Origin of the sequence: Georgenia soli (assembly GCF_002563695.1) — a bacterium.
GTDB lineage: Bacteria > Actinomycetota > Actinomycetes > Actinomycetales > Actinomycetaceae > Georgenia > Georgenia soli.
The window spans coordinates 3,301,883-3,359,553 of the sequence record NZ_PDJI01000004.1 but is presented as its reverse complement, the minus strand read 5'-3'; the positions used below and the strand labels follow the sequence as shown (position 1 = coordinate 3,359,553).

43 protein-coding genes, 3 rRNA genes and 1 pseudogene (2 of these 47 running past the window's edge) are annotated in these 57,671 nt (G+C 71.5%); 9 read left to right on the top strand and 38 right to left on the bottom strand.

The genetic code is table 11. The annotated features are described in order from the left end of the window. Positions 1–28 carry the final stretch of an aminodeoxychorismate synthase component I gene (gene pabB / locus ATJ97_RS16450; protein ID WP_098484654.1) on the top strand. It extends 1,850 nt beyond the left edge of the window, so the window shows 28 of its 1,878 coding nt (coding positions 1,851–1,878); its start codon lies beyond the left edge, outside the window; the stop codon is at positions 26–28. On the opposite strand, the gene ATJ97_RS16445 is transcribed toward pabB, so the two are convergent. Then, positions 10–681, bottom strand: a complete 672-nt coding sequence (locus ATJ97_RS16445; RefSeq protein WP_211287271.1) for a hypothetical protein — start codon at positions 679–681, stop codon at positions 10–12. The genes pabB and ATJ97_RS16445 overlap by 19 nt on opposite strands. 59 nt (positions 682–740) lie before the next feature. Here ATJ97_RS16445 and ATJ97_RS16440 point away from each other — a divergent pair, with 59 nt between their 5' ends. Further along, entirely contained in the window at positions 741–1,589 is an 849-nt protein-coding gene (locus tag ATJ97_RS16440) for an endonuclease/exonuclease/phosphatase family protein (RefSeq protein WP_098484653.1), read from the top strand. Between the two features lie 101 nt (positions 1,590–1,690). Next, positions 1,691–2,461 carry a YggS family pyridoxal phosphate-dependent enzyme gene (locus ATJ97_RS16435; RefSeq protein WP_098484652.1) on the top strand — a complete coding sequence of 257 codons (771 nt, stop codon included), beginning with the start codon at positions 1,691–1,693 and terminating at the stop codon, positions 2,459–2,461. 12 nt (positions 2,462–2,473) lie between these two features. On the opposite strand, the gene lplAB is transcribed toward ATJ97_RS16435, so the two are convergent. The 8 genes from lplAB to ATJ97_RS16395 form a co-directional block, all read right to left on the bottom strand. Beyond that, positions 2,474–3,523: a lipoate-protein ligase LplAB gene (gene lplAB, locus ATJ97_RS16430; protein ID WP_098484651.1), complete on the bottom strand. Its 1,050-nt coding sequence runs from the start codon at positions 3,521–3,523 to the stop codon at positions 2,474–2,476. 111 nt (positions 3,524–3,634) lie between these two features. Then, entirely contained in the window at positions 3,635–5,284 is a 1,650-nt protein-coding gene (gene cimA, locus ATJ97_RS16425; RefSeq protein WP_098484650.1) for a citramalate synthase, read from the bottom strand. A gap of 495 nt (positions 5,285–5,779) precedes the next feature. Next, a complete protein-coding gene (locus ATJ97_RS16420; protein ID WP_098484649.1) occupies positions 5,780–6,931 on the bottom strand; it encodes a branched-chain amino acid aminotransferase in 1,152 nt (383 codons plus the stop codon). 123 nt (positions 6,932–7,054) lie between these two features. Continuing rightward, a complete protein-coding gene (locus ATJ97_RS16415) occupies positions 7,055–8,110 on the bottom strand; it encodes a 3-isopropylmalate dehydrogenase (RefSeq protein WP_098484648.1) in 1,056 nt (351 codons plus the stop codon). Positions 8,111–8,401: 291 nt separating this feature from the next. After that, entirely contained in the window at positions 8,402–9,430 is a 1,029-nt protein-coding gene (gene ilvC / locus ATJ97_RS16410) for a ketol-acid reductoisomerase (protein ID WP_098484647.1), read from the bottom strand. 118 nt (positions 9,431–9,548) lie between these two features. Then, complete coding sequence (gene ilvN, locus ATJ97_RS16405; protein WP_098484646.1) at positions 9,549–10,076, bottom strand: acetolactate synthase small subunit; 528 nt, start codon at positions 10,074–10,076, stop codon at positions 9,549–9,551. Positions 10,077–10,086: 10 nt separating this feature from the next. Further along, complete coding sequence (locus tag ATJ97_RS16400) at positions 10,087–11,934, bottom strand: acetolactate synthase large subunit (protein WP_098484645.1); 1,848 nt, start codon at positions 11,932–11,934, stop codon at positions 10,087–10,089. Positions 11,935–12,188: 254 nt separating this feature from the next. Further along, positions 12,189–12,878 (bottom strand): 4a-hydroxytetrahydrobiopterin dehydratase, encoded by a 690-nt coding sequence (locus ATJ97_RS16395; protein WP_098484644.1) that lies wholly within the window; start codon positions 12,876–12,878, stop codon positions 12,189–12,191. Positions 12,879–13,118: 240 nt separating this feature from the next. Here ATJ97_RS16395 and ATJ97_RS16390 point away from each other — a divergent pair, with 240 nt between their 5' ends. Further along, positions 13,119–14,690: an aspartate:alanine exchanger family transporter gene (locus ATJ97_RS16390; RefSeq protein ID WP_098484643.1), complete on the top strand. Its 1,572-nt coding sequence runs from the start codon at positions 13,119–13,121 to the stop codon at positions 14,688–14,690. A 74-nt stretch (positions 14,691–14,764) separates the two neighbouring features. Here the strand turns inward: ATJ97_RS16390 and ATJ97_RS16385 are convergent, their stop codons facing one another. The 5 genes from ATJ97_RS16385 to ATJ97_RS16365 all read right to left on the bottom strand — a co-directional run bounded on the left by ATJ97_RS16385 (position 14,765) and on the right by ATJ97_RS16365 (position 22,488). After that, positions 14,765–14,968, bottom strand: a complete 204-nt coding sequence (locus ATJ97_RS16385) for a DUF4177 domain-containing protein (protein ID WP_098484642.1) — start codon at positions 14,966–14,968, stop codon at positions 14,765–14,767. A gap of 369 nt (positions 14,969–15,337) precedes the next feature. Next, positions 15,338–17,047, bottom strand: a complete 1,710-nt coding sequence (gene ilvD / locus ATJ97_RS16380; protein WP_098484641.1) for a dihydroxy-acid dehydratase — start codon at positions 17,045–17,047, stop codon at positions 15,338–15,340. Between the two features lie 272 nt (positions 17,048–17,319). Further along, positions 17,320–17,436 (bottom strand): 5S ribosomal RNA (rrf, locus tag ATJ97_RS16375). 108 nt (positions 17,437–17,544) lie between these two features. Beyond that, positions 17,545–20,652: ribosomal RNA gene (locus ATJ97_RS16370) — 23S ribosomal RNA — on the bottom strand. Positions 20,653–20,959: 307 nt separating this feature from the next. Beyond that, a 16S ribosomal RNA gene (locus ATJ97_RS16365) occupies positions 20,960–22,488 on the bottom strand. Together the 16S, 23S and 5S rRNA genes form the textbook arrangement of a ribosomal RNA operon. Before the next feature lie 726 nt (positions 22,489–23,214). On the opposite strand from ATJ97_RS16365, the gene ATJ97_RS16360 reads away from it, so the two are divergent. Then, a complete protein-coding gene (locus ATJ97_RS16360) occupies positions 23,215–25,032 on the top strand; it encodes an L-lactate permease (RefSeq protein WP_098484640.1) in 1,818 nt (605 codons plus the stop codon). Positions 25,033–25,184: 152 nt separating this feature from the next. On the opposite strand, the gene glcF is transcribed toward ATJ97_RS16360, so the two are convergent. The 12 genes from glcF to ATJ97_RS16300 form a co-directional block, all read right to left on the bottom strand. Continuing rightward, on the bottom strand, positions 25,185–26,645 hold the full coding sequence (gene glcF, locus ATJ97_RS16355; RefSeq protein ID WP_098485557.1) for a glycolate oxidase subunit GlcF: 1,461 nt from the start codon (positions 26,643–26,645) through the stop codon (positions 25,185–25,187). A 26-nt stretch (positions 26,646–26,671) separates the two neighbouring features. Next, entirely contained in the window at positions 26,672–27,967 is a 1,296-nt protein-coding gene (locus ATJ97_RS16350; RefSeq protein ID WP_098484639.1) for an FAD-binding oxidoreductase, read from the bottom strand. After that, a complete protein-coding gene (locus tag ATJ97_RS16345) occupies positions 27,967–29,472 on the bottom strand; it encodes an FAD-linked oxidase C-terminal domain-containing protein (RefSeq protein ID WP_098484638.1) in 1,506 nt (501 codons plus the stop codon). Before ATJ97_RS16345 ends, ATJ97_RS16350 begins: the two co-directional genes overlap by 1 nt. A gap of 112 nt (positions 29,473–29,584) precedes the next feature. Next, on the bottom strand, positions 29,585–31,171 hold the full coding sequence (aceB, locus tag ATJ97_RS16340; protein WP_098484637.1) for a malate synthase A: 1,587 nt from the start codon (positions 31,169–31,171) through the stop codon (positions 29,585–29,587). Positions 31,172–31,399: 228 nt separating this feature from the next. Next, positions 31,400–31,876 (bottom strand): thioredoxin-dependent thiol peroxidase, encoded by a 477-nt coding sequence (gene bcp / locus ATJ97_RS16335; RefSeq protein WP_098484636.1) that lies wholly within the window; start codon positions 31,874–31,876, stop codon positions 31,400–31,402. Between the two features lie 210 nt (positions 31,877–32,086). Then, positions 32,087–33,466 carry an allantoinase AllB gene (gene allB / locus ATJ97_RS16330; protein WP_098484635.1) on the bottom strand — a complete coding sequence of 460 codons (1,380 nt, stop codon included), beginning with the start codon at positions 33,464–33,466 and terminating at the stop codon, positions 32,087–32,089. Beyond that, positions 33,463–34,608 carry a glycerate kinase gene (locus ATJ97_RS16325; RefSeq protein WP_098484634.1) on the bottom strand — a complete coding sequence of 382 codons (1,146 nt, stop codon included), beginning with the start codon at positions 34,606–34,608 and terminating at the stop codon, positions 33,463–33,465. The genes allB and ATJ97_RS16325 overlap by 4 nt, the downstream gene beginning before the upstream one ends. Before the next feature lie 4 nt (positions 34,609–34,612). Continuing rightward, complete coding sequence (gene gcl, locus ATJ97_RS16320; RefSeq protein ID WP_098484633.1) at positions 34,613–36,388, bottom strand: glyoxylate carboligase; 1,776 nt, start codon at positions 36,386–36,388, stop codon at positions 34,613–34,615. A gap of 85 nt (positions 36,389–36,473) precedes the next feature. Next, on the bottom strand, positions 36,474–37,403 hold the full coding sequence (locus ATJ97_RS16315; RefSeq protein WP_281254973.1) for a 2-hydroxy-3-oxopropionate reductase: 930 nt from the start codon (positions 37,401–37,403) through the stop codon (positions 36,474–36,476). 10 nt (positions 37,404–37,413) lie between these two features. Continuing rightward, on the bottom strand, positions 37,414–38,244 hold the full coding sequence (locus ATJ97_RS16310; RefSeq protein ID WP_098484632.1) for a hydroxypyruvate isomerase family protein: 831 nt from the start codon (positions 38,242–38,244) through the stop codon (positions 37,414–37,416). Positions 38,245–38,532: 288 nt separating this feature from the next. Beyond that, the gene (locus tag ATJ97_RS16305; protein ID WP_143427051.1) at positions 38,533–39,804 is read right to left on the bottom strand and encodes a DUF6986 family protein; all 1,272 of its coding nucleotides are present in this window, start codon (positions 39,802–39,804) and stop codon (positions 38,533–38,535) included. After that, a complete protein-coding gene (locus ATJ97_RS16300; RefSeq protein WP_211287270.1) occupies positions 39,801–41,276 on the bottom strand; it encodes an NAD-dependent malic enzyme in 1,476 nt (491 codons plus the stop codon). The genes ATJ97_RS16305 and ATJ97_RS16300 overlap by 4 nt, the downstream gene beginning before the upstream one ends. Positions 41,277–41,402: 126 nt before the next feature. On the opposite strand from ATJ97_RS16300, the gene ATJ97_RS16295 reads away from it, so the two are divergent. Beyond that, entirely contained in the window at positions 41,403–42,155 is a 753-nt protein-coding gene (locus ATJ97_RS16295) for an IclR family transcriptional regulator (RefSeq protein WP_281254972.1), read from the top strand. Positions 42,156–42,559: 404 nt separating this feature from the next. Here the strand turns inward: ATJ97_RS16295 and ATJ97_RS16290 are convergent. The 4 genes and pseudogenes from ATJ97_RS16290 to uraD form a co-directional block, all read right to left on the bottom strand. Beyond that, positions 42,560–43,954: pseudogene (locus ATJ97_RS16290) on the bottom strand (nucleobase:cation symporter-2 family protein); the annotation flags it as partial. A 42-nt stretch (positions 43,955–43,996) separates the two neighbouring features. Further along, positions 43,997–44,956: a factor-independent urate hydroxylase gene (pucL, locus tag ATJ97_RS16285; RefSeq protein WP_098484629.1), complete on the bottom strand. Its 960-nt coding sequence runs from the start codon at positions 44,954–44,956 to the stop codon at positions 43,997–43,999. Positions 44,957–45,233: 277 nt separating this feature from the next. Then, positions 45,234–45,572 carry a hydroxyisourate hydrolase gene (uraH, locus tag ATJ97_RS16280; protein WP_098484628.1) on the bottom strand — a complete coding sequence of 113 codons (339 nt, stop codon included), beginning with the start codon at positions 45,570–45,572 and terminating at the stop codon, positions 45,234–45,236. Beyond that, a complete protein-coding gene (gene uraD, locus ATJ97_RS16275; RefSeq protein WP_245862656.1) occupies positions 45,569–46,123 on the bottom strand; it encodes a 2-oxo-4-hydroxy-4-carboxy-5-ureidoimidazoline decarboxylase in 555 nt (184 codons plus the stop codon). The genes uraH and uraD overlap by 4 nt, the downstream gene beginning before the upstream one ends. A gap of 218 nt (positions 46,124–46,341) precedes the next feature. Here uraD and ATJ97_RS16270 point away from each other — a divergent pair, with 218 nt between their 5' ends. Next, positions 46,342–46,884 carry a DoxX family protein gene (locus tag ATJ97_RS16270; RefSeq protein WP_098484627.1) on the top strand — a complete coding sequence of 181 codons (543 nt, stop codon included), beginning with the start codon at positions 46,342–46,344 and terminating at the stop codon, positions 46,882–46,884. 161 nt (positions 46,885–47,045) lie between these two features. Here the strand turns inward: ATJ97_RS16270 and ATJ97_RS16265 are convergent, their stop codons facing one another. From ATJ97_RS16265 to ATJ97_RS16245, 5 genes are all read right to left on the bottom strand, one after another. Further along, positions 47,046–48,512 (bottom strand): NAD-dependent malic enzyme, encoded by a 1,467-nt coding sequence (locus ATJ97_RS16265; RefSeq protein ID WP_098484626.1) that lies wholly within the window; start codon positions 48,510–48,512, stop codon positions 47,046–47,048. 450 nt (positions 48,513–48,962) lie between these two features. After that, positions 48,963–50,468, bottom strand: coding sequence for an Asp-tRNA(Asn)/Glu-tRNA(Gln) amidotransferase subunit GatB (gene gatB / locus ATJ97_RS16260; RefSeq protein ID WP_098484625.1), 1,506 nt, complete (start codon positions 50,466–50,468; stop codon positions 48,963–48,965). Further along, entirely contained in the window at positions 50,465–51,973 is a 1,509-nt protein-coding gene (gene gatA / locus ATJ97_RS16255; protein ID WP_098484624.1) for an Asp-tRNA(Asn)/Glu-tRNA(Gln) amidotransferase subunit GatA, read from the bottom strand. Before gatA ends, gatB begins: the two co-directional genes overlap by 4 nt. Beyond that, positions 51,970–52,269 carry an Asp-tRNA(Asn)/Glu-tRNA(Gln) amidotransferase subunit GatC gene (gatC, locus tag ATJ97_RS16250; protein WP_098484623.1) on the bottom strand — a complete coding sequence of 100 codons (300 nt, stop codon included), beginning with the start codon at positions 52,267–52,269 and terminating at the stop codon, positions 51,970–51,972. The genes gatA and gatC overlap by 4 nt, the downstream gene beginning before the upstream one ends. 51 nt (positions 52,270–52,320) lie before the next feature. After that, positions 52,321–52,740, bottom strand: a complete 420-nt coding sequence (locus ATJ97_RS16245; RefSeq protein WP_098484622.1) for a pilus assembly protein CpaE — start codon at positions 52,738–52,740, stop codon at positions 52,321–52,323. A 116-nt stretch (positions 52,741–52,856) separates the two neighbouring features. On the opposite strand from ATJ97_RS16245, the gene ATJ97_RS16240 reads away from it, so the two are divergent. Next, a complete protein-coding gene (locus ATJ97_RS16240) occupies positions 52,857–54,146 on the top strand; it encodes a phospholipase D-like domain-containing protein (RefSeq protein ID WP_098485553.1) in 1,290 nt (429 codons plus the stop codon). A 36-nt stretch (positions 54,147–54,182) separates the two neighbouring features. Here ATJ97_RS16240 and ATJ97_RS16235 read toward each other — a convergent pair whose 3' ends face one another. Genes ATJ97_RS16235 through ATJ97_RS16225 form a run of 3 tightly spaced genes read right to left on the bottom strand, consistent with a single transcriptional unit; the run spans position 54,183 to position 57,584 of the window. Then, a complete protein-coding gene (locus ATJ97_RS16235; RefSeq protein ID WP_211287269.1) occupies positions 54,183–54,698 on the bottom strand; it encodes a GNAT family N-acetyltransferase in 516 nt (171 codons plus the stop codon). Then, on the bottom strand, positions 54,695–57,073 hold the full coding sequence (gene ligA, locus ATJ97_RS16230; RefSeq protein WP_098485551.1) for an NAD-dependent DNA ligase LigA: 2,379 nt from the start codon (positions 57,071–57,073) through the stop codon (positions 54,695–54,697). Before ligA ends, ATJ97_RS16235 begins: the two co-directional genes overlap by 4 nt. 49 nt (positions 57,074–57,122) lie before the next feature. Beyond that, positions 57,123–57,584: a MarR family winged helix-turn-helix transcriptional regulator gene (locus ATJ97_RS16225; RefSeq protein WP_098484621.1), complete on the bottom strand. Its 462-nt coding sequence runs from the start codon at positions 57,582–57,584 to the stop codon at positions 57,123–57,125. Positions 57,585–57,667: 83 nt separating this feature from the next. On the opposite strand from ATJ97_RS16225, the gene ATJ97_RS16220 reads away from it, so the two are divergent. Next, positions 57,668–57,671: the 5' end (the start) of an ABC transporter ATP-binding protein gene (locus tag ATJ97_RS16220; RefSeq protein ID WP_098484620.1), read on the top strand. Its footprint extends 1,853 nt past the window's final position; only the first 4 of its 1,857 coding nucleotides appear in the window; the start codon lies at positions 57,668–57,670; the stop codon falls past the right edge of the window.

Here is a 57,671-nt window from a genome sequence, read left to right as displayed (position 1 = left end):
GGACGCCCCTCACGCGATGCGCGGCTGAGTGAGCTCCGGAGCGCCCCGGGTCTCCCGGTCCTCCGGTGCTGCGGCGTCCCCGGCCGACTCACCGGCCGGGGCCGTCCCGGCGTCGCGGAGCGTGTCCGGGTGCTCGACGACCTCGAGCCGGTCCAGCAGGTAGAGGAACGCCTCGGCGTACGGGTTCCCCGCGATGCGGTCGGCCACCTCGACCCAGTCCACCTGCTCGCGCAGGGCCCGGGCGACGGGGAGCAGGTTGGAGAAGTTGCAGCGCTGCTCGGTCAGGACCCGCATCTTCTCCGAGAGGATGTCGGTGGCCTGCATGACGGGCATGGGGACGCCGAAGACGTCGAAGCTCTCCGCACGCTCGAACATCGCCTCGGGGACGGTCTCGCCGTCGAGGCGGAAGATGATGTCCACCAGCGCGTCGCCGTTGTAGGCCTTGAACAGCCAGTTCTCCACGGGGTCCTCGACGCGCAGCTCGGTCGCCGCGAGCGCCTCCCAGGCGGTGGAGCGGTCCTGCTCGCGGATCACGAAGTCGGCGTCGTGCTCGGACTGCGGGGCGCCGTGCACCCACGCGGCGAACCCGCCCGCGAGCGCGAACGGGATTCCGGCTTCGGAGAGTGCGGCCCCGACGATGCGCATGGCTTCGTGGAGATCCGCGCGGTGACTGTCATCCATGCGAAAGGGTCTACACGACGACGCGCGGGAACGCACCAGGACGGGCACAATCGGGCTCGATGCGCATCGCGACCTTCAACATCCTCCACGGCCGCTCGCTCACGGACGACCGGGTCGACCTGGACCGCTTCGCCGACGCCGTGCGGACCCTGGACGCTGACGTGCTCGCCCTGCAGGAGGTCGACCGCGACCAGCCCCGCTCGCACGGCGCGGACCTCACCGCGGTGGCCGCCGAGGCGATGGGCGCCGTCGAGCACCGGTTCGTCGCCACGATGAGCGGACTGCCGGACCTCTGGACCGCCGTCACCGGCGAGGACCAGCCCGCCTCCTCGGCGTACGGGATCGCGCTGCTGAGCCGGTACCCGGTGGAGCGGTGGAAGGTCCTCGCCCTGCCGAGCCCGCGGCAGCGCGTGCCGGTGACCTTCCCGGGCAGGCACCGCCCGGTGCTGGTCAAGGACGAGGCCCGCACCGCCCTCGCCGCGCTCGTCGTCGCGCCGGAGGGGCGGATCGCCGTCGTCGGCACGCACCTGACGTTCGTGCCCGACTGGAACGTCGCCCAGCTCCGCCACATCGTCAAGGCCACCCGGGACATGACCCGCCCCTTCGTCCTCATGGGCGACCTCAACCTCGCCGGCGGCGAGCCCTCCCGCCACAGCGGCCTGCGCCCGCTCGTCACCGCGGCGACCTTCCCGCTCACCGAGCCGGACGAGCAGCTCGACCACATCCTCGTCGACGGCGACGTCCACGTCACGGAGCCAGGCCGGTCCCACAACCTCGGCATGTCGGACCACCGGGCCCTCTCGGTCGGCATCGCTCTCGGGCGCACCGAGCCGAGCGACGGCGAGCGCCCCCGTGCGGCCACCCGATCCCCCGCGCGGGTGGACGCCGGGGCGCGCCGGCCGGGCTGAGCCGGTCCGAGGCCGGGGCGCCCCGTCCCGGGCCCCGGGGCCCGTCCGAGACCCGAGGCACCGGCGCCGGCCGGGCCTGCGGCTGGGTAGGGTCGGACGGCGTGGACCAGATCGCCGAGAACCTCGCCGTCGTGCGTCGCCGGATCGCCGACGCCGCCCACGTGGTCGGCAGGGACCCGGCGGAGGTCCGGCTGCTGCTCGCCGTGAAGACGCAGCCGGTGGACGCGGTCCGCGCCGCCCTCGACGCCGGCGCCGACCTGCTCGGGCACAACCGGGCCCAGGAGCTGGTCGCCACCGGTCCCGGGCTCGCCGCGCCCGGGACCCCGGCCCACGAGATGCACTTCATCGGCCACCTGCAGTCGAACAAGGTCAACCAGGTCCTGCGCTGGGCCGGCTGCGTCCAGACCGTCGACACCCTGCGCCTCGCGCAGCGCCTCGACGCCGCGGTCGCGCGCCGGGTGGCGGGCACGGAGAACGGGGCGGGCAGGAACGGGCCGGCCGTCGAGGACGACGGCGGAGCCTCGCCGCTGGACGTGATGGTCCAGGTGAACACCTCGGGCGAGCCGACCAAGGCCGGCGTCGACCCGGCCGGGGCGGTCGAGCTCGCCTCCGCCGTCGGCGCGCTGCCGCACCTGCGGCTGCGCGGGTTCATGACGATCGGGGCCAACTCCCCCGACGTCGACGTCGTGCGGGCGTCCTACGAGGCCCTGGCGCAGGTGCGCCGGGACGTGCTCGCGGGTGGCGCGCCGGGGACCGGGGACGCCACCGAGCTCAGCATGGGGATGAGCGGCGACCTCGAGATCGCCGTCGCGGCCGGGGCCACGATGGTCCGGGTCGGCACCGCCGTGTTCGGCGCGCGCCCGCCCGTCTGAGCGGGGCCTGCCTCAGGGCACCCGGTAGGTCCATCCGTCGCTGAGGAACTTGGTCTCCATGAGCTCCTCCGCGCGGGCGACCTCCTCGGGCCGGTAGTCGGACATCCGCGTGTCGTACCGGCCGCGGAAGTGGGCGATGAACGCGTCGACGATGTCGGCCCGGGCCATGCCGGTCTGCGAGCGCATCGGGTCCACGCGCTTGTTCGCGCTCCGGATGCCCTTGTCGGAGAGCTTCTCGCGGCCGATGCGCAGGACGTCGAGCATCTTGTCGGCGTCGATGTCGTAGCTCATCGTCACGTGGTGGAGCACCACGCCGGAAGCGAACCGCTTCTGCGCGGCGCCGCCGATCTTCCCCTGCTCGGAGGCGATGTCGTTCAGCGGCACGTACCGCGCCTTCACGCCCACGTCAGCGAGCGCGCCGAGCACCCAGTCGTCGAGGAACGCGTAGGACTGCTCGAAGCTCAGTCCCTCGACGAGGGACTCCGGGACCACGAGGGAGTAGGTGATGCAGTTGCCGGGCTCCATGAACATCGCCCCGCCGCCGGAGATGCGGCGCACCACGGACATGCCGTGACGCTGCAGCGCCTCGCTGTCGATCTCGTTGCGCACCGACTGGAAGGACCCGATGACCACCAGCGGGGCGTTCCACTCCCAGATGCGCATGGTGGGCCCGCGGCGGCCGGCGGCCACCTCCTCGGGGATCACCTGGTCGAGCGCGACGTTCAGGGCCGGGTGCACGGGCTCGCCGTGGATGACGTCGAAGGTGTGGTCGCGCCAGCTCGTCGCGTGGCCGAGCGCCCGCCGCACGGCGATGCCCACGGCCTCCGGCGTGAACCCGACGAAGCTGACGCCGTGGTCGACGGCGCTCTCGATCGCCCGCGCGAGCTGGGCCGCCGACGCGGTCTCCGGCATGCCGGTCAGCGCGCCGTTGATGTCCTCCAGGGCGTCGTCGGGCTCGAGGAAGAAGTCGCCCGACACCCGGGCGTGCGCGAGCCGTCCGTCCTCGACGTCCACGTCGACCGCGACGAGCTTGCCCCCGGGAACCTTGTACTCACCGTGCATGGCTCCACCCTAGGGTCCTCGCGGCGCCCGGCCCGCGTGGGGTCGGTCACGCGGCGCCACCGCCGGCCCAGCGCTCCCGCCGACGGTCCGGCGCCGCCTTGCCGCCGGGGCTCAGCGCGGCTCGACGCCGCGGTGCAGCAGCCCCCAGACGATCGAGTCCGTCAGCGCCTCCCAGCTGGCCTCGATGATGTTCGTGCCCACGCCCACCGTGGACCAGCTCTCGTGGCCGTCCGAGGTCTCGATGAGGACCCGGATGATCGCGTCGGTGCCCTGCTGGCTGTCGAGGATGCGGACCTTGTAGTCGATGAGCTCGAAGTCCTCGATCTCCGGGTAGGTGCCCACCAGCGCGGCGCGCAGGGCGTGGTCGAGGGCGTTGACGGGGCCGTTGCCCTCGCCGGTGCTGATCATCCGGCCCTGCCCGGTGCGCAGCTTGACCGTCGCCTCGGAGTCCACCTGGCCGTCCGCACCGGGCCGGTGCTCGACGAAGGTGCGCCAGCTCTCGACGTCGAAGAAGCGGGGCGGGCGTCCGCCGTCGAGCTCGGCGCGCAGCAGCAGCTCGAAGGAGGCGTCGGCGGCGTCGTAGGTGTACCCGGCGGCCTCCGCCTCCTTCACCCGCGTGGTCACGCGGGTCAGGAGCTCGGACTGCCCGGCGAGGTCGAAGCCGAGCTCGCGGCCCTTGAGCTCGATGGAGGCGCGCCCGGCCATCTCCGAGACCAGCATGCGCATGTCGTTGCCGACGGCGACCGGGTCGATGTGCTGGTACAGGTCCGGGTCCACCCGGATGGCCGAGGCGTGCAGCCCCGCCTTGTGGGCGAACGCGGAGGCGCCGACGTAGGGCTGGCGCGCGTAGGGGCTGATGTTGGTGATCTCGGAGATGGCGTGGGCGATGCGGCTCGCCTCGGCCAGCCCGTCGCCCGCGAGGGTGCGGGCCCCGCCCTTGAGCTCGAGGTTCGCCACGCACGTGATGAGGTCGGCGTTGCCGGTCCGCTCGCCGTAGCCGTTCACCGTGCCCTGCACGTGCCCGGCACCGGCGGCGACGGCGGCGAGGGAGTTGGCGACGGCGCACCCGGAGTCGTTGTGGGCGTGGATCCCCAGCCGCCCGTCGGTGGCCGCGCGGACCTCGGTCACCACCTGGCTCACCCAGTCCGGCAGCATGCCGCCGTTGGTGTCGCAGAGGACGACGGTCGCGGCGCCCGCCTCGAACGCCGTCCGCACGCAGGCGAGGGCGTAGTCACGGTCGTAGCGGTACCCGTCGAAGAAGTGCTCCGCGTCGAGGACGACCTCGCGCCCCAGCCCCACGAGGTAGCGCACCGTGGCCGCGATCATCCGCAGGTTCTCCTGCCCGTCGGTGCGCAGCGCCCGCTCGACGTGCCGGATGTCCGACTTGGCGACCAGCGTGACCACCGGCGCCTCGGACTCGACCAGGGCCTGCACCTGCGGGTCGTCGTGCGGCTGGGCGCCTGCCTTGCAGGTGGACCCGAACGCCGCGAGCCGGGCGTGCCGCAGGTCGAGCTCCTTGGCGGCGCGGGCGAAGAACTCGGTGTCCTTGGGGATCGCGCCCGGCCAGCCGCCCTCGATGTAGCCCACGCCCAGCTCGTCGAGCAGCGCCGCGATGGCGAGCTTGTCGGCGACGGAGAGGTTCATCCCCTCCTGCTGGGCGCCGTCGCGCAGGGTGGTGTCGTAGACCTGGACGACGTCGGTCGCGGGCTCGTGCCCGGCGGCCGGGCGGGCGAGGCCCGAGGTGGCTGCGGCGGATGACATGCGGTGCTCCTTGCACGGGGCCGCGCTGGGGCGGCCGGCGGTGGTCCCTGCGACGGCCGCCCCGCTGGCCGGTGGGGGTGGTGCCGGTACCGGTCGCCGTCGGGACCTGCCCGGCGGCTGCGTCGCCGGGAGGGGTGGCCCCGGCAACAAAAAGACCTCCCGGGTACGGGAGGTCTGCGCGTCGGACGGGTGTGCCCGACGCGCTAGCCGATAATCAGCTGGGGCTGCGTCACGCGGCCAGTGTGCCACAGCCCACGGGGGCGTGTCCCCGACCCGGCCACCATGCGGACCGCACCGCCCCGCCTCAGGGGCCGGCCTGCCTCTAGTGGGCGCACCGCCTCGTCCGACTGCGGACGCTCCGCCGCCTCGCGGCGGACCGCACCGCCCCGCGCGACGACGGCGGCGGCAGGCTCCGCCGTCGTCCCGCACGTCCCCCGGAGGCACCGTGCTCGGGCTCCCTCGCGAGAGAGGCCGACCACGGGGTGCGGGGCGCCGTCAGACCAGGCGGTACATCCAGGAGTGCGGGTCCTCGCGGCGCCCGTACTGGATGTCGGTCAGGGTCGTGTACAGCTCGGTGGTCACCGCGCCGGGCCGACCGTCGGCGACCGTGACGTCGAAGCCCTCCCCCGCGAGGCGGCCGATCGGCGTGATGACGGCGGCGGTGCCGCAGGCGAAGGTCTCGGCCACCTCGCCGGAGCGGATCTCCTCGAGCAGCGTGGCGAGCTCGATGGTCTCCTCCCGCACGGTGCGTCCGGCGTCGCGCAGCAGCTGCAGGATCGCGGCGCGGGTGCCGCCCTCGAGGATGGTGCCGGTCAGGGCCGGCGTGCGGACCGTGCCGTCGGCGTCGACGACGAACACGTTCATCCCGCCGAGCTCCTCGAGGTGCGTACCCGTCGCGGCGTCGAGGAAGCAGACCTGCTCGAAGCCCTTGTCGTAGGCCTCCTGCTGGGGCAGCAGCGACGCGGCGTAGTTGCCGCCGGTCTTCGCGGCGCCCATGCCGCCGGGGCCGACGCGGTGGTAGTCCTGCGCGACCCAGATGGAGACCGGCTGGAAGCCGTGGGTGAAGTACGGGCCCACCGGGGAGGCGATGAGGAGGTACTCCAGCTCGTGGGCGGAGCGGACGCCGAGGAACGGCTCGGTGGCGATCATGAACGGCCGCAGGTACAGGCTGGAGCCGGGCACGGACGGGACCCAGCGCGCGTCGACGGCGGTCAGCGCGGCGAGGGAGGCGACGAAGTCCTCCTCGGGCAGCTCGGGCATGGCCAGGCGCCTGGCGGAGGCGTTGAAGCGGGCGGCGTTGAACCCGGGCCGGAAGGTCCAGACGGAGCCGTCGGCGTGGCGGTACGCCTTGAGGCCCTCGAAGATCTCCTGGCCGTAGTGGAGCACGGCGGCCGCGGGCGAGAGCGTGAGGGGGCCGAACGACTCGGTGCGGTGCTCGTGCCAGCCGCGTGCGGGCGTCCAGCGGGCGCGGACCATGTGGTCGGTGAAGGCGACGCCGAAGGACAGGCTGCCCATGACGGTGTCGACGTCGGCGTCGGACGCCGGGGCGGGGTTGCTGGTGAGCGGGAAACGGGCGGCGAGCTCAGCGGCGGCGGGCAGTTCGGCGGCGGAGAGCCCGGTCAGCGTGGTGACCTGCGAGGTGCTCATGAGGACCTTCTCGGGAGATGGGAGTGCTGGGGAGACCGTAACGCCGACGGCCCGCCGGCGTCAGGGCCGGCGGGCTGGCGCGGAGGTCACGGCGGCTGGGCCGTGCGGGAGGGCGCCCGGCGGTCAGGCCGGTACTCGCGCCGCCGCGCGTGCGGCGAGCGCGTCGCCGACGGCGGAGGTGGAGCGGGGGGTCCCGTCCCGCTCGGCGATGTCCGCGGCGACGGCGTCGGAGACGCGGCGTGCCTCGTCGGTCAGGCCGAGGTGCTCGAGCAGCAGTGCCACGGAGAGGACGGTGGCCGTGGGGTCGGCCTTGCCCTGGCCGGCGATGTCCGGCGCGGAGCCGTGCACGGGCTCGAACATCGAGGGCGTGGTGCGCTCGGGGTTGATGTTGCCCGAGGCGGCCAGCCCGATGCCGCCGCTGATGGCGGCGGCGAGGTCGGTGATGATGTCGCCGAAGAGGTTGTCGGTCACGATGACGTCGAAGCGCGTGGGGTCGGTGACCAGGTAGATGGTGGCGGCGTCCACGTGCGCGTAGTCGACGGTGACGTCGGGGTACTCGGCGCCGACGGCCTCGACGGTGCGCCGCCACAGGTGGCCGGCGTGGACGAGGACGTTGTGCTTGTGGACCAGGGTCAGCTTCTTGCGCGGCCGGGCCTGGGCGCGGGCGAAGGCGTCGCGCACGACGCGCTCGACGCCGAACGCGGTGTTGACCGAGACCTCGTTGGCCACCTCGTGCGGGGTGCCGACGCGGATGGCGCCGCCGTTGCCGACGTAGGGCCCCTCCGTGCCCTCGCGCACGACGACGAAGTCGACGTCGCCGGGGGTCGCCAGCGGCGTGGGCACGCCCGGGTAGAGGCGGGCCGGGCGCAGGTTGACGTAGTGGTCGAGCGCGAAGCGCAGCTTCAGCAGCAGACCGCGCTCGAGCACGCCGGAGGGCACGGACGGGTCCCCGATGGCGCCGAGCAGGATGGCGTCGTGCTCGCGGATCGCGGCCAGGTCCTCGTCGGTGAGGGTCTCGCCGGTGCGGTGCCAGCGCTGGGCGCCGAGGTCGAACTCGGTGCGCTCCACCGTGACGTCGGAGCCGGCGAGAACGGTGTCGAGGACCTTGAGCCCCTCGGCGACCACCTCGGGCCCGATTCCGTCGCCCGCCACCACTGCCAGCCTGATCGTGCGCGTCATGGGCCTGAACCTACCTTCTCGGTCCACCTGGCGGGACCCTGATCTCGTTATTTGAACACTACCGTAGAAGCGCCCGGCCGTCGGCGCCCGGCCGCGGGCCGGCGGTGCATCCCCCGGCGCTGAGGCGCACTGCCCCTCCGCGGCGCTGAGGCGCAGTGCCTCTCCCGGCGCGCACGCGTAGCGCCCACTCCTCGGCGAGGTGGAGCCGAGAAGACCAACGGTGAGGCGTCGGTGCGCGATCCGCACCAAAGCCTCACCGTTGTCAGCCCTCGCGAGGCAGCCCGGCCTGCGTCAGCGGCCGACCTGGCCCTCGACGTAGTCCGCGTCGCGGGAGTCCGTCCAGGCGAACAGCTTGCGCAGCTCGCGGCCGGTGGTCTCGATCGGGTGGCCCTCACCCTTGGCGCGCAGCTCCTTGAACTCCGGCGCTCCGGCGTCCTGGTCCTTGATGAACCGCTCGGCGAAGGCGCCCGACTGGACGTCGGCGAGGACCTTCTTCATGTTCTCCTTCACCTCGGGGGTGATGACCCGCGGGCCGGAGACGTAGTCGCCGTACTCGGCGGTGTCGGAGACGGACCAGCGCTGCTTGGAGATGCCGCCCTCCCAGATGAGGTCGACGATCAGCTTCATCTCGTGCAGCACCTCGAAGTAGGCGATCTCCGGCTGGTAGCCGGCCTCGGTGAGCACCTCGAAGCCGTTCTGGATGAGGGCCGAGACACCGCCGCACAGCACGGCCTGCTCGCCGAAGAGGTCGGTCTCCGTCTCCTCGGTGAAGGTCGTCCTGATGCCGGCGGCGCGCAGGCCGCCGATCGCCTTGGCGTAGCTGAGCGCGACGTCCCAGGCGTGGCCCGAGGCGTCCTGCTCGACGGCGACGATCACCGGGACGCCGCGGCCGGCCTCGTACTCGCGGCGGACTGTGTGGCCCGGGCCCTTGGGGGCGACCATGGCGATGTCGTGCCCGGCGGAGGGCTTGATGTAGCCGAAGCGGATGTTGAAGCCGTGGGCGAAGAAGATCGCGGCGTCGTCCTTGAGGTTGGGCTCGATCTCCTCGGCGTAGACCTTCCGCTGGGCCTGGTCCGGCGTGAGGATCATGACGACGTCCGCCGCCTTGACGGCGTCGGCGACGGTGGCGACCTTCAGGCCCTGCTCCTCGGCCTTGGCCCGGGAGGAGGAGCCCTCACGCAGGCCGACGACGACGTCGACGCCGGAGTCGCGCAGGTTCAGCGCGTGCGCGTGCCCCTGGCTTCCGTAGCCGATGATGGCGACCTTCTTGGACTGGATGACGGACAGGTCGGCGTCGTCGTCGTAGAAAAGCTCGGCCACGGTGGTTCTCCTTCGGTTCGGGACTTGCTGGTGTGCGTCTGGACTGCGGGTCCGGCGTGCCCGCGGGCGTTGCGCCGGCTCGGGGCGCCGCCGGACCGGCCGGCGGCGCCCGTGGGGATCAGGCGGGCCGGACGGCGCGCTCGACCGCCCGGTCGGTCATCGAGCGCGAGCCGCGGGCGATGGCGACGGCGCCGGACTGGACGATCTCGCGCACGCCGTGCGGCTCGAGCGCGGTCAGCAGGGCGCGGATCTTGTTCTCCGACCCGGTGGCCTCGATGGTTACCGCGTCAGGGGCGACGTCGACGACGTGCGCGCGGAAGAGCTCGACGACCTGGAGGACGGCGGTCCGGGAGGCGTCGTCGGCCCGCACCTTGACGAGCAGGAGCTCGCGCTGGACGGACGTGTCGGGCTCGAGCTCGACGATCTTGAGGACGTTGACGAGCTTGTTGAGCTGCTTGGTCACCTGCTCCAGGGGCAGCTCCGCGGCGTCGACGACCACGGTGATCCGGGAGATCTCCGGGTGCTCCGTCGGGCCCACGGCCAGGGAGTGGATGTTGAAGGCGCGCCTGGCGAAGAGGGCCGACACGCGCGTGAGGACGCCCGGCTTGTTCTCCACCAGGACCGAGAGGGTGTGCCTGCTGCTCATCTGTCGTTCCTCACTCGTCGCGGTCCCACGCCGGGGTGATCCCGCGTGCGTACTGGATGTCGTCGTTGCTCACGCCGGCGGCCACCATCGGCCAGACCATCGCGTCGCGGCTGACCACGAAGTCGACGACGACGGGCTGGTCGTCGATCTCCATGGCCCGCTTGATGGTGGCGTCGACGTCGGCGGTCGAGGTGCACCGCAGGCCGACGCAGCCGTAGGCCTCGGCGAGCTTGACGAAGTCCGGGATGTGCTTGGTCTCGTGCCCGGTGTGCAGGTCGGTGTGGGAGTAGCGGCCCTCGTAGAAGAGGGTCTGCCACTGCCGCACCATGCCGAGCGAGGAGTTGTTGATCAGGGCGACCTTGATCGGGATCTCCTCCAGGGCGCAGGTGGCCAGCTCCTGGTTGGTCATCTGGAAGCAGCCGTCGCCGTCGATGGCCCACACCGTGGCGTCGGGCCGGCCGACCTTGGCGCCCATGGCGGCCGGGACGGCGTAGCCCATCGTCCCGAGCCCGCCGGAGTTGAGCCAGGTGCGGGGGTGCTCGTAGCTGATGAACTGCGCGGCCCACATCTGGTGCTGCCCGACGCCGGAGACGTAGATGCTCTCCGGCCCCGAGATCTCCCCGAGCCGGGAGATGACGTGCTGCGGGGCCATGAGGCCGTCCTCGGTGGGCGCCCAGCCGAGCGGGTAGGTGTGGCGCAGCTCGTCCAGCTGCTGCCACCAGCCCTCCAGGTCCGGCTGCCCGTGCTGGGCGTGGGCGGCCCTCAGCTCGACGGTCAGGTCGGTGACGACCTCCTTGAGGTCACCCACGATCGGCACGTCCGCCGTGCGGTTCTTCGAGATCTCGGCGGGGTCGATGTCCGCGTGGACGATCGTCGCTCTCGGGGCGAAGCTGTCGAGCCGGCCGGTGACGCGGTCGTCGAAGCGGGCGCCGAGCGCGACGATGAGGTCGGCCTTCTGCAGCGCCGCCACCGCGGGCACCGTGCCGTGCATGCCGGGCATGCCGAGGTTCTGCGGGTGCGAGTCGGGCACCACGCCGCGGGCCATGAGCGTGGTGACGACGGCGGCACCCGAGAGGTTGACCAGCTCCGCCAGCTCGCGGGCCGCGTTCGCGCGGACGGCGCCGCCGCCGACGTACAGGACCGGCCTGCGGGCCGTGGCGAGCAGCCGGGCCGCCTCACGGACCTGCCGGGCGTGCGGCTTGGTGACGGGGTGGTACCCGGGCAGGTCCATCCTGGGCGGCCAGACGAAGTCGGAGGTCGCCTGCTGGGCGGACTTCGCGATGTCGACGAGCACCGGGCCGGGCCGGCCGGTCGAGGCGATGTGGAAGGCCTCCGCGATGCGGGCGGGGATCTCGTCGGGGTCGGTGACGAGGAAGGAGTGCTTCGTCAGCGGCATGGTGGCGCCGACGATGTCCGCCTCCTGGAAGGCGTCGGTGCCGATCATCGAGGCCCCGACCTGCCCCGTGATGGCGACGAGCGGCACGGAGTCCATGTGCGCGTCGGCCAGCGGGGTGATGAGGTTGGTCGCGCCGGGACCGGAGGTCGCCATGCACACGCCCACGCGCCCGGTGGCCGCGGCGTACCCGGTCGCGGCGTGCCCCGCGCCCTGCTCGTGGCGGACGAGGATGTGCCGCAGCTTGGTGGAGTCGTACAGCGGGTCGTAGGTGGGCAGGATCGCTCCGCCCGGCATGCCGAAGATCGTGTCGACGCCCTGTTCCTCCAGTGCCCGGACGATGTTGCGGGCGCCCGTGGAGGGCTCGGTGATCTTCGTGCGCGGCGCTACCGCGGGGGCCACCCGGACGGGAGAGGCCGCCGGTGCGGCGGGGCGTGGGGGCGCCGGGTGCGGTGCCTTGGCCATCGTGTGCCTCCTGAGGTCGGGCGGTCGTGCTGACGTGGTGCCGTGCCGGGCATGAAAAAACCCCTCGTCCCGGCAGGGAGGTCGAGGGGTGCGCGCAGCGGTTCCCGGCTCAGCGGGCTGCTGCGCGCGAAGGAAGTACTACGGTCCGGAACGGCATGGTCCTCACCATAGCCCCGACGTGCGGCACACGTCACGTCCGCTCGGTGTCGTCTCACATCGTGGAGAACGGATCCGCTTCGTGGACGCCGGGGCCGTCAGTCGTCGCGCCCCTGCCACGTGCACACGCACGCCTCGTTGCCCTCGGGGTCGGCCAGCACCCACCACGACGGCGCGTAGACATCGGTGACGAGGTGGCCGCCGGCGGCCAGCGCGGCGCGGACCCGGGTCTCGGCCTCGTCGTGCGGGACGTGGACGTCGACATGGATCCGCCCCCGCCCTGGCCGCGGGGCATCCATCTGCTGGAACCACACACCTGGTGCCCGTGCGTCCGGGTCCTCGAGGTCCACCGAGCCTGCCTCGTGCGCCGGCTCACCCTCCGCCGTCGGCGTCGGCCTCGGCCGGTAGCCCAGGACTGCCTCCCAGAAAGGCATCACCGCAGGGATGTCCAGGGCGTCGATCGCGATCTCCACCGAGCGGGGCCGCGACGGCTCCGCCTCGACGTCCATCGCCGCCGCAGCCTCGCTGATGCGTCCCGCGAGCGTGACGTCCCGCTCGGTCAGGCCGTGCACGGCATGGGTCGTCAGGGTGACGTGGACGCGGTAGTAGCGCAGGTCGACGTCGGGGTGGTGGTTCAGCTCCTCGGCGACCTCACCGATCCGGCGCACCAGCTCGATGCCCCGGGTCATCGACCTGGTGCGGAAGGACCCGTGGAGCCTGCCCGCCAGCACCCGCCAGTCCTGCAGCCCCGGCCGGGACTGGACGTCGTCGTCCTTGAGAACCTTCATGCGTGCAGCGTGACACGCTGCCGGACGGCCGTCGAGGGAGAACGTCGCGGGCCGGGCCACGTGGCGACGGCTGCCAGCCGGAGCGGTCCGCCAACGTCGCGAGCGGCGCGTGCGCGGCGGGGTGACCTACGCGACACGGCACCCGTGACCTCCTGCCCGGCAGCACCGGACGAACCACCCGATAACGTCGTACCGACGCCGGTGCAGACCGTTGCACCGCACCCCCAGGGAGCCATCAGCATGCTCGCGACGCTCGCCGCCCAGCCCCTCGTCCTGCTCTTCCTCGTCGTAGGCGTGGGGGCGCTGGTGGGCAGGGTGAGCGTCCGCGGCATCTCCCTCGGCGCCGCCGCCGTCCTCTTCACAGCCATCGCGCTCGGCGCCTGGGGCGCGAGCCAGGGCCTCCAGCTCGCGATCCCCCCGGTGGTGGGCTCCCTCGGGCTCGCTCTCTTCGCCTTCGTCACCGGCATCTCCTCGGGGCCGAACTTCTTCCACGCGCTCCGCACCGCCTGGCCGCTGATGCTCGCCGTCGCGCTGGCGCTGACGGCCGGCGCCGGGACCGCCGTCGGGCTGGGCACGGCGCTCGGGCTCGGTCCCGAGACGGTGGCGGGCACCTTCGCGGGGGCGCTGACGAACACGCCCGCCCTGGCGGCGGCCGGCGGGACACCCGAGGCCACGGTCGGGTACTCCGTCGCCTACCTCTTCGGGGTGCTGGGCATGCTCGTGGTCTGCTCGCTCGCACTGCGCCACCGGGGGCGGGACACCGACGCCCCCTCCCCCGTCGTCGACCGTACCGTGCGGGTGGACCGTGACGACCGACCGACCGTGGCCCAGATCCAGCAGAGGCACGGCGGGGAGCTTCGCTTCTCGCGCATCCGGCACACGGAGGAGGGGCCCGCCGAACCGGTCACGTCCGAGCACGTTCTCGCGCGCGGCGACGTCGTGACGGTGGTCGGACCTCAGGCCGTGGTGGGGGCCGCTGTCGCCGACCTCGGGCACCTCTCCTCGCACGATCTCGTGGCCGACCGCAGCCGTCTGGACAACCGGCGCATCACGATCTCCACCCTGGCTCACGCCGGCAGGACGGTCGCGCAGCTCGGGCTGGAGGAGAAGTTCCAGGCCACGGTCGTCCGGGTGCGCCGCGGCGACGTCGACCAGGTCGCGGTGCCGGGCATGGTGCTCCAGCTCGGCGACCGCGTCCGCGTCGTCGCGCCGAGAGAGCGAATCGCCGACGTGACGTCTTACCTCGGTGACTCCGCGCGCGGCCTGTCGGACATCAACCCGGCTGCGCTCGGCCTCGGCCTCGTGGCCGGCCTGCTGCTGGGCGAGCTGCCGGTGCCCGTGCCGGGCGGCGGAACCTTCACGATCGGCGCGGCCGCCGGCACGCTCCTGGTGGGCCTCGTGATGGGTCGGGTCGGCCGGATCGGCCCCGTCGTGACGTCGCTGCCCCACACGGCGACGGCGGTGCTCTCGGAGATCGGCCTGCTGATCTTCCTGGCCTACGCGGGGGCGAACGCCGGCGGCCAGATCCTCAACGCGTTCGACTCGGGCGACGTCGTGAGCATCCTGGTGCTCGGGGCCGCGGTCACCGCCGTGGTGGGAGCCTCGCTGTACGTGTCCATGCGGTGGGGGTTCCGGTCCGGCGGCACCCGTCTCTCCGGCATCATCGCCGGGGCCCAGACGCAGCCCGCCCTGCTGGCCTTCGCAAACGGCCGCACCGGCCACGACCCCCGGGTCGCGCTGGGCTACGCCCTCGTCTACCCGACCGCGATGGTCGTCAAGATCCTGCTGGCACAGGTGCTCGGCGGCCTGTGACGGAAGGCGGGCGGCCGCGCGTCCCCCTGCGGCCGCGTCTCCCCCGGCGGCCGGTCGTCCCGGGGCCGTCTCCCTCAGGAGGCGGGGCGTTCGAAGGTGACGAGGATGCCCTCGACACCACCGGGGCCGACCCGGCCCTTCACGTCCGTGGCGGTGATCGCCTTGAGCTGCCAGCCCTGGCGGGCGTGGTCGTTCAGCGTCTTCTCCAGCTTGTCGCCCGAGATCTTGCCACCGATCATGCCCTCGCGGAGCTGGACGACCTTGTACTCGTACCGCATTGCCTTCTCCTTCACTGCGTCCTCCTTGGGTGGTCCGCCCCGGTGGAACGAACGGCGCGCCGCGGGGTTCCGCGGGCGGTTCTCGCAAGGCGCCCCGCCGGCTCCTGCGACGGTACGGCACCGGCTTCCTTCTGGGACCGCGAACGGGGTGCGGGAGCGAACCGCTCGGCGCCGGACCGCACCGCGCGCCACGGGCCACGGACCACGGGCCACGGGCCACGGGCCACGGACCACGGACCACAGGCCACGGGCCACGGGCCACGACCGGACGACATCGCTTCCGGCACGCCACCGGGCCCCGACAGCAGGACAGCCCGCCCCGTGGCGGGGCGGGCCGTCCTGGTCCGGGCCGTGAGCGGCAGCCGTGGGCTACTCGAGGATCGCTCCACGGGACGCGGACTTGACCAGCTTCGTGTACTTGCCGAGGACGCCGCGCGTGAACTTGGGGGGCAGGGGCTCCCACCCTTCCCGACGGCGCGCAAGCTCGTCCTCGTCGACGAGGAGATCCAGCGTGCCGGCGGCGACGTCGAGGCGGATCCGGTCGCCGTCGCGCACGAACGCGATCGGGCCGCCGTCGACCGCCTCCGGCGCGATGTGCCCGACGCACAGGCCCGTCGTCCCGCCGGAGAAACGGCCGTCGGTCATGAGGAGCACGTCCTTGCCGAGGTCGGCGCCCTTGATCGCCCCGGTGATGGCGAGCATCTCGCGCATGCCCGGGCCGCCCTTGGGGCCCTCGTACCGGATGACGACGACGTCACCGTGCGTGATGGTGCCGTCCTCCAGCGCGTCCATCGCGGCGCGCTCCCGGTCGAAGACCCGCGCGGTCCCCTCGAACACGTCCGTCTCGAACCCGGCCGACTTCACCACGGCACCCTCGGGGGCGAGCGAGCCGTGCAGGACGGTGATGCCACCGGTGGCGGCGATCGGCTCCTCGGTGGAGCGCAGCACCTTCCCGTCGGGCCTGGGCGGGCTCAGCCGCTCGAGGTTCTCCGCGACGGTCCTGCCGGTCACCGTCAGGCAGTCGCCGTCCAGCAGGCCGGCGTCGAGCAGCTGCTTCATGACGACCTGGATTCCGCCGACCCGGTCGACGTCGTTCATGACGTACTGGCCGTACGGCTTGAGGTTCGCGATGTGCGGCACCTTCGCGCCGATGCGCGCGAAGTCGTCCAGCGTGAGGTCGACGTCGGCCTCGTGAGCGATCGCGAGGAGGTGCAGGACCGCGTTGGTGGAGCCGCCGAAGGCCTGGACAACGGCGATGGCGTTCTCGAAGGCAGCCTTGGTCATGATGTCCCGGCTGGTGATCCCCTGGCGCAGGAGCTCGACGACAGCCTCCCCGGCGCGACGTGCGTCGGCGTCGCGCCGACGGTCGGCGGAGGGCGGTGTGGCGGAGCCGGGAATCGACATGCCGATGGCCTCGGCGACGGTCGCCATCGTGTTCGCGGTGTAGTAGCCACCGCAGGCGCCCTCGCCCGGGCAGATCGCACGCTCGATGCGGTCCACGTCCTCGCGGCTCATCAGGCCGCGGGAGCAGGCGCCGACCGCCTCGAAGGCGTCGATGATGGTGACGTCCTTCTCGGTGCCGTCCGAGAGCTTGACCCAGCCCGGCATGATCGTGCCGGCGTAGATGAACACGCTCGCGAGGTCGAGGCGGGCGGCCGCCATGAGCATGCCGGGCAGCGACTTGTCGCACCCGGCGAGCAGGACCGACCCGTCGAGCCGCTCCGCCATCATCACGGTCTCGACCGAGTCCGCGATGACGTCCCTCGAGACGAGAGAGAAGTGCATGCCCTCGTGCCCCATGGAGATGCCGTCCGACACCGAGATCGTCCCGAACTCCAGCGGGAAGCCACCGCCCGCGTGGACGCCGTCCTTCGCGGCCTGGGCCAGCCGGTCGAGCGACAGGTTGCACGGCGTGATCTCGTTCCACGAGCTCGCGATCCCGATCTGCGGCTTCGCGAAGTCCTCGTCGCCCATGCCGACGGCGCGCAGCATCCCGCGTGACGCGGTCGCTTCGAGGCCGTCGGTCACCGTGCGGCTGCGGGGTTTGATGTCCGGTGCGGACTTGGCGTCAGTGCTCATGCGCCGAGTCTAGGACCGGCCCTCAGCCGCTCACGGCCACGGGCCGAACTTCGGGACGGCGGCGGCGGATCTTGCGCCGCCTGCCAAAGGTCGTCGCCCGCGCACAAGGCAGATCTTGCGCCGCCCGCCGAAGGTCGCCGCCCGCCAATGGTCGTTGCCCGCACACGGTGAACCTCGCGCCGCCCGCCAATCCCTCTTCCGCACACAAGCAATGTGATCCGGAATGCAGAAATGGCCCTCACCTGGTGGTGAGGGCCATTTCTGGAATGGGTGTTCGGCGGTGTCCTACTCTCCCACACAGTCTCCCGTGCAGTACCATCGGCGCTGAGGGGCTTAGCTTCCGGGTTCGGAATGGGACCGGGCGTTTCCCCCTCGCTATGACCGCCGTAACTCTATGGAGATATCAGCCCCCGCCGAGGACGACGGGTGGTGCGTATCTCGGGAACCGCACAGTGGACGCGTAGCAATACTTCGTTTCTTCCAACACGTGTTGGTGTTGTGGCAAGTTGTCGGCCAATTAGTACCGGTCAGCTCCACGCGTTACCGCGCTTCCACGTCCGGCCTATCAACCCAGTGGTCTGCTGGGGGCCTTCCCACCCGTGGGTGGTGGAAACCTCATCTTGAAGCAGGCTTCCCGCTTAGATGCTTTCAGCGGTTATCCCTTCCGAACGTAGCCAACCAGCCATGCTCCTGGCGGAACAACTGGCACACCAGAGGTTCGTCCGTCCCGGTCCTCTCGTACTAGGGACAGCCCTTCTCAAGTTTCCTGCGCGCGCAGCGGATAGGGACCGAACTGTCTCACGACGTTCTAAACCCAGCTCGCGTACCGCTTTAATGGGCGAACAGCCCAACCCTTGGGACCTACTCCAGCCCCAGGATGCGACGAGCCGACATCGAGGTGCCAAACCATGCCGTCGATATGGACTCTTGGGCAAGATCAGCCTGTTATCCCCGGGGTACCTTTTATCCGTTGAGCGACGGCGCTTCCACAAGCCACCGCCGGATCACTAGTTCCGACTTTCGTCCCTGCTCGACCTGTCAGTCTCACAGTCAAGCTCCCTTGTGCACTTGCACTCGACACCTGATTGCCAACCAGGCTGAGGGAACCTTTGAGCGCCTCCGTTACATTTTAGGAGGCAACCGCCCCAGTTAAACTACCCACCAGGCACTGTCCCTGGTCCGGATCACGGACCGAGGTTAGATGTGCAGTACGACCAGAGTGGTATTTCAACGATGACTCCACACTCACTGGCGTGAATGCTTCACAGTCTCCCACCTATCCTACACAAGCCGTACCGAACACCAATACCAAGCTATAGTAAAGGTCCCGGGGTCTTTCCGTCCTGCTGCGCGAAACGAGCATCTTTACTCGTAGTGCAATTTCGCCGAGTTCGCGGTCGAGACAGCGGAGAAGTCGTTACGCCATTCGTGCAGGTCGGAACTTACCCGACAAGGAATTTCGCTACCTTAGGATGGTTATAGTTACCACCGCCGTTTACTGGGGCTTAAATTCTGAGCTTCGCCTTGCGGCTGACCCGTCCTCTTAACCTTCCAGCACCGGGCAGGCGTCAGTCCGTATACATCGTCTTGCGACTTCGCACGGACCTGTGTTTTTAGTAAACAGTCGCTTCTCCCTGGTCTCTGCGGCCCGAAAAGGCTAGCCAGCAAGTGGCCTCACCTCTCAGGCCCCCCTTCTCCCGAAGTTACGGGGGCATTTTGCCGAGTTCCTTAACCACGATTCTCTCGATCGCCTTGGTATTCTCTACCTGACCACCTGAGTCGGTTTCGGGTACGGGCGGCTAGTCCCTCGCGTCGAGGCTTTTCTCGGCAGCATAGGATCACCCTGCTTCCCCCATACGGGGTCACTGTCGGACCTGAGGCTGTGTGGGGTGCGGATTTGCCTGCACCCCGCCCTGCATCCTTAGACGTGCATTGCCATTAAGCACGCGGTGGCTACCTGTCTGCGTCACCCCTGTTAACACGCTTACCTACTACCGGATCGGGTCCCACGCGCCCCCGAGATCCCTCCCGAAGGAGGGAGGACGGGTTTGGGTGGTTAGCATCACCGGCCTCGGCATGGTCGGTCCTTCGCCGGTACGGGAATATCAACCCGTTGTCCATCGACTACGCCTGTCGGCCTCGCCTTAGGTCCCGACTTACCCAGGGCGGATTAACCTGGCCCTGGAACCCTTGGTCATTCGGCGGACGGGTTTCTCACCCGTCATTCGCTACTCATGCCTGCATTCTCACTCGTGTGGGATCCACCACTGGGTCACCCCGCAGCTTCACCTCCCACACGACGCTCCCCTACCCACCCGCGCCCCTGAACGTCCCTCGAGGGGACGCTGGGGTATGCGCGGATGCCACGGCTTCGGCGGTGTGCTTGAGCCCCGCTGAATTGTCGGCGCAGAATCACTTGACCAGTGAGCTATTACGCACTCTTTCAAGGGTGGCTGCTTCTAAGCCAACCTCCTGGTTGTCTGTGCAACTCCACATCCTTTCCCACTTAGCACACGCTTAGGGGCCTTAGCCGGTGGTCTGGGCTGTTTCCCTCTCGACTACGAACCTTATCGCCCGCAGTCTCACTGCCATGCTCTCACTTACCGGCATTCGGAGTTTGGTTGACGTCAGTAACCTTGTAGGGCCCATCGGCCATCCAGTAGCTCTACCTCCGGCAAGAAACACATGACGCTGCACCTAAATGCATTTCGGGGAGAACCAGCTATCACGGAGTTTGATTGGCCTTTCACCCCTACCCACAGGTCATCCCCTCAGTTTTCAACCTAAGTGGGTTCGGTCCTCCACACGCTCTTACACGTGCTTCAACCTGCCCATGGGTAGATCACTCCGCTTCGGGTCTAGAGCACGCGACTGAATCGCCCTGTTCGGACTCGCTTTCGCTACGGCTTCCCCACCCGGGTTAACCTCGCCACATGCCACTAACTCGCAGGCTCATTCTTCAAAAGGCACGCCGTCACCCCAGCTGTGGAGGCTCCGACGGATTGTAAGCATCCGGTTTCAGGTACTATTTCACTCCCCTCCCGGGGTACTTTTCACCTTTCCCTCACGGTACTTGTCCGCTATCGGTCACCAGGTAGTATTTAGGCTTACCAAGTGGTCTTGGCAGATTCACACGGGATTTCACGGGCCCCGTGCTACTCGGGATACCTGCAAGGAGGCCACGACGTTTCGTCTACGGGGGTCTCACCCACTCTGCCCGGCCTTCCCAGACCGTTCGACTACACCGCGACTTTCTCACTCCTCAACAGCCCGGCAGAACTGGTCAGCAGGTCCCACGACCCCGAAGGTGCAACGCCCGCCGGCTATCACACACCCCCGGTTTAGCCTCATCCGCTTTCGCTCGCCACTACTCACGGAATATCTCTTCCTGCGGGTACTGAGATGTTTCACTTCCCCGCGTTCCCCCCACACGCCCTATATATTCAGGCGCGGGTAACCAGACATGACTCTGGCCGGGTTTCCCCATTCGGACACCCTCGGATCACAGCTCGTTTGCCAGCTCCCCGAGGCTTATCGCAGGCTACAACGTCCTTCTTCGGCTCCTGGTGCCAAGGCATCCACCGAATGCTCTTAAAAACTTGACCACAAAAGATCAAAGATGCTCGCGTCCACTGTACAGTTCTCAAGCTACGCACCGACTCTCCCGCCCGAACCCACCACAAAAGCGGTAGGCAGGGCCAGGAAGCGGCCACCAGAGCAGAACGTTCCCCGACCCGCCGGCACGAAGACCGGCGGCGGGGGCCTGTTCCCTCAGGACCCAACAGCATGCACAAGTCTCTGACGTTCCACCCGTGAGCGAACCACCCCGGACACGTTCGGCCCGGGCGCGGCCACCTGCACACCACCAGCTGATCCCCACGAAGGAGGGGGCGGTGTGAGTGAGCTCCTTAGAAAGGAGGTGATCCAGCCGCACCTTCCGGTACGGCTACCTTGTTACGACTTCGTCCCAATCGCCAGTCCCACCTTCGACGGCTCCCCCCACAAGGGTTGGGCCACCGGCTTCGGGTGTTACCGACTTTCGTGACGTGACGGGCGGTGTGTACAAGGCCCGAGAACGTATTCACCGCAGCGTTGCTGATCTGCGATTACTAGCGACTCCGACTTCATGGGGTCGAGTTGCAGACCCCAATCCGAACTGAGACCGGCTTTTTGGGATTCGCTCCACCTTACGGCATCGCAGCCCTTTGTACCGGCCATTGTAGCATGCGTGAAGCCCAAGACATAAGGGGCATGATGATTTGACGTCATCCCCACCTTCCTCCGAGTTGACCCCGGCAGTCTCCCATGAGTCCCCGGCATAACCCGCTGGCAACACAGGACAAGGGTTGCGCTCGTTGCGGGACTTAACCCAACATCTCACGACACGAGCTGACGACAACCATGCACCACCTGTACACCGACCTTGCGGGGCGCCCATCTCTGGACGTTTCCGGTGTATGTCAAGCCTTGGTAAGGTTCTTCGCGTTGCATCGAATTAATCCGCATGCTCCGCCGCTTGTGCGGGCCCCCGTCAATTCCTTTGAGTTTTAGCCTTGCGGCCGTACTCCCCAGGCGGGGCACTTAATGCGTTAGCTGCGGCACGGAACCCGTGGAATGGGTCCCACACCTAGTGCCCAACGTTTAAGGCATGGACTACCAGGGTATCTAATCCTGTTCGCTCCCCATGCTTTCGCTCCTCAGCGTCAGTAACGGCCCAGAGACCCGCCTTCGCCACCGGTGTTCCTCCTGATATCTGCGCATTCCACCGCTACACCAGGAATTCCAGTCTCCCCTACCGCACTCTAGTCTGCCCGTACCCACTGCAGGCGCGGGGTTGAGCCCCGCGTTTTCACAGCAGACGCGACAGACCGCCTACGAGCTCTTTACGCCCAATAATTCCGGACAACGCTTGCGCCCTACGTATTACCGCGGCTGCTGGCACGTAGTTAGCCGGCGCTTCTTCTGCAGGTACCGTCACCCCGAAGAGCTTCTTCCCTACTGAAAGAGGTTTACAACCCGAAGGCCGTCATCCCTCACGCGGCGTCGCTGCATCAGGCTTGCGCCCATTGTGCAATATTCCCCACTGCTGCCTCCCGTAGGAGTCTGGGCCGTGTCTCAGTCCCAGTGTGGCCGGTCACCCTCTCAGGCCGGCTACCCGTCGTCGCCTTGGTAGGCCATCACCCCACCAACAAGCTGATAGGCCGCGAGCCCATCCCCAACCGACACAGTCTTTCCACACCCCACCATGCGGCAAGGCGTCATATCCGGTATTAGCCACGATTTCTCGCGGTTATCCCGAAGTCAGGGGCAGGTTACTCACGTGTTACTCACCCGTTCGCCACTAATCAGACCCGGGCAAGCCCGGGCCATCATCGTTCGACTTGCATGTGTTAAGCACGCCGCCAGCGTTCGTCCTGAGCCAGGATCAAACTCTCCGTTAAAAACAAACGCCGAACCACACCCGAAGGCGCGCCCCGACAATCCATACGGAGAACCCCCCACCCACCCAAAAAGCAGGACAAGGGGCCAATCCAGGCCAACGCACCCAGACCAGACGGAGCAGGACCAGGCACGCAAACCAAAACAAAACAAAACCCCAGACACCACAACCAGACCCGCCAGACGACGGACCAGCCATGACACCCAGAATTCAAATGGCATCAAAAACTTGGCACACTGTTGAGTTCTCAAAGAACAGACACACACCGCGGAAACCCGGAACCCTCAGTCCCGAACCCCCACCGGGGCAACCTCTCAAACCTAACCCATCCGCGCCCGCCCCACCAAATCACTCCGGAGTAATCCGGAACACATCCGACGAGACCGACAAACCGGCCAGGCATCCCCCAGCACCCCGCGCAGCACAAAACCACGCATCAGAACCAGGACTCCCCCCGGGACCGGCCACCCTCACGGTGTCCGTGCCTCCCTGGCAGGGCTCACCAATATTAAGCAGCCCCAGAACCCACGGTCAAACCACCAACCCATGACCCCGATCACACGCCGACGGGGCCGAGCCGCCACGGTTACGGGACTCCCTGGGGCGGTTTCTCTGTACCGGCGTACGCAATACCGGTACGGTTCTGTCCGAACTCAGGCGTGGACTTGCTTTTCCATAATGTGGAACCCGTGCAACTCCGGCGATGGTGCCGGCACCTGGAGGTCTCATGGACAACCTCGCAGTACTCGCTCTGCTCGCCCTCCTGCCGATCCTCGTGGTCGGCACTCTCCTGCTCTGGCTGAGATGGCCGGCCAAGTACGCGATGCCCGTCGGCCTCGCGGTCGTGGTCGTCATCGCCCTGACCGTCTGGAAGATGAGCTGGACGACGATCGGCGCCTCCGTCGTCCAGGGGCTTCTCATCGCGATCGGCCTGCTCTGGATCGTGTTCGGCGCCCTCCTGCTGCTCGAGACGATCACCAAGAGCGGCGCGCTGCAGTCGATCCGCGCCGGCTTCACCACGATCAGCGCCGACCGCCGCGTCCAGGTCGTCATCGTCGCCTGGCTCTTCGGCTCCTTCATCGAGGGCGCCGCCGGGTTCGGCACGCCCGCGGCGGTGGTCGCTCCCCTGATGCTGGCCCTCGGCTTCCCCGCGATGGCGGCCGTGATGGCGGGCCTCATCATCCAGTCCACCCCGGTGAGCTTCGGTGCCGTCGGCACCCCCATGATCACCGGCGTCGGCACGGGCCTCGCAGGCACCGACGGCGCCTTCGTGCCCAACGTCCAGGCGAGGGCGGACGAGCTCGGCCTGGACCACGCCGGCTTCGTGGCCCACACGGCCACCCAGGTCGCGACGATCCACGCGATCGTCGGGATCCTGGTGCCGCTCTTCCTCGTCTGCCTCATGACAGGCTTCTTCGGCGAGAAGCGCAGCTTCCGTGCCGGTCTGGCAGTCGCACCGTTCACCGTCTACGCGGCCCTCGCCATGATCGTCCCCTACGTCACCGTCGCGTACGTGCTCGGTCCCGAGTTCCCGTCGATGATCGGAGGCTTCCTCGGCCTCGTCCTGGTGATGTACACGTCCTCCAAGGGCTTCCTCATGCCCAAGGACGTCTGGGACTTCCCGCCCCGCGAGCGCTGGAGCGACCGGTGGATGGGTTCGGTGAACCCCGACGCCGAGGCCGCCACGCTGACCAAGAAGATGCCGATCGCCCTGGCATGGAGCCCGTACGTCATCGTCGCGGCGCTGCTGCTGCTGACCCGCAACGTCCCCACGGTCAAGGCGTTCCTGACCGGCCCGGCCGTCATCAAGGTCAACGACATCTTCGGGTCCGGGATCTCCCAGAACATGGACCTCATCTACTCCCCCGGCGCGATCTTCCTGCTGGCCTGCCTGGTCACCTACGTCCTGCACCGGATGACCGGCAAGCAGATCGCCGCCTCGTGGAAGGTGGCGAGCGGACAGCTGGCCGGGGCGGCCGTCGCCCTCCTGTGCGCACTTCCGCTCGTGCGCATCTTCATCAACTCCGGCGGTGACTACAACGGCGCCGGGTACGACTCGATGCCCATCACCCTCGCCGAGGCAGCCGCCAACGTCACCGGGGAGAACTGGCCGATCCTCGCGCCGTTCATCGGTGCTCTCGGCGCCTTCGTCGCCGGGTCGAACACCGTGTCCAACATGATGTTCGCCCTCTTCCAGTTCTCCACCGGCGAGGGCATCGGGGCCTCCAGCCCCGAGACCGTGGTGGCGATCCAGGCCGTCGGTGGCGCCGCCGGCAACATGGTGGCGGTCCACAACGTCGTCGCGGCGGCCGCCACCGTCGGCCTGCTCGGCCGGGAGGGCGACCTCATCCGCAAGACGATCATCCCGATGACGTACTACTGCCTGGCAGCTGGGTCCATCGGGTACATGTGGATCTTCGGCATCGGGCTCAACGCCGGGCTGATCGTCTTCCTCGCCGTGCTGGTTGCCCTGGCGGTCACGGCGTGGAAGATCGCGACGAAGACCGACGCACCGAACCCGGAGCTGCAGCTCGTCAAGGCCTGACGCGCTCCACGAGCCGCCACCACGCGGTGAGAGGCCCCGTCCAGCACCTGCTGGACGGGGCCTCTTCCGTTCGGAGAGCGGGGCACGCCCGCCTGCGGACAGGTCGCCGGACAGCCGCGCGGCGTACCGCCTGCACGGCCGACGGCGCAGCCTCAGCCGCCGCAGCCGCCCGGCTTCCCGCACGCGCACCCGCCGGAGCGCGCCTCCGGCGTCGTCGGCTCCGGCTCTGGCGCGGCCGGCCGGGTGGCGGAGGGCGCCTCCTGCAGGAGGGTGTCCACGTCCTTGCCCAGCAGCGACGCGTCGAGCACGAGGATCATGTGCGCGGTCGAGATGTGCTTGCCCTGACGCCCGAGCGCGTCGGTGATCTGCAGCAGGCACCCGGGGTTGGACGTGACGAGCAGCTCCGCCTCGGTGGCGGCGACGTTCGTGGCCTTGCGGTCTCCGAGCTCGCGCGCGGGGCCGGGGTTGACGAGGTTGTAGATGCCGGCGGACCCGCAGCACAGGTCACCCTCGGCGATCTCCTTGATCGTCAGGCCGGGGATCCCGCGGAGCAGCTGGCGCGGCTGGGAGCGGACCTTCTGCGCGTGCGAGAGGTGGCAGGCGTCGTGGTAGGCGATGGTCACCGGCAGCGGGTGGCGCGGGGCCACCGGCCCCAGCTCGACGAGGATCTCGGAGATGTCGCGGACCTTCTCCGAGAAGGCACGGGCGCGCTCGGCGTAGGCCGGGTCGTCAGCCAGCAGGTGGGCGTAGTCCTTCATGGTGGAGCCGCAGCCGGCGGAGTTGACGACGATGCGCTCGACGCCGGACTCGGAGAAGGTGTCGATGAGGTTGCGTGCGTAACGCAGCCCCTCGTCCTCCCGGCCGGCGTGGACCGACAGCGCGCCGCAGCAGCCCTGCGTCGGCGGGGTGACGACGTCGCAGCCCTCCATGTTCAGCACCCGCACGGTGGCGGCGTTGACGCCGGGGTAGAACTCGCGCTGCACGCAGCCCAGCAGGAGCCCGACGGTCATGCGCCGCTGCCCCTTGGCGGGCAGGTAGGCGGGGATCCTCACCCGGCGCTCGATCGGCGGCGCGATCGCCTCCATGGTCGCGAGGGTGGGCGAGATCTTCTCGAGCACCTTCGAGCCGCGCACGAGCCGGCTCAGCCCGCTCTTCTGGTACAGCGCCAGCGGGCCGCGCACGAGGCGCAGCCGGCCGGGCCGCGGGAAGAGCTGGAAGATTCCCTCGCGCAGGGCACGGTCGGCCAGCGACCGGTGCTGGGAGCCCCGCCGCTCGACCTGCTGGCGGGTCGCCTCGATGAGCTTGTCGTACTGCACGCCGGACGGGCAGGCCGTCACGCAGGCCATGCAGCCAAGGCACCTGTCGATGTGCTGGACCATGGAGGGGCTCATCGGCTCGCCCTCGAGGCCCTGCTTCATGAGGTAGATGCGCCCACGCGGGGAGTCCATCTCCTCGCCCCACAGGGTGTAGGTGGGGCACGCGGGCAGGCAGAAACCGCAGTGCACGCAGTCGTCGATCAGGTCCCGCGCGGGCGGGTGGTGGTCGTCGAAGGCGGCCATCCCGAGCACGTCGGGCAGCGTGGTGCCCGCCTGGGCCGGCTGCGCGTCCCCCATCTGGCCCTTGGGCGTCTCGACGGTCATCAGATGCCTCCCACGAAGCGGCCGGGCGCGAGGTTCCGGCCGGGGTCCAGTCGTTCCTTGATGCTGCGCATGAGGTCGAGCCCGCCGACCGGGCCCCACACGTCGAGCCCCTCACGCAGCTCGGCCGGCACCGTCAGCACGGTCACCGTCCCCTCCCGGGGGCTCGGGGCGGCGGCCCGCAGCCCGGCGACGACACCCGCCAGGGCCCCGGCGCCGGGCGCGGTCACGCCCGCGTGGAGCACGCCGACGGCGGAGCCGCGTAGCGCGACGGCCGCGCCGTGGGCCTGCTCGGCGGCACGCGCCGCCAGGAGCAGGTCCTTCACCCCGACGAGGGTCGCCGTCGCCTTGGCCAGGCTGTCGCCCCCGGGCAGGCGCCCCCACCAGGACGGCTCCTCCCCCACGGCCCCGCCCACGAGGGCGGCCGTGTCGGCGGCGCGGGCGGCGACGGCGTCGCCGGTGCCCTCGAGGAGCACCGCGAGGCTGGCCTCGTCGCTGCCGGCGGGTCGGTCGAGCTCGACGGCGGCGGGCGCCAGCTGGGAGGCGACGACGGCGCGGGCGAGGTCCGCGACCTCCTCCAGCGGGCCGGTGCGCAGGACGAACGCGCGGTCCGGGCGCACCGGGTGCAGGCGGAACGCGGCGCGGACGACGACGCCGAGCGTGCCGAAGGAACCGGTCATCAGCTTGGCCAGGTCGTACCCGGCCACGTTCTTGACGACCTTGCCGCCCGACGTCGCGACGGTGCCGTCGGCGAGCACGACGGTGGTGCCCAGCACCAGGTCGCGCAGCGCCAGCCGCTGGAGGCGCCGGGGGCCGGAGGCACCGGTCGCCAGCGCCCCGCCGACGGTGGAGCCGCCCTCGAGGCGCTCGCGCGGGACGTCGGCGACGAGCTCCTGCCCGGCCCGGCCGACGTGCTCCTGCAGGTCGCGCAGGGCCAGGCCCGCCTCGGCGACGACGACGAGGTCGCCCGCCTCGTGCTCGACCAGCCGGTCGAGCCCGGTGGTGTCGAGGAGCAGGTCGGCCCGCTCGGGCGGGCAGCCCCACGTCAGCGCGGTGCCCGCGCCCCGTGCGACCGTGACCATGCCCTGGGCGGTGGCCTCGCGAAGGACCGCGGACACTCCCTCGACCGTGGTTGGCCGGGCGACGGCCGCCGCGGGGACGCCGTCGACGACGTCGTCCGGGCCGGCCTCGCGGACCTCGCCGGCGCCGTCGAGGCTTCGGGCCAGGGCCGTCAGGTCCAGGCCGGCGGCCCGGGCGTCGCCCTGGTGGGCGGCGGCCGCGCCGGTTCGCGCGGCCATCAGAAGACCTCCGCCAGTCCGGCCTCCTGCAGCGGGTGGGCGCCCTGGCGCCGCCCGGGCCGCTCCCCGCACAGGCGCGGGGTGGGGAAGACCTTGCCCGGGTTCGAGATGTTGTCGGGGTCGAACGCGCAGCGCACGGCCTGCATGGTGTCGAGGTCCTCCTCGGTGAACATCTTCGGCATGTACCTGGCCTTGTCGGAGCCCACGCCGTGCTCGCCGGTGATGGAGCCGCCGTTGGCGATGCACAGCTCGAGGATGCCGCCGGCGACCTCCTCGGCACGCTCGGCGGCGCCCTCCTCGGCGTCGTCGAAGAGCACCAGCGGGTGGAGGTTGCCGTCCCCGGCGTGGAAGACGTTGGCCACCCGCACCCCGCGCTCGGCGGCGAGGTCGGCGATCTGGCGCAGCACCTGGGGCAGGGCGGTGCGGGGGATGACCCCGTCCTGGACGATGTAGTCGGGGCTGATCCGGCCGACGGCCGCGAAGGCCGACTTGCGGCCCTTCCAGATCAGGGCGCGCTCGACGTCGTCGGCGGCGATGCGCGTCTCGAAGGCGCCGTTCGCCTCGCAGTGGCGCAGCACCTCGGCCAGCTCGCCGGCGACGTCGGCGGCCGCGCCGTCGACCTCGACGACCAGCACCGCCCCGGCGCCCGCGGGGTACCCGCAGGCGACCGCCTTCTCGGCGGCCTCGATGGACAGGGCGTCCATCATCTCGATCGCGGCCGGGATGACGCCGGCGGCGATGATGGCGGAGGTGGCGGCTCCGGCGTCGTCCGTGGAGCGGAAGCCCGCCAGGACCGTCTGGACCTCCTGCGGCAGCCGGGTCAGGCGGACGGTGACCTCGGTGACGATGCCGAGGGTGCCCTCGGAGCCGACGAGGGCGCCGAGCAGGTCGTAGCCGGGCGGGTCGGGCGCCTTGCCGCCGATCTCCACGTGCTCGCCGGCGGGCGTCACCAGGTCCAGCCCCGTCACGTGGTTGGTGGTGAAGCCGTACTTCAGGCAGTGCGCGCCGCCGGAGTTCTCGGCGACGTTGCCGCCGATGGAGCACACCGACTGGCTGGAGGGGTCCGGGGCGAAGTAGTAGCCGTCCGGGGTGGTCTCGCGGGTGAGCGCCAGGTTGATGACGCCCGGGTCGACGACGGCCCGCTGGTTGGCGGCGTCGATCTCCCTGATCTGCCGCATCTGCGACATGACGATCAGGACGCCCTCCGCCTGCGGCAGGGCCCCGCCGGACAGGCCGGTCCCGGAGCCGCGGGCCACGAACGGGACCCCGTGCCGGGCGCACGCACCGACCGCGGCGGCCACGTCGTCGGCGTCGCGCGCGAGCACCACGAGTCCCGGGACAACCTTGTACTGGGCCAGCCCGTCGCACTCGTACGTGCGCAGGCGCTGACGGTCGGTGATCACCTGCTCCGCGCCGAGCGCGCCGGAGAGCTCGGCGGTGACGCGGCCGAGGGCGTCGGCGGCCGCCCTGCCGGTGGGCACGGCGGCGGTGTCGGTGGACGTCATGGTCGCAACCTCCTCGTTGACGAACGACGCGGGTCGTGCCCGTACAGCATGCCCGGGCCTGCGCGTGCGGGCGCGCCGGCGGGCCGGTCTCCCGGCCCGCCGGCGGGCGTGGTCAGGCCATGCGCTCGTACGCCGGCAGGGTGAGGAAGTCCGCGTACTCGTCGGCGACGGCGACCTCGAGGAAGGTCTGCCGCGCCTCCTCGTAGTCGGCCGGGTCACCGGGGAGCTTGGCGATCTCCTCCTCGACGATCCGGTCGATGAGCTCGCGGGTGACCCGGTGGCCGGTGTCGGCGAGCGTGATGTCGTTGTGCAGCCACTGCCAGACCTGCGAGCGTGAGATCTCCGCCGTCGCGGCGTCCTCCATGAGGTTGAAGATGGCGACGGCGCCCAGGCCTCCGAGCCACGCCTGCAGGTACTGGATGCCCACGGAGATGTTGTTGCGCAGGCCCGCCTCCGTGACCTCGCCCGGCGTGCTGGCGACGTCGAGGAGCTGGGCGGCGGTGACGTGGACGTCCTCGCGCTTCTTGTCGAGCTGGTTGGGGCGGTCACCGAGCACGGAGGTGAAGACCTCCTTGCAGACCTCGACCATGCCCGGGTGGGCCACCCAGGAGCCGTCGAAGCCGTCGTTCGCCTCGCGGGTCTTGTCCGCGCGCACCTTCTCGAACGCGGCCTTGTTGACCTCCTCGTCCCTGCTGGGGATGAAGGCCGCCATGCCGCCGATCGCGTGGGCGCCGCGCTTGTGGCAGGTGCGCACGAGCAGCTCGGTGTAGGCGCGCATGAACGGCACGGTCATCGTCACGGCGTTGCGGTCGGGCAGCAGGAAGTCCTTGCCGCGCGTCCGGAAGGACTTGATGACCGAGAACATGTAGTCCCAGCGGCCGGCGTTCAGGCCCGAGGAGTGCTCGCGCAGCTCGTAGAGGATCTCCTCCATCTCGAACGCGGCGGGGTAGGTCTCGATGAGCACGGTGGCCCGCACCGTGCCGCGCGGGATGCCGAGCGCGTCCTGGGCGATGTTGAACGCGTCGTTCCACAGGCGCGCCTCGAGGTGGGACTCCATCTTCGGCAGGTAGAAGTACGGGCCGAGGCCCTTCTCGATCTGCCGCAGGCCGGCGGTGGCGATGTAGAGCGCGAAGTCGACGAGGGAGCCGGACGTCTGCTCGCCGTCGACGAGGATGTGCTTCTCCGGCAGGTGCCAGCCGCGGGGGCGCACGATGATCGTGGCCAGCTCCTCGTCCGGCTTCAGGGCGTAGGTCTTGCCGTTCTCGGCGGTGAAGTCGATGGTGCGGTTGATGGCGTCGAGCAGGTTGAGCTGCCCGCCGACCACGGCGCTCCACTGCGGGGTGTTGGCGTCCTCGTGGTCGGCCAGCCACGCCTTGGCGCCGGAGTTCAGCGCGTTGATCGTCATCTTCCGGTCGGTGGGGCCGGTGATCTCGACGCGGCGGTCGACCAGGCCGGGGGCGGGCGGGGCGACCTGCCAGGAGTCGTCCTCGCGGATGTGCGCGGTCTCGGCGAGGAAGTCGAGGGTGCCGCCGTTCGCCAGGTCCGCCACGCGGCGTGCGCGCGCCTCGAGGAGCTCGAGGCGACGGGCGTTCAGCTGCCGGTGCAGCGAGGCGATCAGCTCCAGCGCCGCCGGGGTCAGCACCTCCTCGTACCGCTCGCCCATCTCGCCGGTGATCGTCAGGCCGTCCGGAGTTGCCACGTTGCGCTCTCTTTCACGATACGGAACGGAATCTCTTCCTAGTGAAACAGTAGGCGGCGCCCCGCAGCGGGTCAACGCGGGTCCACGCCACGGGCGCGCCGCGACGGGGCGCCGTGCACCCCCCGACGGAGCGCCGTGCGCCGGGCCGCGGTCCGCCCCGCCGGACGCCGCCGAGCCCGCCAGCGCCGACCCTGCCGGACGCCGCCGAGCCCGTCAGGCCCGACCCTGTCAGACGGCGACGAGCGACTCGCGCAGGGCGGCGACGTGCCCCTGGGCCTGCACGTCGTAGTAGGCGGCGCGGACGGTCCCGTCCGTGTCCACGACGAAGGTGGAGCGGTGCACGCCGTCGAAGGTGCGTCCGTCGAACGTCTTCGGGCCCCAGGTGCCGTAGGCGTCGGCGACGGCGTGGTCGGCGTCGGAGGCGAGCGGGAAGGTCAGCTGCTCGGCGTCGGCGAAGGCCCGCAGGTCCTCGATCGGGTCCGCCGAGATACCCACGACGGCGTAGCCCGCCCCCGCGAGGGAGGCCAGGTTGTCACGGAAGTCGCAGGCCTCGGTGGTGCAGCCCGGGGTGGCCGCCTTGGGGTAGAAGTACACGATCACGCCGCTGCCGGCGCTCGAGCGCAGCTCGGCGAGCGAGACGGTCCTGCCGTCGGCGGTCGGCAGGGTGAAGTCGGGGGCGGTGTCGCCGGGGTTCAGCTTCGTCATGTTCCGTGCTCCTTCGAGGTCGGTCTCGGTCGTGCGTCCTGCGGGTCCGTGGGACCAGTCTGTTCCGTTGCGAGCGGTCCGTCTCCCGTAGCGGGTCCGGCGCGTCGGCAGTCTCCCCCGGGAGCGGGCGGCGGCCGCGGTGTGGCGGCACGGCCGTGCCCGCTCCCGGGTGGTCTGTGGTGCGCGGTCAGGCCGCGCCGCCGGTGAGGTTCAGGCCTCGCCCCGGCGCAGCAGCGTGCCCGCGGGCTCGGCGCCGATCTCCTGCCCGCGCAGCAGCGTGCGGCGCACGACGCCGGCGAGCCGTCGCCCGGCGTAGGGGGTGATGGGGTTGCGGTGGTGGAGGCGGGCGGCGTCCACCTCGAACTCCTCCTCCGGGGCGAGCACCGCGAGGTCCGCCTGCCTGCCGACGGCGATGGCGCCCTTGGTCCGCAGCCCCACCAGCGCTGCGGGCCCGGCGGACATCCAGCGCACGACCTGCTCGAGGCCGACGCCGCGTGCGCGGGCCTCCGTCCAGACCGCGGCGAGACCGAGCTGGATCGAGGCCACCCCGCCCCACGCGACGCCGAAGTCGCCGGTGTCGAGAGCCTTGAGGTCGAGGGTCGAGGGCGAGTGGTCGGTGACCACGATGTCGATCGTGCCGTCCAGCAGGCCCTGCCACAGCGCGTCGCGGTTGGCCTCCTCACGGATGGGGGGGCAGCACTTGAACGCCGTCGCGCCGTCGGCGACCTCCTCGGCCGTGAGGGTGAGGTAGTGCGGGCAGGTCTCGACCGTGAGCCGCACCCCCTCGGCGCGGGCCGCGGCGATCATGGGCAGCGCGGCGGCGTCGGACAGATGGAGGATGTGGACGCGGGCCCCGGTGCGGCGCGCGGCCTCGATGACCGTGGCGATGGCCTGCTCCTCCGCCTGGCGCGGGCGGGAGGCGAGGAAGTCGGCGTAGCGCGGGCCGTGGGCGTGGGGCGCGGAGCCGATGACGGCGGGGTCCTCGGCGTGGACGATCATGAGGCCGTCGAACCGGGCGATCTCCGCCAGGTCGCGCTCCAGCTCCTCCGGCTCGAGGTGCCCGAACTCGGGCACCCCGGAGTCGATGAGGAAGCACTTGAACCCGAAGACGCCCTCGTCGTGCAGCGGGCGCAGGTCGGCGGTGTTGCCGGGCACGGCCCCGCCCCAGAAGCCGACGTCGACGTAGGCCGTCCGGCGCGCCTCGGCCCGCTTGGCCTCGAGGGCCGGCACGTCGGTGGTGGGCGGCACGGAGTTGAGCGGCATGTCGACGATGGTCGTCACGCCGCCGGCGGCCGCGGCCCGGGTGGCGGACTCGAAGCCCTCCCACTCGGTCCGGCCCGGCTCGTTGACGTGCACGTGAGAGTCCACCAGGCCGGGCAGCAGGACCTCGTCCTCGGCAAGGTCGAGCACCGTGGCTGCGGCGAGGCCGGCACCGAGCGGCTCGACGGCGGAGATGACGCCGTCCTTCACACCCACCTCGACGGGCCGCACGCCCTCGGGGGTGACGGCGCGGGCGGCGCGGACCACCAGGTCGTGCTGCACGGCGGCGGCGTCGAGCGGGCGCAGGGCGGTCAGGTCGGAGGCGTTCATGAGTCCACCGTTTCGTGTCGGGGGGCCAGCAGCGGGGCGGCTACCCGCGCGGCGAGCTGCTCCAGGAGCTCGCCGGCGTGGGAGATGCAGCGCCTCACGTCGGGCTCGATGTCGGTCAGGGCGTGCACGGCCTCGATGCCGGCGTCCCGGGCCTGCTCGGGCGTGAGCGTGGTGCGTCCGCACACCGCCACGGTCGGTACGGCGTGGGTCGCGGCAGCGTCGGCCACCCCCATGGGAGTCTTGCCGGCCAGCGACTGCTCGTCGAGGCTGCCCTCGCCGGTGACGACGAGGTCGACGCCGGCGAGCCGGCGGTCGAAGCCGGTGAGGTCGAGCACGACCTCGACGCCGGGGCGCCGGGTGGCGCCGAGGAGCAGGCAGGCGTAGCCCACTCCCCCGGCGGCGCCCGCCCCGGGAGCGCCGGCGCGCTCGCGCGCCCGGTCGACGCCCGCGCGCTCCAGGACGTCGACCCACGCGGCGAGGCCCGCCTCGAGGTCGGCGACGGCGGCCGGGTCGGCGCCCTTCTGGGGCCCGTACACGGCGGCGGCGCCGTTGGCCCCGAGCAGGGGGTTGTCGACGTCGGAGGCCAGCACGAGCTCCGCCGTCGCCAGGCGTGGGTGGAGGCCGGAGAGATCGACGGAGGTGACGGCGCGCAGCGCGTCCCCGCCGTCTGCGAGCTCCCCGTCGGGGCCGGTGAGCCGGGCCCCGAGCGCGGCGAGCATGCCGGCCCCGCCGTCGGTGCTGGCGGAGCCGCCCACGCCGACCACCAGGGTGGTCGCGCCGTGGTCGAGCGCGTGGGCCACGAGCTCGCCGAGGCCGCGCGACGTGGCGGTGCGGGCCGTCGCGTCGTCGGGCTCGACCATCTCCAGGCCGGTGACGGCGGCCATCTCGATGACCGCGGTCGACCCGCGCACCGCGTACCGGGTGTCGACCCGCTCGCCCAGCGGGCCCGTGGCGGCCAGCCCCACCGGGGTGAAGCCGGCCGCCAGGGCCGCCTCGACGGTGCCCTCGCCCCCGTCCGCCACGGGCAGCTCGTCGACCTCGACGCCCGGGAGCGCACGGCGCAGGCCGGCCGCCAGGTGCGCGGCGACGTCGGCCGCGGTGAGGGACCCCTTGAACTTGTCAGGGGCGAGGAGCACCTTCATGGGCCTAGTCCAGCAGAGCGAGCGCGGTCGGGGAGTCGTCGGCGCTCAGGGCGAGGTCCTCGAACTCGTTCACGCCGTCGAGCTCGACGCCCATCGCGATGTTGGTGACGCGCTCGAGGATGACCTCGACGACCACCGGCACCTGGAACTCCGCGGCCATCGCGCGGGCCTTGGCGAAGGCCGGCGCGAGCTCCTCCGGGTCCTTGACCCGCACGGCCTTGCACCCGAGCGCCTCGGCGACCTTGACGTGGTCGACGCCGTAGCCCTCGGTCTCGGCGGAGTTGATGTTCTCGAACGCGAGGGAGACGTGGTAGTCCATGTCGAACGCCCGCTGGGACTGACGGATCAGGCCGAGGTAGGCGTTGTTGACGACGACGTGCACGTACGGCAGATGGTGCTGGGCGCCGACGGCGAGCTCCTCGAGCATGAACTGGAAGTCGTAGTCGCCGGAGAGGGCGACGACCTCGGCCCCAGGTCGGGCGGTGGCGACGCCGAGCGCGGCCGGCCCGGTCCAGCCGAGCGGTCCGGCCTGGCCGGCGTTGATCCAGTGCCGGGACCGGTAGACGTGGAGCAGCTGCGCGCCGGCGATCTGGGACAGCCCGATCGTGGTGACGTAGACGGTGTCCCGGTCGAAGGCGCGGTTCATCTCCTCGTAGACGCGCTGCGGCTTGATCGGCACGTCGGTGAAGTGCGTCTTGCGCAGCAGGGTGCCCTTGCGCTCGGCGCAGTCGGCCACCCACCGGGAGCGGTCCGGCAGCTGGCCGGCGTCACGCCGCTCCTGGGCGATCTCGACGGCGAGGGCGAGGAACGCCCGCGCGTCGGAGACGATGCCGAGGTCGGGGGCGAAGACCCGCCCGATCTGGGTCGGCTCGATGTCGACGTGGACGAAGGTGCGGCCGCGCCGGTACGTCTCGAGGCCGCCGGTGTGGCGGTTGGCCCACCGGTTGCCCACGCCGAGGACGAAGTCGGACTCGAGGAAGGTGGCGTTGCCGTAGCGCTGCGAGGTCTGGATGCCGACCATGCCAGCGGCGAGCGGGTGGTCGTCCGCGATGGCGCCCCAGCCCATGAGGGTGGGCACGACGGGGACGTCGAGGGTCTCGGCGAGCTGGACCAGGAGGTCCTCCGCGCCGGCGTTCACGATGCCGCCGCCCGCCACCAGGAGCGGCCGCTCGGCGGCCTGGAGCATGTCCAGCGCCCTGACGACCTGCGCGCGCGTGGCCTCGGGCCGGAGCACGGGCAGCGGGGCGTAGAGGTCGGGGTCGAACTCGATCTCGGTCATCTGGACGTCGATCGGCAGGTCGATGAGCACCGGGCCGGGGCGGCCGGAGCGCATGAGCTGGAACGCCTGGGCGAGGACGCCGGGCAGCTGCGCGGCCTCGAGGACGGTCTTGGCCATCTTGGTCACCGGCGCCGCGATGGACGCGATGTCGACGGCCTGGAAGTCCTCCTTGTCGAGCTTGGCCACCGGGGCCTGCCCGGTGATGCACAGCATCGGCACGGAGTCGGCCCACGCGGCGTACAGGCCGGTGATCATGTCGGTGCCGGCCGGGCCGGAGGTGCCCACGCACACGCCGATGTTGCCCGCGGCGGCGCGGCTGTACCCGTCCGCCATGTGCGAGGCGGCCTCGACGTGGCGGGCGAGGACGTGGCGGATGCCGCCGTGCTCGCGCATGGCGTCGTAGAACGGGTTGATGGCGGCGCCGGGCAGGCCGAAGGCCTGGGTGGCCCCCTCCTTCTCGAGGATGGCGACTGCGGCGTCGACTGCTCTCATACGGGGCATCGGGTGCTCCTGGATCTTCGTTGGTCGGGAGGCTCGGAGGCACGCCCGGCCGGCGTCGGTGCGCCGGCCGGCGTGCGTCGGTGGGTCAGGAGTCGCGGCCGGAGAGCCGGGCGACGGTGCGGAAGAGGGCGGAGTGGTCGAGGGATCCGTCGCCGCCCGCACGGGCGGCCTGCATCAGCTGCGCGACGACGGCACCGAGCGGGATGGTGACGCCGGCCTCGCGGGCCGCGGAGGTGACGATGCCGAGGTCCTTGTGGTGCAGGTCGATGCGGAACCCCGGCTCGAAGGAGCGGTCGAGCATCTTCTCGGCCTTCTGGTTCAGCACGGCGGAGCCGGCCAGGCCGCCGCCGAGCACCTGCACGGCGGCGGCGGTGTCGACGCCGTAGGCCTCGAGGAAGACGATCGCCTCGGCCAGCAGGCCGATGTTGCCGGCCACGATGAGCTGGTTGGCGGCCTTGACGGTCTGGCCGGAGCCCGTGGGGCCGACGTGCACGACGGTCTTGCCGACGACGTCGAGCACGGGCCGGGCCGCCTCGAAGTCCTCCTCGGAACCGCCGACCATGATCGACAGCGCGGCGTTCTTCGCGCCGGCCTCGCCGCCGGAGACCGGGGCGTCGATCATGCGGAAGCCCTTGGCGCGGGCCTGCTCGGCCAGCTCCACGGTGACGTCCGGCCGGATGGTGGAGAAGTCGATGATGAGGGCGCCGGACTTGGCGGAGTCCAGGACGCCGCCCTCGCCGGTGAGGACCTCGGCGACGTCCGGGGAGTCGGGGACCATCAGGGCGACGACGTCGGCGTCGGCCACGGCCTCGGCCACCGAGGTGGCGGCCGTGCCGCCCGCCTCCACCAGCGGCCGGGTCTTCTCGGGACTGCGGTTGTAGCCGGTCACCTGGTGGCCGGCGTTCTGCAGGTGGACGGCCATGGGGCTGCCCATGATGCCGAGGCCGATGAACGCGATGCGGGTCATCGTGGTCCCCTCACTGTCGGTGCTGCGGGTCGTGTGCGTGGCGGTCATGTCTTCTCCTTCAGCGGGCGACGGCGGGCTCGGCCGCGCGCTCGCCGCGCGGGAGCCAGGCGAACGGGTCGGCGTCGTCGGTCTTGTACTCCAGGCCGACCGGGCCGGCGTAGCCGCCGGCGCGGAGGTCCTCGATCCACCGGGTGATCGGGAGGTCACCGCTGCCGGGGGCGCCGCGGCCGGGGGCGTCGGCGATCTGCACGTGGGCGACGCGGTCGCGGTAGGCCGCGATCTCGGCGTCGACGTCCGCGCCGTTGACGGAGAGGTGGTAGACGTCGAGGAGGAGCCCGATGTTGGTCGAGCCGTGCTCGGAGGCCACGCGGTCGATGACGGCGACGGCGTCGGCGGAGGTCTTCAGCGGGTACGCCGGGGTGCCGGAGACGGGCTCGAGCAGCACGGTGCCGCCGATGCGCGCCACGGCCTGCGCGGCCAGGTGCAGGTTCTCGGCGCCGAGGTCGTCCTGGGCGGCCGGGTCGGCGCCCTCGACGCGGTTGCCGTACAGCGCGTTGAACGCGCGGCACCCGGTGCGCTCGCCGATCGCGGTGACGACGTCGAGGTTGGCGCGCAGCTCCTCCTCACGACCCGGCCAGGAGACGAGGCCGCGGTCACCGGCGGGCATGTCGCCCGCGAGGAAGTTCAGCCCGGTCAGCTGGACGTCGGCCTGCTCGAGGGCGCGCACGAGGGCGTCCACCTCGTCCGCGTCCGGGGTCGCGGTGGGGAACGGCCACCACAGCTCCACGCCGCCGAACCCCGCGGCCCCGACCGCCGCCGGGCGCTCCAGCAGCGGCAGGCCGGTGAGCAGGATCGAGGCGTTCACCGTGTAGGGGATCTGCGAAGCCATCTGGCAACCTCTTTCGCGATACGGAATGTCAGTTCCTCTTGCTGAAAGAGTAGAGAAGAGCCCGGCGGGGGTCAACCCCCGCCGGGCTCTGTCACGTGCGGTTCCAGACGACCGGTCGCGTGGGCTCAGCAGCCCGCCCCCGGGTCCGCGCTCACGGCGTCGGACCGACGACGCTACCGGCCTCGAGAGCACCCCGCGTCGCCCAGGCAGAGACAGAACCGCTACAAGAACGGTGCGGTATCCGCACCGTTCTTGTAGCGATGACCGCGGCCGGCGCGCCGCGGAGCGTCAGGCCGGGGTGCCGGCCTCCGCGTCGGCGCGCGGCCTCAGCAGCGCACCGAGCGCGCTCGGGTCGACACCGGCCGCGGCCAGCTCCTCGCCCAGGACCGCGCCGCAGTCCAGGCCGCGCTGGAGGAACCACGCCAGCGCGCGGGCGGTGGCCGGCTCGTCCATGACGGCCCCCTCCTCCCGGGCGAGGTAGGCGCGCAGCCGCGCCGCGGCCGCGGCCGTCCCCTCCCGGTAGAAGGTGTAGGTCGCGGCGAACCGGCTGGGCAGCTGGGCCGGGTGCAGGTCCCAACCCTGGTAGTACCCGCGCTCGAGCGAACGGCGGACCAGTCTGGCGTGCAGCGCCCAGGCCGAGCGCACGTCCTCCGGCTCGCCGACCGGCAGCACGTTGGTGGACCCGTCGGAGAGGCGGACACCCGTGCCCGCGGCCGCGAGCTGCATGACGGCCTTGGCGTGGTCGGCCGCCGGGTGCTCCATCGACTGCTGGGCGGCGGAGATGCCGAGGGACGCCGAGTAGTCGTAGGTGCCGTAGTGCAGCCCGGTGACCCGCCCCTCCCCCGCGTGCACCATCCGCGCCACCAGCGCGGTGCCGTCCGGGCCGAGGATCGACTGGGGCGTCTCCACCTGCACCTCGAACCCGAGGCGGCCGGCCGGCAGCCCGTGCGCCTGCTCGATCCGGTCGCAGACGGCGACCATCGCCTCGACCTGCTCGACGGCGGTGACCTTCGGCAGGGTGAGCAGGAGCCCGTCCGGGAGGTCGCCGCCCTCGAGCAGCGTGGTGAGGAACAGGTCGAGCGTGCGCAGGCCCCGGCGCCTGGTCGGCCGTTCGAAGCTCTTGAACCGGATGCCCACGAACGGCGTCGCGACCCCCTGCTCGAGCTCGGTCCGCAGGGTGCGCCCGGCGGCGACCGCCACGTCGTCCTCGGCGTCGCCGTGGTCGCCGTAGCCGTCCTCGAGGTCGATGCGCAGGTCCTCGACCGGCTCGCACTCGAGCTTGCTCGCCACCTGTGCGGCGACGGCGTCGCGCAGGTCCGCGGGCACCCGTGCCGCCTCGAGGAGGGCCTCGGTCCCGCCGGCCCGCTCTAGGGCGGCCCGAGCCTGCTCCCCCCAGTCCCGCGCCAGCCCGACGCCGTACCGGTCCGCCGGGACGTAGACGGTGTGGACGGGCTGGCGGCTGACGTCGTCACCGGGGTAGTCCCGGTCGAGCCGGGCGTCGACCGGGGCGAGGAGGTCCTCGACGGCGCGCAGGGCACCCTCGTCCAGGGTGGTGCTCATCGGGCGGCCCCGACGGGCTCGGCGGGCCGCGTGCCGGTCCCCTGCTCCGCGCTCCCGACGTCGCCGGCCGCCTCGGCCTGCTCGGCGAGGTCGCGCTGGGCCTCGGTACGCACGGCGTCGGCCACGGCCTCGGCCACGCGGACGTCGAAGACGCCGGGGATGATGAAGGCCGGGTTGAGCTCCTCCTCGGAGACCACCTCGGCGATCGCCACGGCCGCCACCCGGAGCAGCTCCGGCGAGATCTTGGTGGCGCCCGCGTCGAGCAGGCCGCGGAAGAGCCCGGGGAAGGCGAGGACGTTGTTGATCTGGTTCGGGTAGTCGCTGCGTCCCGTGGCCACGACGGCGGCCGTCTCCCCCGCCTCGATCGGGTCGACCTCGGGGGTCGGGTTCGCCAGGGCGAACACGATCGCCCCGTCGTTCATGGTCGCCACGTCGGCGCCGGTGAGGATGTTGCCCGCGGAGACGCCGATGAAGACGTCCGCGCCGGCCAGGCCCTCCTTGAGGGTGCCGACGAAGCCCTCCGGGTTCGCGTTGTCGATGATCCAGTTCCGGTGGCCGTCACCGTTGCGCACGCCGGGGTGCAGGGCGCCGCGACGGTCGAAGCCGATGACGTTCCGCGCACCCTGGGCCATGAGCAGCTTGATGATCGCGGTGCCCGCGGCGCCGACGCCGGAGACGACGATGCGCACGTCCTCCATCTTCTTGCCCACGACCTTGAGCGCGTTGATCAGCGCCGCCAGCACCACGATGGCGGTGCCGTGCTGGTCGTCGTGGAAGACGGGGATGTCCAGCTCCTCGCGCAGGCGGGCCTCGATCTCGAAGCAGCGGGGGGCGGAGATGTCCTCCAGGTTCACCCCGCCGTACACCGGGGCCATGGCCTTGACGATCGAGATGATCTCCTCGGTGTCCTTGGTGTCCAGACACACCGGCCAGGCGTCCACGTTCGCGAACTCCTTGAACAGGGCGGCCTTGCCCTCCATCACCGGCAGGGCGGCGGCGGGGCCGATGTCCCCGAGCCCGAGCACCGCGGTGCCGTCCGTGACGACGGCGACGGTGTTGCGCTTGATCGTCAGGCGGCGCGCGTCCTCGGGCTTCTCGGCGATGGCGGTGCAGACCCGGGCGACACCGGGGGTGTAGGCGCGGGAGAGGTCGCGCCGCGTCTTCAGCGGCACCTTGAGGCTGACCTCGATCTTGCCGCCGAGGTGCATGAGGAACGTCGAGTCCGACATCTTCTGCACCCGCACGCCCTGGATGGCGTTCAGTGCGTCGCGCACCTGCTCGCCGTGCTCGCCGTCGACGGTGTCGCAGGTGACGTCGACGACGATCTTCGTGCTCGTGGACTGGACGATGTCGACGCCCATGACCGCGGCTCCGGCCTCGGCCACCGCCGACACCACCGTGCTCGTGGCGCGGTGCGACGCCGGCACCTCCACCCGCAGGGTGATCGTGTAGCTAGGACTTGGCAGACCCATGTGACCGATTTCCTCTCAACAACAGTGGGCAACGATTTCGACATGTGAAACACTACTTCCGCGCGGTCGAGACGCGGCCGTGACGCACCGGGCGCCCCGCGCCGGTGCACGACAGGAGGCAGAACCGTGACCGAGGGCAACGGGGTCCAGTCGGTTGACCGGGCGATCGACCTGCTGGAGATCATGACCGACCTGGGCGGCGCCGCCGGGCTGAGCGAGCTGGCCACCAGCTCCGGCCTGCCGCTGCCCACCATCCACCGTCTCATGCGGACCCTGGTGGGCCGGGGCTACGCCCGCCAGCTGCCGTCGCGCCGCTACACGCTGGGCCCGAGGCTGATTCGCCTGGGCGAGAGCGCCGGCCGCCAGCTGGGTGCGGGCGCCCGCCCCCACCTCGAGCGGGTGGCCCGGGAGCTGGGCGAGACGGCGAACATGGCGATGATCGACCGCGACATGGCGGTCTACGTGGCCCAGGCGGCCTCGCCGCACTCGATGCGCATGTTCACCGAGGTGGGCCGCCGCGTCTACTGCCACAGCACCGGCGTGGGCAAGATGGTGCTGGCCCAGCTGCCGGACGCCACCGTGCGCGAGATCGTCGCCCGCACCGGCATGCCGCCGGCCACGGAGGCGACCATCACGAACGTCGAGGACCTTCTCACCGAGCTCGACAAGATCCGCGCGCAGGGCTACGCCGTCGACGACGGCGAGCAGGAGATCGGCGTGCGGTGCTTCGCCGTCGCGGTGCCCGACGCCCCGACGCCGTCCGCGGTCTCCGTCTCCGGCCCGGCCGCCCGCGTCACGTACGAGTTCGGCGAGCGGGCCCTGCCGGTGCTGCACGAGCTGGCCGACCAGGTGGCCGGCCAGCTCATCAGCGTGCGCTGACGGCAGCGACGCGGCGCCGCGGGCGATCATCCGAGCTCGGCCGCCCGGGCGTGGGCCGGTCCCACGGCGGCCGGACCAGCGGTGGCCGCACCGGCGGTGGCCACGCCAGCGGTGGCGGGACCGGCATCGGCCGCTCCGCCGTCGGCCGGGCCGGTGCCGAGGTGACGCGCGCGGGACGGCTCCGCCCCTCCCGCGGCGCCGGCGGGTGAGCCCGCCGCACGCTGCCGGTTCCGGATCTGGAGGATGTCCGGGATGCCGTCGCAGTCGAGGTCGATCGCGGAGAGCGACCCCGAACGCCGGCCGTGCCCGCTGCGCGCCCGGGCCCGGAGCTCGGCGTCACGGCGCGCCCGCCAGGACCCGGAGCGCTGCGCGTCGAGCAGCCCGTAGTACTCCACGCGGCGTGCCTCCTGCTCCTCCGCGACCACCAGCCGGGCCGAGGAGCCGGCCGTGAACACGGACGGGTCCTTCGCGCGGCCCCAGCGGACCTCGTTGAAGAGGATGTTGAGCAGCACCGCCACCACGGACGCCGCCGAGATGCCGGAGTGGAAGACCATCCCGACCCACTGCGGGAAGGCGTCGTAGAAGGTCGGCACGGCGATCGGGATGACGCCGAAGGAGATGGCGACCGCCACGAGGGTGAGGTTGAGGTTGTTGTCGTACTTCACCTTCGACAGGGTGCGGATCCCGGAGGCGGCGACGGACCCGAACAGCACGATCCCCGCCCCGCCCAGCACGGGCATCGGGATCGCGGCCACGACGCGCCCGAGCACGGGCAGCAGCCCGAGCACGAAGAGCACGGACCCGCCGGCCGCCACGGCCCAGCGGCTCTTGATGCCGGTGATGGCCACCAGGCCCACGTTCTGCGCGAAGGCGCTCGCCGGGAAGCTGTTCAGCAACGGCGCCAGGGTGGTGGCGATCATGTCGGCGCGCAGGCCGTCGCCCACGCGGCGGGCGTCCACCTTCGACCCCACGACCTCGCCGACGGCGATGACGTCCGCCGTCGTCTCGGTCATGATCACGAGGATCACGATGATCATCGAGATGATCGCGCCGGCCTCGAAGACCGGCATGCCGAAGGCGAACGGCGTCGGCAGGGCCACCGTCGGCCCCTGCGCGATGGCGGAGAAGTCCGCCATCCCGACCACGCCGGCCGCGAGGGTGCCGATGACGAGGCCGAGCAGGATGGACAGGCGCGAGATCGTGCCCTGGAGGAACCGGCTGAGCAGGAGGACGACCACGAGGGTGAAGATCGCCAGGCCGATGTTCGCCGTCGATCCCCAGTCGGGGGCGTCCTGGTTCGAGCCCATCACCCAGCGCACCGCCACCGGCAGCAGCGAGATGCCGATCACGGTGATGATCGTCCCGGTGACGACGGGCGGGAAGAACCGGATCACCTGGGCGAAGAAGGGCGAGATCGCCAGCCCCACCAGACCGGCCACGATGATCGCGCCGAAGACGGCGGGCAGTCCGCCGTCGCCGGTCGCCACCGCCACCATCGTGGAGACGGAGGCGAAGGAGATCCCCTGGACGAGCGGCAGCTGGGACCCGAAGAACGGGATGCCGACGGTCTGGAGGATCGTGGCGGCACCGCTGACCAGGAGCGCGGCCGAGACCAGGAGCCCGATCTGCGCGCCGTCCAGGCCCGCGGCCTGCCCGACGATGATCGGCGGGGCGATGACGCCGCCGTACATCGTCATGATGTGCTGGAGGCCGTAGAGGAAGGTCCTCCCGACGGAGTACCGCTCGTCCTCCGGGCGGGCCACCGTGGGCGGCTCGACGGTTGCTGTCGTGTCAGTCATGTCCGTGCTCCCTGGACTCGGGTCAGGTGGGGCCGGGCCTCGTCAGCAGAAGCCCGTCACGGTCGCCCAGGCGCGGGGCTCGGGGGCGACGTCGGAACGCTTCACCTCGCCCTCGATGAGGCCGTAGGGCCGGTCGGCCGCGTAGAAGACCTCGTTCGGGTTCTCCAGACCGAAGGGCTCGAAGTCCACGACGAAGTGGTGCAGGTTCGGCATCGAGAACTTGATCTCGCCGATCTCCGGGTGCGCCTCGAGGACCTTGGCGCCCATCTGGTACAGCGTCTGCTGCAGGGCGAGGGAGTGGACGTCGGCGAAGGTCTCCAGGAGGATCCGGCGCACGTCGTCGTAGGCCGCGTTGAAGTCGATGTCGGTGCGCAGGTACCGCCACCGGGCGGTCACCGAGGTCGCGAGGATGCGGTCGTTCGTCTCGACCAGGGTGGTGTAGCGGTCGCGCGGGAACCCGTGGAACTCCGAGCCGGTCGACTTCAGGACCTTCAGGTCCTCGAGCCCGGCGACGACGAAGACCTCGTCGCCGTCCCGCTGGACGACGGCGGTGCGGGTCTCGGTCCCGCCCTTGACGAAGGCGTGGTTGTGCTCGCCGTCGGCGGCGTTGTTGGTCAGGGACGTCGGGATGTGCTCCCAGGTGTACTCCTTCACGCCCCAGCGCCCGCCGGTGACCCAGTCGAAGGAGGAGGTGAAGTGCTCCGCGAGCCGCATCGCGAACTCCTCCGGGGAGGAGATGCCCTCGCCGGCGAGGGCGAAGACCGTGTTCTTCTGGGTGTCCGTCGCCACCACGGGCGAGTTGTCGCCCTCGGTGTGGGCGACCGTGAAGTCACCCCGCAGCTGAGAGGTGACCGAGAGCTCGGTGACGCGGTGACGCGGCTTGTCGCGGTCGACGCGGACGAGGCGGACCTCGGCCTTGCCGTACTGGTTGTCCCCCAGCACGATCGAGCCGGCCGCCTCGACGCCGTCGCCGGTCGCGGGGTTGGTGAGGGTGTCGCTCATGTCTAGCTCCTTCGATAGGTGTTTCTGCGACGTCGTGGTCCGGTGCGGGCGCCGGGCCCGCCGGTGAGCGGGCCCGCCGGTGAGCGGGCCCGCCGGTGAGCGGGCCCGCCGGTGAGCGGGCCCGCCGGTGAGGTCCCCGGGCCCCCCGGAGAGTGGGCCCGCCGGTGCGGTCCGGGTCCGCCGTCGCCCCCGGCACCGGCGTGGTGCGCGCTCGACGCGGGGGCGTCCCGCTCCTCCCGGCCTCGGGACGGGCGGTAGGCGTGGGCAGGAGGGGGCCTCAGCTCCCGCGGTAGGTGGAGTACGCGAACGGGCTGAGGAGGATCGGCACGTGGTAGTGGCCCTGCCCGTCCTCCACGGCGAAGTCGATGGTGACCTGCGGGTAGAAGGTGCGCTGCTCGCGGGCGGCGAAGTACTCCCCGGTCGCGAAGACGATGCGGTAGGTCCCGGCGTCGAGGCGCTCCGGCCCGAGGTCGCGGATGCGGCCGTCCTCGTCGGTGACGCCGGAGGCCACCTCGGTGAGGGCGTCCGCGTCGTGCCGCGAGAGCCGGACGCCGATGCCGGCTGCGGGGACGCCTGCGACGGCGTCGAGGACGTGGGTGGTGACGTGCGAGGTCACGAGAGCTCTCCTTCGAGTCTGAGGACCGCGATCTCGCGGAGCTGCTCCGCAGCGATCCGGCGTTCCGTCGCGGGGTCGTTGTCCAGGCGCTCGTCGAGCGCCGCGAGGATCTCCTCCGGGCCCCGGCCTGCGGCCCTGATGAGGAAGACGTGCCCGAAGCGCTGCTCGTACGCACGGTTGCCCTCCGCCAGCCGGCGCACGACGTCGCCGTCCGCCCCGGCCACGCCGGCCTGCTCGCGGCGTGAGTGCTCGGCGTCCCGGTCCCCGCCGGCGGCACGCTCGCCGATCCGCGGGTGGCGGGCGAGGGCGGCGTCGATCTCCTCGTCGGTCCACGGGTCGGCCACCTTGCGGGCGGCGTCGAGAACGTCCTCGAGGGAGGCGTATGGTCGCCCGCGCACCACCTCGTCGGCCCAGCGCGGAACGGCCGCGCACGCCAGCAGCAGCGCCCGCGCCTCGTCCGCGTCCGCCGCGTTCAGGCGGTCCAGCCCGGTGGCCTGCATGACACCCTCCGTCATCCCCATCGATTCCGCGATATGGAAGTTACCTTCCATGTAGAGAGAGTCAACTCCAGCGTCTGTCGTCTGTCAAGGCGATCGCGGGCCCAGATGACGGAAGCCGCCGAGGGCGTTGGCCAGCCGTTCGCGCGCACCTTCCTGCGCGAACGGGACGTAAGCCCCAGGAACCGGACATTTGGGTGCCCCATGCTCTTGTCAAGGGCAAACAACCCGGCTCGACCCCCCCAACAGCACGACGCTCGAAGGAGAGCACGATGGCTACCACGACCCCGCGCCGCACCGAACGCGACGTCACCCTGCAGGAAGACATCATCACCTCGTCGGCGGCGCGCAAGACCCTCGCGGTCGGCCGCATCATCATCGGCTGGGTCTTCCTCTGGGCCTTCATCGACAAGCTGTTCGGCCTGGGGTACATGACCCCGGCCGAGCGTGCCTGGATCAACGGCGGCACCCCCGCCCAGGGCTTCATCAAGGGCATCGAGGGCCCGTTCTCCGGTCTCTTCCAGGTCTTCGTCAACCCCTTCGGCGACGCCCTCTTCATGGCCGGTCTGCTCGGCATCGGTGTCGCGATGATGACCGGCGCGGGCCTGAAGATCGCCGCGGTCACCGGCTCCCTGCTCATGCTCTTCATGTACATGGCAGAGCTGCCCCTGGCCCTCGGCGGCACCAACCCCATCACCGACTCCCACTGGGTCGAGGCGATGCTGCTGATCATCTCGGCGGTCACCCTCTCGGGCGACACCTGGGGCCTGGGCAAGTGGTGGGCCGGCAAGGTCGGCAACAGCTGGCTGCGCTGAACCATCTCGACGAGCCCACCGCCAGAGGCGGGCACGACCCGTCACCGTCACCACGAAGGGCCCCGGCCGGACGGCCGGGGCCCTTCGCCGTGCTCCGGGCGGCCCGCCCGGGCGGCAGGCGCCGTCACGCCTGCCCGGGCGGCCCGCCCCGGGCGGCGGGCTCAGCCCGCCTGGACGGCCTTCGCGTCCGTGCCGGGGCCGGCCGCGATCGGGCTCCCGTCGCCCTCGGCACGCTGCTGGTCGAGGTGGCGCTGCGCCTCCGTGCGCACGGCCTCTGCCACCGCCTCGGCCACGCGGACGTCGAACACGCCGGGGATGATGAAGCCCGGGTTCAGCTCGTCGTCGGAGACCACACCGGCGATCGCGACCGCCGCCACGCGCAGCAGCTCCGGGGAGATGTGCGTGGCGCCGACGTCCAGGAGCCCGCGGAAGAGACCGGGGAAGGCGAGGACGTTGTTGATCTGGTTCGGGTAGTCGCTGCGTCCCGTGGCCACGACGGCGGCCGTCTCCCCCGCCTCGATCGGGTCGACCTCAGGCGTCGGGTTCGCCAGGGCGAAGACGATCGCGCCGTCGTTCATCGTCGCGACGTCGGCGCCGGTGAGGATGTTCCCCGCGGAGACGCCGATGAAGACGTCCGCCCCCACCAGCCCCTCCTTCAGGGTCCCGCTGAAACCGTCCTCGTTGGTGTTGTCGGCGATCAACCTGCGGTGCTCGTCGCCGTCGGCGGCCGCCCGGTGCAGCGCTCCCCCGCGGCCGAAGGCGACGATGTGCCGAGCACCCTGCGCCTTGAGCAGCTTGATGATGGCCGATCCCGCCGCTCCCACGCCGGAGACGACGACGCGCACGTCCTCCATCGACTTCCCGGTCACCTTCAGCGCGTTGATCAGCGCCGCCAGCACCACGATGGCGGTGCCGTGCTGGTCGTCGTGGAAGACCGGGATGTCCAGCTCCTCGCGCAGCCGGGCCTCGATCTCGAAGCACCGCGGCGCCGAGATGTCCTCGAGGTTGATGCCCCCGTACACCGGGGCCATGGCCTTGACGATGGAGATGATCTCCTCGGTGTCCTTGGTGTCCAGGCACACGGGCCACGCGTCCACGTGGCCGAACTCCTTGAACAGCGCCGCCTTGCCCTCCATCACCGGCAGGGCGGCGGCGGGGCCGATGTCCCCGAGCCCGAGCACCGCGGTGCCGTCCGTGACGACGGCGACGGTGTTGCGCTTGATCGTCAGGCGGCGCGCGTCCTCGGGCTTCTCGGCGATGGCGGTGCAGACCCGGGCGACACCGGGGGTGTAGGCGCGGGAGAGGTCGCGCCGCGTCTTCAGCGGCACCTTGAGGCTGACCTCGATCTTGCCGCCGAGGTGCATGAGGAACGTCGAGTCGGACATCTTCAGCACGTGCACGCCGTCGAGAGCGTTCAGGGCGTCGCGCACGCGCTCGCCGTGCTCGCCGTCGACCGTGTCGCAGGTGACGTCGACCGTGAGCTTCGTCGTGGAGGAGTGGACGATGTCCACGCCCATCACCGCGGCGCCGGCCTCGGCCACCGCCGCCACCACCGTGCTCGTCGCCCGCTGCGACGCCGGCACCTCCACCCGCAGGGTGATCGTGTAGCTGGGACTGGGCATTGCCATGGGAGTGCCTTCCGGGCGGGTCGGGACGTGCGCTGAATCGCGCTGAATCGTAACCCGCGCCACACCCGGTCGAGCGGCGGCGCGGGTCACCGCGAGGCGGCCCCGTCGGCACCGGGCCCACGCCCGACGACGACGGCGGACCCCGAAGGAAGGACCCGCCGCCGTCACTCGCCCCGGCCGCGAGACGTCACGTTCTCACCGCAACCCCGCGCTCTCAGCGAGTGGTCATGTTCTCGCCGAGAGGTCACGTCCTCACCGAGGTGCCACGTTCTCGCCGAGAGGTCACGTCCTCGCCGAGAGGTCACGTCCTCACGGAGGCGGCGCGTTCTCGCCGAGAGGTCACGTCCTCACCCAGGTGCCGCGTGGTCACCGCGATCCCGCCTCACGGAGGAGATGACTTCTCAGGGAGAACTTGACCTCTCACCGTGTGGGGGCGTGGGGGAGGGATGGTCAGCCGATACGCGCCATGAGGATCTCGCGGACGCGGGCGGCGTCCGCCTGGCCGCGCGTCGCCTTCATCACCGCGCCGACGATCGCGCCGGCCGCCTGCACCTTGCCGCCGCGGATCTTCTCGACGACGTCGGGGTTGGCGGCGAGCGCCTCGTCCACGGCGGCCTCGAGAGCGCCGTCGTCCGAGACGACCTCCAGGCCCCGGGCGACGACGACCTCCTCCGGCGACCCCTCGCCGGCGAGCACGCCCGCGAGCACCTGCTTCGCCAGCTTGTCGTTGATCCGGCCGGCGTCGACGAGCGCCGCGAGCTCGGCCACCTGGGCCGGGGTGACGGACAGCTCCTCCAGGCTCACGCCGTCCGCCTTGGCGGTGCGGGAGAGCTCCCCCATCCACCACTTGCGCGCGGCGGCGGGCGAGGCGCCCGCGGCGACGGTGGCCTCGACGAGCTCACCGGCGCCGGCGTTGACGAGGTCGCGCATCTCCGCGTCGGAGAAGCCCCACTCGCCCTGCAGCCGGCGACGGCGGACGGCCGGGAGCTCAGGCAGGCTCGCCCGGATCTCCTCGACCCACTCGCGCGCCGGTGCGATCGGCACCAGGTCGGGCTCGGGGAAGTAGCGGTAGTCCTCGGCGTCGGACTTCACGCGGCCCGGTGACGTCGTGCCGGTGTCCTCGTGCCAGTGCCGGGTCTCCTGCACCACGGCGCCGCCGGCGTCGAGGATCCCCGCCTGGCGGGAGATCTCGTGGCGCACGGCGCGCTCGATCGACCGGAACGAGTTGACGTTCTTGGTCTCCGTCCGGGTCCCCAGCGGGTCGGTCGGGTTCGCGCGCAGGGAGACGTTGACGTCGGCGCGGACGTTGCCCCGCTCCATCCGGGCCTCCGACACGCCGAGGGTGCGGAAGATGTCGCGCAGGGCGTTGACGTAGGCGCGGGCCACCTCGGGGGCGCGCTCGCCGGCGCCCTCGATCGGCCGGGTGACGATCTCCACCAGGGGGATGCCGGCGCGGTTGTAGTCGACGAGCGAGTGCGTCGCCCCGTGGATGCGGCCGGTGGCGCCGCCGACGTGGGTGTTCTTGCCGGCGTCCTCCTCCATGTGGGCGCGCTCGATCTGCACCCGGAAGATCTCGCCGTCCGAGAGCTCGACGTCGAGGTAGCCGTCGTGCGCGATCGGCTCGTCGTACTGGGAGGTCTGGAAGTTCTTCGGCACGTCCGGGTAGAAGTAGTTCTTCCGGGCGAAGCGGCAGGACTCCGCGATCTCGCAGTTCAGCGCCAGGCCGATGCGCACGGCGTACTCGACGGCCTTGCCGTTCACGACCGGCAGCGCGCCCGGCAGCCCGAGGGAGACGGGCGTCACCGCGGTGTTCGGCGCGGAGCCGAAGGTCTGCGGCGCACCGTCGAACATCTTCGACGCGGTGCCCAGCTCCACGTGCACCTCGATGCCCAGCACCGGGTCGTACTTGCGCACCGCCTCGTCGTAGTCGACCAGGGTCTCGGTCTGCGTGCTCATCGGGAGCTCACCTCCAGCTCGGGGGCCCGGTCGAGGAGGGGCCCGCCCCACTCGGCGGTCAGCAGGCGCTCGAGCACGCCGCCGACCCGGTACATGCGCGCGTCCTCGCGGGCCGGCGCGAGGATCTGGAACCCGACCGGCAGGCCGTCGTCGCTCAGGCCCGAGGGCAGCGACAGGCCGGGCACGCCGGCGAGGTTGGCGGGGATGGTGGCGATGTCGTTGAGGTACATGGCCAGCGGGTCGTCGAGCTTCTCCCCGAACCGGAACGCCGTGGTGGGGGACGTCGGGGAGACGAGCACGTCGGCGTCGGCGAAGGCCGCCGCGAAGTCGCGCTGGATGAGCGTGCGCACCTTCTGCGCCGAGCCGTAGTAGGCGTCGTAGTACCCGGCCGAGAGGGCGTGGGTGCCGAGGATGATGCGGCGCTTGACCTCGTCGCCGAAGCCGGCGCCACGGGTCGCGGCCATCACCGTCTCGGCGGTCACCGGCCCGCTCTCCGGCTCCACGCGCAGCCCGAAGCGCATGCCGTCGAACTTCGCCAGGTTCGAGGACGCCTCCGCGGGCATGATCAGGTAGTAGGCCGCCAGGGCGTAGTCGAAGCTCGGGCAGGAGACCTCGACGATCTCGGCGCCGGCGGAGCGGAGCAGCTCCACCGCGTGCTCGAAGCTGGCCCGGACGCCCGGCTGGTAGCCCTCCCCACCCAGCTCGGAGACGATGCCGACGCGCACGCCGGCGAGGTCGCGCGAGCGCGCCGCCTCGGCCAGCCCGCCGACCGGGTCGGTGAGCGAGGTGGAGTCGAGGGGGTCGTGACCGCCGATGACCTCGTGCAGCAGCGCCGAGTCGAGCACCGTGCGGGAGACGGGACCGGCCTGGTCGAGCGAGGACGCCATGGCGATGAGGCCGTAGCGGGAGACGCCGCCGTAGGTGGGCTTGGCGCCGACGGTGCCGGTGACGGCGGCGGGCTGGCGGATGGACCCGCCCGTGTCCGTGCCGATGGCGAGCGGGGCCTCGAAGGCGGCGACGGCGGCCGCCGACCCGCCCCCGGAGCCGCCGGGGATCCGCTCGAGGTCCCACGGGTTGCGGGTGGGCCCGAACGCGGAGTGCTCCGTGCTGGACCCCATGGCGAACTCGTCCATGTTGGTCTTGCCGAGGATCGGCAGGCCCGCCTCGCGCAGCTTGCGCACCAGGGTCGCGTCGTAGGGCGGCACCCAGCCCTCGAGGATCTTCGACGCGGCGGTGGTGACCTGGCCCTTGGTGACGACGACGTCCTTGACGGCGATCGGCACGCCGGCCAGCTCGGGCAGATCCTCCCCCGCGGACCGGCGGGCGTCCACCTCGGCGGCCGCGGCGAGCGCCTCCTCGGTGTTGGTGTGCAGGAAGGCACCGACGGCGCCCTCGACGGCGGCCATGCGGTCCAGGTGCGCCTGCGTCACCTCGACGCTGGAGACCTCCCGGGAGCGGAGGAGCTCGGCGAGCTCGGCGGCGGTGCGGCGGGTGAGGTCGCTCATGCGTCCTCCCCGAGGATCTGCGGCACGGCGAACATGCCGTCGCTCGCCTCCGGCGCGGCGGCCATGACGGCGTCGACGTCGAGGGTCTCGACCACCTCGTCCTCGCGCCAGACGTTGGTCAGCGGGATCGGGTGGGAGGTGGCGGGCACGTCGGGGGTGGCGACCTCGTTGACCCGGGCGACGGCGCCGGCGATGACGTCGAGCTCGCCGGCGAGCCGGTCGATCTCCTCGTCGGTCAGCGCGATCCGTGCCAGGGCCGCGACGCGCGCGACCTCGTCGGAAGAGATGGTGGACATGGCGGCGATTCTACGTGGCCCGGCGGGCGCGGGGTGAAGCCGGCCCGGAGGTCAGCCCGACGACCTGGCGATGAGGTCCAGGAGCGCCGCGCCGTACGCGTCGGCGGGCTCCACGGCGGCGTGCTCGACGTCCTCGGTGCCCGTGCCGGCGGGGAACCGCGCGTGGACGCGGTAGGCGCCGTCGTCGCGCTCGAGCCGGCGGAAGGTGGTGCCGAGCAGCTCGCGGAGCTGGTCCTCGCGCGGGCGCCAGACGGTCTGCTCGAGAGTCACGGAGTCGAGCGCCCACTCGGTGGTGCCGTTGAAACCCAGGATCGTCCCGGTGGGGTACGTCCTCGCCTCGACGGTCATCTCCGAGATCGTGAAGACGTCGTCGGCCAGGTCGGGCTGGTCGATCGAGAAGCGGTCGCCGGCCGCCGGCCGCCACCGCAGCCCCGCCTCCTGCAGGGCCCGGGCGAGCTCGAGGGAGATCATCGGCCCAGTATCACCTCGCCCGCGCCCGCGCGCCGCCGGACGGCACCGGGCCGCAGCCGCGGCACCTCAGCGCTTTCACGATGATCCGGACGGCGCGGTGCCCTAGGTTTGTGGTCATGTCGCTCCGTCAGCGCGCCGTCGGCGCCATCCTCAGACTCCCGCACGTCGGGGCCCGGGACGTGTGGCGCGCGGCGCGGTGGTACGTGACCGGGGTGGTCACGCTGCAGGCGGCCGCCGTGGCGACCGTGCTGACGGTGGACCGCGTCCGCAAGCTGCGTCAGCCGCCGTCGGGCGAGTTCCCCCGCACGGAGCCGGCGCGGGTGCCCGTCGCGGACTCCTTCGTCACCACCTTCACCTACGGCGCCGACCTCTACGAGGACATGCTGGCCCGCATCGACTCCGCCGAGCGCACCGTCTACTTCGAGACCTTCATCTGGAAGTCCGACGCGACCGGGCGCCGGTTCAAGGACGCCCTCCTCGCGGCCGCCCGGCGCGGGGTCGAGGTCTTCATCGTGTTCGACAGCTGGGGCAACACGGTGGTCTCCCCCCGGTTCAAGCAGTTCCCCGACCTGCCGAACCTGCACGTGCTGAGGTTCCCGTTCTTCCGGCCGGGCCTGCTGACGTTCAACCTGCGCAAGACGGGGCGCGACCACCGCAAGATCCTGGTCGTCGACGGGGTGACCGGCTACGTGGGCGGGTACAACATCGGCGACCTGTACGCCACGTCGTGGCGGGACACCCACCTGCGGGTGGACGGGCCCTCGGCGTGGGAGCTGGAGAACGCCTTCGTCGACTTCTGGAACGACCACCGCCACAAGCGCCACCCCGAGATCCCGGACCGCGGGGCGCGGTCGTGGGACGCGCGGATCCGTGCCGCGCAGAACGCGCCCGCCCGCCTGATCTTCCCCGTCCGCGGCATCTACCTCGAGGCGATCGACCGCGCCGAGCACCACGTCTACATCACGCAGGGCTACTTCATCCCGGACCGGGAGATCCTCAACGCCCTCATCTCGGCCGCCCGCCGCGGTGTCGACGTGCGCGTCCTCATCCCCGAGTACTCCAACCACATCCTGGCGGACTGGGCCGCCCGCACCTACTACACGCGCCTGCTCGAGGCGGGGGTCAGCATCTGGCTCTTCCAGGACGCGATGGTGCACGCGAAGACGATGACCGTGGACGGCCGCTGGACGACCGTGGGCACCACGAACATCGACCGGCTCTCCATGACCGGGAACTTCGAGATCAACCTCGAGCTCTACGACGACGACCTCGCCGCGCAGATGGAGAAGATCTTCGCCACGGACCTCGGCAACTGCCGCGAGCTGACGCTCGAGGAGTGGGAGCAGCGCGGGCTGACGCGCCGCGTCGTCGAGCGCCTCCTCCGGCCGCTCGGGCCCCTCCTCTGACCACGCGCGCCGCCGCGGGAGGCGCCGCGGGGGCCCTCAGAGCCTGAGCTCGTAGAACCACATCTGCGGGTGCGGGTCCCAGCCGCCGACGTAGTCGCGCGACGGCACCCGCCGGTAGCCGAGCCGCTCGTAGAGGCGGTGCGGCGCGCCGGGTCCCTCGGCGCTGACCACCGAGAGCACGAGGGCGGGGAACGCGTGCTCCCCGGCCCACTCCGCCGCCGCCCTCAGCAGCGCCTCCCCCGCGCCGCGACGCTGCGCGCCCGGGTCGACGGTGAACATGCGGATCTCGAGCTCGTCGCCGACCGCGATGTCGGCCCAGTCGGTGCCGGCGGCGGCCAGGGTCAGCGAGCCGAGGACCTCCCGGCCCGCGCGGGCCACGAGGACGACGGCGTCGGCCGCCCGGGCGGCGACGTCGCGCAGCGCCGTGGCGTAGTCCTCGGAGAGGTCGAGGACGGCCCGGTAGGCGGCGACACCGATCTCGCCGACCCGGTCGAAGTCCTCCGGGCGGGCGAGGTCGACGGTGATGCGCGTGGTCGGGAGCACCCGCGTCACGCCTCCGTCCTCACCAGGTCCACCACGGCCTCCGGGCCGCCGGCCAGCAGGGCCTCGAATCCTGCCTCGTCGAGGATCGGCCGGCCGAGCTCGCGAGCCTTGGCCTCCTTGGTGCCGGCGTTCTCGCCGACCACCACGAAGTCCGTCTTCTTCGACACCGAGCCGGACGCCTTGCCGCCGCGGGCGATGATCGCCTCCTTGGCGGAGTCCCGGCTGAACCCCTCGAGCGATCCGGTGACGACGACGGTCAGCCCCTCGAGCGTGCGCGGGACGGACTCGTCGCGCTCGTCGGCCGTCCGTACCCCGGCGGCCGCCCAGCGGTCCAGGATCTCCTGGTGCCAGTCGACGGCGAACCACTCGCCGAGCGCCTGCGCGATGACGGGACCCACGCCGTCCACGGACGCCAGGGCCTCCGGGGTGGCGGACCGGATCGCGTCCAGCGAACCGAGCTCGGTGGCCAGGGCCCGCGCCGCCGTCGGGCCGACGTGGCGGATCGAGAGGGCGACGAGGACTCGCCACAGCGGCTGGGACCTCGCCTTCTCCAGCTCGGCGATCATGCGCTCGGTGTTGGCGGCGGGCCGGGACGGCTTCTCGAGCGTGCCGTCCTTCCGGTACGTCGCCGCGTTCCAGAAGAACAGCCGCTGCTCCCACCGGCCGGTGGCGACGCCGTCCTCCTTGATCTCGCGCCAGACCCTCACGTCGGCGAGGTCGTCGACCGTGAGGTCGAACAGACCGGCCTCGGTGGTCAGGACCGGTCGCTGACGCGGCGGCAGCTCCGCCTCGGCGGCCGCGAGCGCCGCCTCGTCCGGGACGGGGCCGTGGCCGGCCTCGACGGCGCGGGCCGCCACCACCCGTTCGCGTCCCGCCTCGGGGTCCGTCAGCGCCAGGGCGGCCTCGCCGCCGAGGGCCTCGATGTCCAGCGCACCACGGGAGGCGATGTGCGCGACGCGCTCGGTGAGCTGGGCCGGGCAGGACCGGGCGTTGGGGCAGCGCAGGTCGACGTCGCCCTCCTTCGCCGGGGCCAGCGGGGTGCCGCAGGAGGGGCAGTGCGTGGGCATGACGAACTCGCGCTCCGTGCCGTCGCGCAGGTCCACCACCGGCGCCACGATCTCCGGGATGACGTCCCCGGCCTTGCGCAGCACCACCGTGTCCCCGATCAGCACGCCCTTGCGGCGCACCTCGTTGGCGTTGTGCAGCGTCGCCTGCGCGACCGTCGACCCGGCGACGAGCACGGGCTCCATGACGCCGTACGGGGTGACCCGGCCGGTGCGGCCCACCTGGACGCGGATGTCGAGAAGCTTGGTGTTGACCTCCTCCGGCGGGTACTTGTACGCCGCGGCCCAGCGCGGCGCGCGGGAGGTGGAGCCCATCTGGCGCTGGAGCGCGAAGTCGTCGACCTTGATGACGATGCCGTCGATCTCGTGCTCGACGGTGTGCCGGTGCTCGCCGTAGTAGGCGATCATCTCCTCGGCCGCCTCGCGGGACTCGACCACGCGGGTGTGGGAGGAGACCGGAACGCCCCACGCCCTCAGCTGCTCGTACAGGTGGGACTGGGAGGACCACCGTCCGGGCGGCCCGTCGGCGCCCCACTCCACCGCCCCGACGCCGTGGGCGATCATGTCCAGCGCCCGCGAGGCGGTGACCTTCGGGTCCTTCTGGCGCAGGGAGCCGGCCGCGGAGTTGCGCGGGTTGGCGAACGGGGCCTTCCCGGCCGCGACGAGCGAGGCGTTGAGCTCCTCGAAGGCGGCGACGGGGAAGAAGACCTCGCCGCGGATCTCGATGCTTTCCGGGTGGTGGTCACCGGCGAGCTGCTGGGGCACCGAGTCGATGGTGCGGACGTTGAGCGTGACGTCCTCCCCGGTGCGCCCGTCCCCGCGCGTGGCGGCGCGCACGAGGCGGCCCCGCTCGTACAGGAGGTTGACCGCGAGCCCGTCGATCTTCAGCTCGCACGTCATCGCCACGTCCGTGCGCCCGGCGGCGGCGTGCACCCGCGCGGCCCACTCGCGCAGCTCCTCCAGGGAGAAGACGTCGTCGAGGCTCTGCATCGGCTGGCGGTGCTGGACGGTGGCGAAGTCCGTCGAGTAGGTCCCGCCCACCCGCTGCGTCGGCGACTCGGGCACCCGCAGGTCGGGGTGCGCCTCCTCCAGCGCCTCGAGGTCGCGCATCATCGCGTCGTACTCCGCGTCCGAGATCGTCGGCGCGTCCCGCACGTAGTAGGCGAACTGGGCCGCGTCGAGCGCCTCGGCGAGCTCCGCCCACCGCTGCCGCACGTCGGCCTCGGCCGCGGCGGGCACGTCGGCGGGTGCCCCCTCCGGCGGCAGGCCGAGGTCGTCGTCGGGGTCGGGAGAGACAGAGGTCGCGGTCACGAGGGACATGATGGCAAACCCCGCCGACACCGGCCCCGCGACGAGGCGGCGCCGGGACCTACTCGTCGAGGACCTTGCGCAGGAGTTCCGCCAGCGTGTCCCGCTCCTCCGGGGTCAGCGCGCCGAGGAAGGAGGCGGACTGCTCGGCGCGGTGCCGCTCGACCGCCGCCCGCACCCGCTCCCCCTCCGCCGTCGGCCGCACGACGACGGCACGCCGGTCCAGGGCGGACGGCGAGCGCTCGACCAGCCCGCGGGCCTCCAGGACGTCGACCACCTCGGTGGCGGACCGCGGCGCGATGCGCAGCGCGGCGGCGACGTCGGAGAGCCGGGTCTCCCCGCCGCCCGCCCCGGCACACACGACACGCAGCGCCCGGACGTGGTGGGGCGAGAGCTCCCACGGCGCGAGCGCCTCCGCCGAGCGTCGTCTCAGGGTCCGCGCGGCGCGCATCAGCAGTTCCGCAGGGTCTGTCGCCCCGTGGCCGCCGTGCCCCGCGCCGGGCCCGCCCCTCGCCTCGCTCATGGCGGCACCCTACCGCGGTGGCCGGCTTACCTCATTGTGAGGTAACCTCAGCATGTTTCCGAGACTGAATCGAGGTGATGTCCATGA

Bases quoted from the DNA above. Each gene is read 5' to 3' on its own strand.
- ATJ97_RS16445 (WP_211287271.1), bottom strand. From the start codon at position 681: ATGGATGACAGTCACCGCGCGGATCTCCACGAAGCCATGCGCATCGTC.
- ATJ97_RS16440 (WP_098484653.1), top strand. From the start codon at position 741: ATGCGCATCGCGACCTTCAACATCCTCCACGGCCGCTCGCTCACGGAC.
- lplAB (WP_098484651.1), bottom strand. From the start codon at position 3,523: ATGCACGGTGAGTACAAGGTTCCCGGGGGCAAGCTCGTCGCGGTCGAC.
- cimA (WP_098484650.1), bottom strand. From the start codon at position 5,284: ATGTCATCCGCCGCAGCCACCTCGGGCCTCGCCCGCCCGGCCGCCGGG.
- ATJ97_RS16420 (WP_098484649.1), bottom strand. From the start codon at position 6,931: ATGAGCACCTCGCAGGTCACCACGCTGACCGGGCTCTCCGCCGCCGAA.
- ATJ97_RS16415 (WP_098484648.1), bottom strand. From the start codon at position 8,110: ATGACGCGCACGATCAGGCTGGCAGTGGTGGCGGGCGACGGAATCGGG.
- ilvN (WP_098484646.1), bottom strand. From the start codon at position 10,076: ATGAGCAGCAGGCACACCCTCTCGGTCCTGGTGGAGAACAAGCCGGGC.
- ATJ97_RS16400 (WP_098484645.1), bottom strand. From the start codon at position 11,934: ATGGCCAAGGCACCGCACCCGGCGCCCCCACGCCCCGCCGCACCGGCG.
- ATJ97_RS16395 (WP_098484644.1), bottom strand. From the start codon at position 12,878: ATGAAGGTTCTCAAGGACGACGACGTCCAGTCCCGGCCGGGGCTGCAG.
- ATJ97_RS16390 (WP_098484643.1), top strand. From the start codon at position 13,119: ATGCTCGCGACGCTCGCCGCCCAGCCCCTCGTCCTGCTCTTCCTCGTC.
- ATJ97_RS16385 (WP_098484642.1), bottom strand. From the start codon at position 14,968: ATGCGGTACGAGTACAAGGTCGTCCAGCTCCGCGAGGGCATGATCGGT.
- ilvD (WP_098484641.1), bottom strand. From the start codon at position 17,047: ATGAGCACTGACGCCAAGTCCGCACCGGACATCAAACCCCGCAGCCGC.
- ATJ97_RS16360 (WP_098484640.1), top strand. From the start codon at position 23,215: ATGGACAACCTCGCAGTACTCGCTCTGCTCGCCCTCCTGCCGATCCTC.
- glcF (WP_098485557.1), bottom strand. From the start codon at position 26,645: ATGGGGGACGCGCAGCCGGCCCAGGCGGGCACCACGCTGCCCGACGTG.
- ATJ97_RS16350 (WP_098484639.1), bottom strand. From the start codon at position 27,967: ATGGCCGCGCGAACCGGCGCGGCCGCCGCCCACCAGGGCGACGCCCGG.
- ATJ97_RS16345 (WP_098484638.1), bottom strand. From the start codon at position 29,472: ATGACGTCCACCGACACCGCCGCCGTGCCCACCGGCAGGGCGGCCGCC.
- bcp (WP_098484636.1), bottom strand. From the start codon at position 31,876: ATGACGAAGCTGAACCCCGGCGACACCGCCCCCGACTTCACCCTGCCG.
- allB (WP_098484635.1), bottom strand. From the start codon at position 33,466: ATGAACGCCTCCGACCTGACCGCCCTGCGCCCGCTCGACGCCGCCGCC.
- ATJ97_RS16325 (WP_098484634.1), bottom strand. From the start codon at position 34,608: ATGAAGGTGCTCCTCGCCCCTGACAAGTTCAAGGGGTCCCTCACCGCG.
- gcl (WP_098484633.1), bottom strand. From the start codon at position 36,388: ATGCCCCGTATGAGAGCAGTCGACGCCGCAGTCGCCATCCTCGAGAAG.
- ATJ97_RS16315 (WP_281254973.1), bottom strand. From the start codon at position 37,403: ATGACCGCCACGCACACGACCCGCAGCACCGACAGTGAGGGGACCACG.
- ATJ97_RS16310 (WP_098484632.1), bottom strand. From the start codon at position 38,244: ATGGCTTCGCAGATCCCCTACACGGTGAACGCCTCGATCCTGCTCACC.
- ATJ97_RS16305 (WP_143427051.1), bottom strand. From the start codon at position 39,804: ATGAGCACCACCCTGGACGAGGGTGCCCTGCGCGCCGTCGAGGACCTC.
- ATJ97_RS16300 (WP_211287270.1), bottom strand. From the start codon at position 41,276: ATGGGTCTGCCAAGTCCTAGCTACACGATCACCCTGCGGGTGGAGGTG.
- pucL (WP_098484629.1), bottom strand. From the start codon at position 44,956: ATGAGCGACACCCTCACCAACCCCGCGACCGGCGACGGCGTCGAGGCG.
- uraD (WP_245862656.1), bottom strand. From the start codon at position 46,123: ATGGAAGGTAACTTCCATATCGCGGAATCGATGGGGATGACGGAGGGT.
- ATJ97_RS16270 (WP_098484627.1), top strand. From the start codon at position 46,342: ATGGCTACCACGACCCCGCGCCGCACCGAACGCGACGTCACCCTGCAG.
- ATJ97_RS16265 (WP_098484626.1), bottom strand. From the start codon at position 48,512: ATGGCAATGCCCAGTCCCAGCTACACGATCACCCTGCGGGTGGAGGTG.
- gatB (WP_098484625.1), bottom strand. From the start codon at position 50,468: ATGAGCACGCAGACCGAGACCCTGGTCGACTACGACGAGGCGGTGCGC.
- gatA (WP_098484624.1), bottom strand. From the start codon at position 51,973: ATGAGCGACCTCACCCGCCGCACCGCCGCCGAGCTCGCCGAGCTCCTC.
- gatC (WP_098484623.1), bottom strand. From the start codon at position 52,269: ATGTCCACCATCTCTTCCGACGAGGTCGCGCGCGTCGCGGCCCTGGCA.
- ATJ97_RS16245 (WP_098484622.1), bottom strand. From the start codon at position 52,740: ATGATCTCCCTCGAGCTCGCCCGGGCCCTGCAGGAGGCGGGGCTGCGG.
- ATJ97_RS16240 (WP_098485553.1), top strand. From the start codon at position 52,857: ATGTCGCTCCGTCAGCGCGCCGTCGGCGCCATCCTCAGACTCCCGCAC.
- ligA (WP_098485551.1), bottom strand. From the start codon at position 57,073: ATGTCCCTCGTGACCGCGACCTCTGTCTCTCCCGACCCCGACGACGAC.
- ATJ97_RS16225 (WP_098484621.1), bottom strand. From the start codon at position 57,584: ATGAGCGAGGCGAGGGGCGGGCCCGGCGCGGGGCACGGCGGCCACGGG.